The sequence below is a fragment of the Rhodoferax sp. BLA1 genome (assembly GCF_013416775.1).
Taxonomy (GTDB): Bacteria; Pseudomonadota; Gammaproteobacteria; order Burkholderiales; family Burkholderiaceae_C; genus Rhodoferax.
Map to the genome: position 1 here is coordinate 57,672 of NZ_SZVI01000009.1, position 57,218 is coordinate 114,889.

Sequence of the window (57,218 nt, forward strand, 5' to 3'; positions counted from 1 at the left end):
AAGAAAAACACACAGGAAAGTATCCAGTGCACCATGGAGGCCCGTCTGGAAGGCCATCAACCCCTGGTGTTGAAACACCAGGGTGCCAATTTGAACCAGGCCATTGAAGGGGCCACAGAAAAAATGGGCCGTCTGATCGACGGCACGCTGGGCAAAACCGCTCGCAGCTGAGCTAAAAAGGTGCCGGGCTTAACCACCGCATCGGTTGTTTACTGACGGGATGGATCAAGCCCAGTTCGGTGGCGTGTAAGAGCAAGCGGGGTGCTTTTGCCTGCACGTCGGGCGGGGCGTACAGTGTGTCGCCCAGGATCGGGTGCCCGATGGCTTTCAGGTGAACCCGCAGTTGGTGGGAGCGCCCGGTGAGGGGTTCCAGTCGCAAACGGCTGGTGCCAGAGCTTGGATCCTGCGACAGCACTTGCCAGCGTGTCTGGCTTGGTTTGCCCAATTGGGCATCGATCACCCGCAGCGGGCGATGGGGCCAGTCCAGCGCGATGGGCAAATTGATCTCCTGCCACAGCCCCTCATCTTGCTGGCCCTGCGGTTGCAGCAGCCCGTCCACCACGGCCTCATACCGCTTATGCACTGCGCGACTGGCAAAAGCGTCATTCAACAAGCGCTGTGCCGCAGCGCCCCGCGCCATCAGCATCAAGCCCGATGTCGCCATATCCAGTCGATGAACAATGCTCGCATCAGCATAACAAGCTTGAACGCGTGAGGACAGGCAGTCTTGTTTGTCTTCACCCCGACCTGGCACACTCAGCAAGCCCGACGGCTTGTTCAGCACCAACAAGCTGTCGTCCTCGTACACCACCAATAGGTCAGCTAACTCAGGCGCCAAAACGAGCTTCAGTCAGAAGTTTTTGAACCGTGTCACAGAGTTCTTCGATGTCATTGGGCTTGTGGATCAAGGCCCTGGCGCCAGCGGCCAGCGCATCACGCTCAATTTCCGGCGTCACGTAGCCTGATGCCAAGGCCATGGGCAACTTGGGCAAGAGCAAAGCGACATCCCGAATCAGATCCACACCACTGTAACCAGGCATGTTGTAGTCTGTCACCAGCAGATCGGCCTGCTTGGGGTCTGAGCGCAAGGCTTCCAGAGCAATTTTGGGATTGGTGAAGGTGCTCACCACATAACCGCGACGGGTAAGCAAGCGGCGAACCAGAAAAACCAGCGCCTCATCGTCATCCACATACATGACCTTTTGACCGCTACCAGCCGCTGGACTGGCCGCCGCTGGCGGCGCGGCCAGGGCCACTGCCTTGAGCTGAGCCGCCTCTGCGGGAACCGGGAAATAAAGGGTGAAGGTACTGCCGCTGCCAAGTGTGCTTTGCACACGCACGCTGCCCTGATGGGCGCGCATGATGCCGTGCACCACAGACAGCCCCAACCCCGTGCCTTGGCCCACCGGTTTGGTGGTGAAAAATGGCTCAAAAACACGCTGCAAAATGGCCTCGGACATACCTGCGCCGGTGTCGCTGACGGTGAGTTTGATGTGTTGCCCACGCAGGCCACTGCGGCGCTCGGACGGGTCGGTCAGGCTGCGCAGGCTGTAGCCCAACTCCACCCGTATCGTGCCTTTGCGTTTGCCAATGGCATAAATGGCGTTGGTGCACAAGTTGAGCAACACCTGCTCGATTTGTGTGGCGTCTGCCATCACCGCCGGGGTGTCGGGGTCGATGTCCATGATCAGATCGACCTGCGGCGGCAGCGTGACCTTCAGCAGCCTGGCTGTTTCCACCACCACCTCGGCCAGTTGCAAAGGCACGCGGTGCGGCGGTTCATTGCGGCTGAAGGTCAGAATCTGCCTGACCAGGTCGCGCGCGCGCCGACCCGCCTTGTCGATCTCCATCAGGCTGGTGCTGACCGACGCATCGAGTTGTGCATCTTCGCGCGCCAGTTCCACATTGCCCAAAATGGCGCTGATGATGTTGTTGAAATCGTGGGCAATCCCGCCAGCCATCGTACCGATGGCCTGCATCTTTTGGGATTCGCGCAGCTGCGACTCCAGTGCGGTACGGTGCGCCTCCATCTTTTTTTGTGCGGTCAGGTCCCGGGCAAACAGGGTGACGATGTCACCATCGGGCTGGTGGTCAAACGACAGGCTGATGTCCAGCGGAACGGTATCACCCTCGGTCGTGACGCCTGACATCTCACCCAACTGGGCATGGCTGGTGATGTCGCTGTAAGACAGGGCGCGCACCGCATCGGGCAAAAACGTCACCAGCAGCTTGCCAATTGCCTGCTCGGCCGGGCAATGAAACAGCGTGGCAGCGGTCGGGTTAAACACGATGATGCGCTGGTTGCGGTCCACACAAATGATGGCATCCAGCGACGAGTTGATGATGGCCGCCAGGTGTGTCTTGCTTTGCAGCAACTCGGTGTTGCGCTGTTGCAGGGTGGCCGCACTGGCCTGCAAGGCGCTGCGCTGGGCCAGCAAGGGGCCCTGGTCAATGATGGCGCAGATAAAAACCGTGCGCTCGTCCTGGTTGGTGTCAATGCGCGAGATGTGCAGATCACCGGTGATGGTGCCGTTGGAGCCACCTGCAAACATCAGCTCATTGAGCTCACAGGCCCCGTCGATTCTGGCGGTGGCAAAGCCTTTTTGCATCAGGTCCAGGTCATTGGCAGACACCAGGGGCTGAAAGTAGGTCAGTGGTGGATCGCTCTCGACCGGGCGCAACAAGGCCAGCGCGCGGGCGTTGTTCTCCAGAATCTGGCCACTGTCATCCACCACCATCAGAGCCAGTGGCACATTGGAAAACAATGAGACAAAACGCTCGTAGGCGTCTTCGGCCGCACTCTGGCTAAAGCGCAGGGCTCGGTTCTGGATCTCCAACTCTGACTGGTAGTGGCGCAAGTCATCGACCAGGCGCGCTGTGGACACACTGGCGCCCGCTGGAACCAGTCGCCGCTCGGGGCCACCCAGCCGTTTTTTGATCGGCAATACCTCACCGCTCGCGCGCCAGCGCCCTCGCAAAGGTTTTCTCATAAGCCCTCAGATGTTGACAGCCAGCGCATTCTGTCAGCCACCAATCACCGCCTCATGACACGATCAACGTGGCGCGTTTTTGAGTTTGCCCCGCACCGGCACCACCGTCACCACAGTGGGACGCACCGCGTCGGCAGACACCGGCTTGGGTGGTGAGGTGTCTTTTTTGGGCTTTTTAACCATTTTGTTGCTTTGTTGACCTTTGGCCATGATGTTCTCCTGGGTAAAAAAGCCTGCACGCCGGTGTGGCGCGCAGTGTTTGGATTATCGGCGTACCACAGCGGTACCCGGCTCAAAGTCGGCGACTTTCAAGGGGCTGTTTTTGCTGATGAAGGCTCGCAAGACATCGGCATCCACAAAGCCGGTGTTGACAAAACTTGGGTGAGCACTGAGCTTGGGGTAACCGTCACCGCCGCTGGCCTGGAAGTTATTGATCGCCAAGCGGTAGGTTTTGCCTGGCTGTAAAGCCTGGCCTGCCACCCGCACCTTGCTGGCCTGGTCGGCAGCTACTTCCAGTTCCACCCCGGCAAATTGGGGGAAAGCACCGGAGTCGGGTGTCATTTTTGCAGCGGCATGCAGGTAGTCAGTGAGTTCCTGGCCAGTCAGGTCCACAGTGCACACGGTGTTGCCAAAAGGATGGACTTTGAGCACGTCTTTGTAGCTGATGGCGCCCGCCGCAATGGCGTCACGCACACCACCGGCGTTGACGATGGCCAGATCGGAGCTGGTTTTGTCCATCATGGCGCGACCAATCAGCACCCCCAGGTTGGTGGGCTGGCTGCGCACCAGCTTGCGGTCACCTTCCAGCCGCGCGTCGGTGGCACCGATCTGAACCTCGAGTTTGTCCTGGCCAAATTTCTGGTAAGGCGTCAACAGGGCCAGCATCTCGGGGTTTTCGGCGATGGCGCTGGTGTAGTGCACCAGGGCGGTCTTGCCGTCGGCGGCTTTGACGGGTTTCTTCAGGTTGATGGGGATGAGGGTGTAGTTGACCAGTTTGAACTCACCATTGTGATACTCAAAGTCAGCGCGGCCCACGTACTTGCCCCATTCATGGGCTTGCACAATCCAGGCGCCGTTCTGGCGGTCTGGTTGGCAGGCGGCGCCCGGCACATAGGCGCGGTCGAGCACATTCTCTGCCTTCATACACGCCGGGTTCTGGGTGTGACCACCCACCACCAGGTCAATGCCTGACACCGCGCGCGCCATCTCCACGTCGCCTGCGGCTTGGTTGCCGTGTTGGCCGTTTTCATAATGGCCCATGTGGGTGGCGGCAATCACCACGTCGGCCTGGCGGCGCAGCTCCGGCACCACCTTGCCTGCCTCCGTGATCGGGTTGCGGAAGTCCAGGCGCGCCACGTTCTCGGGCAGCACCATCTTGCGGGTGTCTTCGGTGGTCAGGCCCATCACGCCGACGCGCAGGCCACCCAGGTTAAACACCTTGTAGGCATCGAACATGCGTTGGCCGTTCTCGTAGATATTGGCCGAGAGCATGGGAAACTGCGCCAGGTCGCGTTGCATCTTGAGCACCGACAGGGGTTTGTCAAATTCGTGGTTGCCGACCGCCATGGCTTGGTAACCCAGCAGGTTCATGCCTTTGAAATCGGGCACAGCATCCTGCAGATCGGATTCTGGCACCCCGGTGTTGACGTCGCCGCCATCGAGCAACAAGGTGTAGCCACCTTGGGCCGCAACCTCACGGCGGATCTGATCCACCACGGTTTTGCGTGCCGCCATGCCGTATTCACCATCGCTGTTGTGCCAGAAGTGGCCATGGTGGTCGTTGGTATGCATCACCGTCAGGCGATAGGTTTTGTCGCGTTCGGGCGCTTGTGAAGCGCAGCCTGACAAAGCCATCACAATAGCCACTGACAGATAAACCGGGTGTAATTTCAGAAACATACAACAACTCCTTGGGTGGATGATTCAGGTATAAAAAACGACTCTAGCCCTTATAGATAAAGGGGGGTTAGGTATATAAAAGATAGCGAAAGCATCAAATGGCCTGGAGCTTTTGCAGCGCCAGTTCCAGAGTCTCTGTCTTCTTGGCAAAGCAGAAGCGGACCACCTGCTGGTCAAATCCGTTGCCATAAAACGCCGATAGCGGAATCGCTGCCACGCCAACTTCCGACGTCAGCCATTTGCAAAAGTCTGCTTCGGGCAAGTCATTGATCGCCGAAGTGTCCACCGACTGAAAGTAAGTGCCTTCACACGGCAGCAGCTTGAAACGGGTGTTGGCCAGGCCAGCGCGAAACAGGTCGCGTTTTTGCTGGTAGAAGTCCGACAAACCCAGGTACGGCGCCGGGTCGGCCATGTAGTGGGCCAGCGCGTATTGCACCGGGGTGTTGACGGTGAACACATTAAATTGATGCACCTTGCGAAACTCCGCCATCAGCGCTGCAGGTGCCGCCACATAACCCACCTTCCAACCGGTCACGTGGTAGGTTTTGCCAAAACTGGAGATCACAAACGCACGCTCAGCCAGTCCTGGGAAGCGGGCTGCGCTCTGATGCACTTGGTCATCAAACACCATATGTTCGTATGCTATACGGAGCGTAACACTGCACGAGTATCCCAATTCGTTGTAAACATTGATCATTATGGCTAATCAAGTGTCTTGATACTAGATGGATGTTAAGCTGGGTGGTCTTCCATCTAGTGTATGTCACCCTCAAACCATCCATAGCTAACCCCCGGCGCTGCGCGCCGAACCCTCTACCCGACGGATGAGCTGCCGGTTTATCAGACGACAGCAAATCATCCGATACGGCTTGCTGCCTAGACAGCTTCGATCACAATATATTCAGTGGCCCAGATGTAACAAGAGAACAAACATGAGCATTGAAGTTCGAACACCAACACTTATTACGAAATTACCCGATGTTGGCACAACTATTTTTACAGTAATGTCCGCGCTAGCCGCAGAAAAAGGCGCCGTCAATCTGGGGCAAGGATTTCCGGACTTTGACTGTGATCCACTACTGATAGACGTGGTGGCTGACGCCATGAAGCAAGGCTTGAACCAGTACCCGCCCATGACCGGAGTATTGGTGTTGCGGGACGCCATCGCCTTGAAAATTGAAGCTTTGTATGGGCGCCACTACGAACCGGCCAGTGAGATCACCATCACGGCGGGCGCTACACAAGCCATCATCACGAGTATTCTGGCCGTGGTTCATGCGGGTGACGAAGTGATTGTGCTGGAGCCTTGCTACGACAGCTACGTACCCAATATCGTGTTAGCTGGCGGTGTAACGGTGCGTGTGCCATTGACGCCTGGCACGTTTCGGCCTGACTTTGACAAAATTTCAGCCGCAATTACCACCAAGACCCGCGCCATCATCGTCAACTCACCGCACAACCCTAGCGCCACAGTCTGGACCAAAGCTGACATGCTCAGATTGCAGGATATTCTAGCGACCACTGACATACTCGTTATTAGCGATGAGGTTTATGAGCATACCGTTTATGAGGGCCAGCAGCACCAAAGCGTCGCTAGCTTTCCAGGCCTTGCAGCTAGATCTTTCGTAGTGTCAAGTTTTGGCAAAACCTACCATGTGACCGGTTGGAAAGTTGGCTATGTGGCGGCACCCGCTGCGTTGAGCACAGAATTTCGCAAGGTGCACCAGTTCAATGTGTTCACCGTCAACACGCCCGTGCAATACGGGCTGGCGTCTTATATGACCAACCCCCAGCCTTATCTGGACCTGCCCGTCTTCTATCAGCGCAAGCGTGACCTGTTTCGCGAGGGACTCGCACACACAAAGTTCAAATTGCTACCCAGCGAGGGAACTTATTTCCAATGTGTCGACTTCTCCGCAGTAAGTGACGTGAGCGAGACCGAGTTCTGTAAATGGCTGACCTCGGACATCGGCGTGGCGGCCATTCCGCTGTCGGCGTTTTACGGCAATGGTTTTGACCAGCGCGTGGTGCGGTTCTGCTTTGCCAAAAAAGATGGCACATTGAAAACAGCGCTGGAAAGGTTGGCCAAGTTGTAGCGACACAACTATCAGCACTTGCTGTGAGCCATGGATGAGTTGGTTGACCATAGGGCACGAGTCGCTGGCGTGTATGTCGGGCGATAATGCTTGCCGAGGCTGTGACGGCTTGTTTGGCAAGCTCGAGCTGCCCGTATCCGTGAAGCTTGGCGAAAGGCAATGATATGGGAGAGATGACAGATGGCCTGCCAATCACCCCCGCCGTCGTGCAGTGGGCACGTGAACGAGCAGGCTACTCGGTAGAGGACGCGAGCCTCAATTTCAAGAAAATTGCCTCCTGGGAGTCAGGTAAGGCACGGCCGACTTACATTCAGGTCGAGCAGATGGCTGAACGTTTCAAGATTCCCGTTGCCGTATTTTTCTTCCCTAAGCCGCCAGCTTTACCAGCGATCGAGCAGTCGTTTCGTACTCTCACGGCCGAAGATTTCACCGCAATCCCTCGCACGGTTCGACTATTTTTGCGCCGCGCTCAGGCGATGCAACTCAACCTGAGAGAGTTGAACGAAGGGAAGAACCCTGCGGAACAACTTATCACACGCAGTCTCAAATATTCTCCGAAAATATCTCTCGACAAGATCGCCGCAGATTTACGAGTCTATCTTGGGGTCAGTATCGACGAGCAGGTGAGTTGGAAGAGCGTCGACGACGCTCTGGAGAAATGGCGCGAAGTGTTCGCTAAAATAGCAGGTGTGTATGTCTTCAAAGACGCCTTCCACGCACCCAGCTACTTCGGGTTCTGTCTGTACGACGACGAATTCCCTGTCATCTACATCAATAACAGCTCAGCAAAATCACGGCAGATTTTTACGCTCTTCCATGAGCTAGGGCACCTGCTCTTCCAGACCAGCGGTGTTGACATCCTCGACGACTCGTTCCTTAAACATATTGGTGCCAACGAGCAAAAGATAGAAATCATCTGCAATGGCCTAGCCGCGCGGGTCCTAGTGCCAGATGACGTGCTCGAAAAGATGCTAGTGGGTATGAAGATCGGCCGTCAGGCGGCAAGTCAACTTGCCGATCATTTCAATGTCAGCCGCGAGGTGATATATCGCAAGTTCCTGGACCGCGGTTTGATCGAAGCTGGTGAATACAGTGCGGCGGCTAAAGACTGGACGACACAGATTAGCCCTAAGGAAAAAAATTCCGGAAACTTCTACAACAGCCATCGCACCTACTTGGGCCAGAGATATATAGATCTCGCGTTCACAAAGTATCACCAACAACGCTTTGATCGAGGGCAACTTGCCGAATACCTGAATCTCAAGCCGAGGAACCTGCCGACCTTCGCAGGTAAGTTTGCGGGTGGAGTGCTCTAATGTACGTCCTGGACACCAACGTCATCTCGAATTTACACAAGAACTACTATCGGAAACGCTTTGTTTCGCTCTGGAAAGAGTTCGACCTACTAGTAGCTAACGGCAAGATCACGTCTACGCGTGAGGCCTTCCACGAGCTGCACGACGGTGTGGCGGGGGCGGACACTGATTGGGCGAAGGCAAATGCAAAGATATTCACCACTCCAGACGCAAAAGAGGGTGCTTTCGTTGGCCAAATCTACTCAATGGCCCATTTTCAGGCCAACATCGAGAAGCAAAAGCTCTACAAGGGAGGACGTAACGCTGACTCATTCATCGTGGCTCGCGCATACGCCATTGGTGGCACGGTTGTGACGATGGAACGACTTAAACCGAACGCCGTGAAGGTGCCCAATATCTGTGAGCACTTCAAAATCCCTTATCTTGATTTGGAAGGTTTCATGGAAAAAGAGGGCTGGGTGTTTTGAACCGTGCGACCGGTGGAATGCAACATAGATAACAGCTTGCCTAATTACGGATACCAGCTCACGCAAGAAGGTCTCCAAAAATAGCGTCGCAATCAGCGAGTTCAGAGGCATATACCTCCTGAAACAATTGTCGAACTTGGTCGAGCTCGTCGTCCCTCAATGCACGCATGCCCGCGTATAAGAGGGCGCGCCAATAGTTGTAGGGCGAAACCCGCATACACGCCAACCTCTTCCTTTGTTGCTTGAAAAGCGAGAGCCTGAGATCGGTCAACGAATCCAAATCCAGATCATCAGAAATTTTCAATCCTAGCGATGAGAACTCGCCAAGGACGCGTTGCTTAATATCGTAGACCGCGTTCCAAGTCTCCATTTTTTCAGCCACAACTGGATTATTTGGCACAAAAGTGATGGTTGCAGCAGGGCCTGTTGCATGAAAGTCGATTCCCATCTGAACCAGTCCGAATGCGGATTCCTTCCACGGGTCAAAGCTCAGTCGGCGCTCCTTTCTAGCGTTATGCAACACATCTTTGGCTAACTTCGCATCGGAATTGCAGAACTTGCAAGTGGGAAGAAGGTTGGTGGGTTGCAAGGCTATAAGCGGGTAGTCGGTCTCAGACAGCAGATGATCAAAAGCTGCCTTCCATTGCTGCTCGTCAGGCACACCATTCCGATACTGGGCCAATACTGAAGTCCCACACACGCCGCAGACTTTGCCATTACCGGGGGAAGTTTGAGCCGAGTAGAGGGTCGGCCGTGATTCCTGAAAAGTTCGCAGAATCACACCTAACTGCTTGTTTTATATGATTTTCTCTGATCTTTGGCTTGGCTTTTGATTCGGTGCTTGAACTGAGTGGTTGCTGGCGGCCTGGTTTGAGCTGCCATCATGGCTTGCAACTGCTTCAAGACATCGGCATTTGCGTCTACCTGGGCATTGAGCAAGGTACGCAGTTCGTCGGCACGTTCATTGGCCGTAGCCAAAGCTTGATGCGCGATGCGCAGTTCTTCGTCGGCATTTCGCAACCTTTGCGTTAACTCGTTTGTCCTCGTCTCCAAAGCGTTGGTGGCGTCTAGGGCACGCTGCTGCAACTCAGTTGCCTGAGCCTTTGCCCGTTTTACATCCTGTCGCTCTCGGTCGATCTCCGCCATCAGACGACGCTCATTGGCGAGCGCCCGCTCGTCAGAACGCAAGCGTTCCTCTGCGTGATGTTTGGATTTTTCGTCAAATGCCTGGCGCTCGGCTTCCCGTTGTTGCTCGACGGTCGACAGCCTGGCTTGGACTTCTAAGATCTTGTTGTCTCGCTCTGCAAGTGCCGTTTGCAAATGCCGCAACTGGTTCTCCAGCGCACTGATTTGCTTTTGAGAAACCTCGTGCGCCCGATCAGCCGCTGCCAGGCGCTCCACCAGGACGGCTTCCTGTTGTGTGAGTGCTGAAGCCTGAATCTCGACAGCGGCGCGTTCAGCCGCCAATGCCTCACGGTCCTTCGTAAATGAACTTTCAGCATCCTGGCGGGCTTGAGAAAGTGCTATTTCCCAGAGCTTTGCGGCGCTTGACTGTACTGCCACAGGTAGCCCCGGCATGTCCTTTTTTGCCCCACTTACGCCGAGGCGCGGCCCCAAAGTGGCGAACCAAGCCTCCAGCATCGGGCTGACGGTGTTGGGAGAGCCGCTTCCAATTTTCTGGCGAACCCGCTCAATCGTCGGGCGCAGACCTTCGGCGATCAAAGCATCTGCCGCCGCCCACACATCGTCTTGCTGGACACCTCGCGTACTTTTCATTTGCATCGCTCTACTCCGACTGTTATATTTACCGACGATAAGAGATTGTTATCGTGATCTATTGTGTATTTGCGTAACACATCATACATAACATGTATGAATTAGTCATAACTCTGCCTGGATTCAACCATGCGTTTGCCTGCTCTTCAGAAAATTCCGGCTTTACAGCCCACCGAGCTCAGCGATGTGACCCAACGCGCCGTCGAAGAGTTGCTGCGCGAAGGTGAGTCGCAAAACACCCTGATGAGCTATCGCAGTGCTTTGCGTTACTGGGCCGCCTGGTACGGCCTGCGTTATGGCGTGATGGTTCAGTTGCCGGTGGCCACGCCCTGCGTGCTGCAATTCATCGTCGACCATGCCGAGCGCACCACGCCCAAAGGGCTGGTCTCGGAATTACCTGCCGAGATTGACCAGGCGCTGGTCCAGGGTGGCTACAAAGGCAAGCTCGGTGCCATGGCGCACAACACCCTCGTGCACCGCATCGCCGTGCTGTCAAAGGCCCATCAACTGCGACAGCTCAAAAATCCATGCCATGACCCCAAGGTGCGCGAATTGCTGTCGCGTACTCGCAAGGCTTACGCCAAGCGTGGGGCTATGCCGCAACGCAAAGACGCCCTGACAAAGGAGCCGTTGCAGGCGCTGCTGGCTACCTGCGACGATACTTTGCGCGGTAAGCGTGACCGCGCCTTGCTGCTTTTTGCCTGGGCCAGCGGTGGACGCAGGCGTTCGGAGGTGACAAGTGCCGAAATTCAGTTTTTGAAGCGCGTGGGACCGACCGACTTCATCTACACCTTAGCCTATTCCAAGACCAATCAATCCGGTACAGATTTGCCGGAAAACAGCAAACCGATAGTAGGAGCTGCGGGCAAAGCGCTTGACGACTGGCTGCAGACCAGCAAGATTGCAGAAGGTTTTATTTTCAGGAGAATCCGAAAAGGCGGACACCTTGGTGAAGCGCTCTCCCCGGCTGCAGTGCGCGCCGTCGTCAAGGATCGATGTGCCTTGGCGGGGATTGAAGGTGACTTCTCTGCCCACTCGTTACGATCTGGCTTTGTGACAGAAGCTGGACGCCAGAACATACCACTGGCTGAAACCATGACGATGACAGGTCATCACAGTGTGGCCACTGTGTTGAGCTATTTCAGGACGCAGTCGACGTTAATGAGTGATGCAGCCAATTTGCTTGATCTGTGACTGAACGGAGAAAATTGATCGCATCAAAGGGTTCTCGTGCGAGCCGTGCAAATTTTGGCGGAACCATAAAATGGTTCCGATAGCGCAGTCGAGATCATCTCGGTAATTCGAAGTTGAACTACACCGCTGACGCGGCGGTGGGTCTAAGGCAGGCCGCCACCGCATTTTGTTTGCGCATGAGTTGTGCAAAAGGCCGATGAGGACAAGCCTTCATGCTGGGGAATCTTCCCCGGACTTTGATGGAGATTGTCATGACAACACCCCTGCACCAGAGCATGGTAGATGTCATGGTCCCCCGTGGTTTTTCCGTTCGCACACAAGAGAGTTACGTCGAAACCTGATCTCGCGCATGGCGCGCCACTACCACCACAGCCCGGCACTACTGAGCAAAGACGAAGTCAGCTCCTATCTGTTGCACATGGTCAGTCAGCACGCGCCACCTCTCCTACAGCACAATGAACCGGGCGGCCTGTGTCGCGAGCTTTCTGTACGAGAAGGTTTTGGGATTTGACCCGGCTGTGTTTCACGTACCCATGGCCAAAGCCCCCCGCTCGCCACCCCGAACTCTTATCGCGAGTCAGCTGGGATACATGTAAAACACAGCGAAAATCAGTCTAAGACGTCAATTTTGATGAGCTTTTAGTACTATTTCCTAGTGGAATCGTCGCACTGAGTCTCTGCAGCATGCCACCCTGTCGACCGAGGCGGTACTGCATGCGAAGTTCCTTCACCGGAGAAATTTCGACTCTAACTCTTATCCTAATTCATCAATTTAGTTGATAATAGTTAGCATTCGCAATAAAGATAATTCTGGTTGCGAGGCATCAATTCAAACTCACACTTCCAAGGAAAGTAGACATGTACACCCGTCATTTCGTAATGGCCACGGCCTTCCTCGCGTCCTCTGTTCTGGTTCAAGCGGCAGAAACACCCATTGGCAAACATCAGATCATGAATAACATGGAAATCGGTGCGGTGTATTTGCAGCCGATCAAAATGGAGCCAGCAGGGATGATGCTGGATGCCGCAGCGGCTGACATTCATCTGGAAGCTGATATTCACGCTACCAAGGGCAACAAGAACGGTTTTGCTGAAGGCGACTGGATTCCTGATCTGGTTGTGAAATACGAACTTGAGAAGGTCGGCGGACAAAAAGTCGCCGGTGACATGATGCCGATGGTGGCCAGCGATGGTCCGCACTACGGCGATAACGTCAAGCTCACAGGCCCCGGAAAATACAAACTCAAACTCTCAGTCTTCCCGCAATCGTCCAACAAGGGCGCCATGTTCGGCCGCCATACGGATAAGGAAACCGGCGTGGGTCCGTGGTTTCAGCAGTTCGACCTCAACTATGAATTCTCTTATGTCGGTACGGGCAAAAAGGGTGGCTACTAGTCACGCATGATCTGCCGCTGTCTCGATAAGGAATTGCCATGCGACCAGCCACTCTCTGGGGATTGTTTTTTGCAGGGTTGCTGACCCTGCCTGCGTATGGCGTGGAGGAAACCACCGTGCAACTCGTTGCACGTGATGGGAAGTTCTTCCCGGCTGAGCTCATTGTCCCGCAAGGACGAAAAATTCGTATCGAGATTCGTAACGAAGGTAAAGATCCCGTCGAATTCGAGAGCATGGAACTGCGCAAAGAAAAAGTGCTGGCACCTGACTCGAAATCCGTTGTTGTGATCGTGCCCCAGCAACCGGGCAGTTATAAATTCTTTGATGATTTTCATCCGAAAACGGGGCAAGGCGTGCTGGTCGTGAAATAAGGAAAGACAAATGCAAGGTCAGGTACTCTTTATTGTCTGGCGTGAAAGTGTCGAAGCCCTGTTGGTGGTTGGCATCATTGCCGCGTGGCTGCGCGCTCATCCCGAGGCAGTCACTGGTCGGAAATACATGTGGGCCGGCATTGCGATCGGTTTGTTGGCGGCGTTTGGGCTCGGCGCGGCCATCCTTGGTCTATCTGAGTATTTTGAAGGTGAGCAGCAGGACTACTTCCAACTGGCAATGACCAGCATGGCCGCTGCATTGATCGTGCAGATGGTGTTCTGGATGCGTAAACACGGTCGGACACTGAAGCGCGATATAGAGAATGGACTTTCTTCAAACGCCTCCCAGGCGAATTGGTTGGGCATGTTGGTGCTGATTGCTGTGGCTATTGCGCGCGAAGGTAGTGAAACAGTCGTATTTCTTTACGGTCTCGGCCTTTCACAACAAGGCGAACACCTCGTTTCATTTTTCCTTTCAGCCTCGCTGGGTTTCGCTCTGGCCTTTGCGACGTTCGGGCTTCTTCAACTCGGGGGGCGACTATTTTCGTGGCGCGCGTTTTTCAGGTTTACCGAAATTCTGTTGCTGTTACTGGCTGGGGCCATGTTGATCTCCACTGTGGAAAAGCTGATTGGCCTTGGGTGGCTACCGCCGTTACTGGATCCTGTCTGGAATAGCTCGGCCCTGCTCGACGATTCAGCGACCGCAGGAAGTTTGGTGGCGTCTCTGACGGGATACCGCGCGCACCCGGCGCTGACGATGGTTCTGGCATTTGTTCTCTATTGGCTGGGAATCATGTATGGCCTTAGAAGAGCCTCGCCTGTTCCGAAACCAGTCGCGTAATTGTTGGAGTGAGGGAGCATCTCCCGATGCAAACTCAGGGCCGCTTCTCGAACACCAATGTTGCACTGAATCTCCTTGCCATAGGTTTGTCTCGTTTCTTGCATTGCCGAAAGTACCTCCATGTCTCAGAGTCAGCACGTCATCATCCCGATTCTGCCCATCGCTGATCACGCCGCCGAGGACCGACCCAAACCGGTTAAACCGATTCGCGATGCTGTCGAAGGGTTTTTCGTGCGCCACCGCCATCAATTGGTCTGGGTGCACACCGCGGCCTTCGTGGCTTTTGTGGCAATCATCGTTCTTCCCCTGTTTCTTTCCGAGGCCCCGGACACGGCGACTCCGTTCACCCATTTCACTACGTTCGCGAATTATGTGATGTGGGGACTTTGGTTTCCGCTTGTGTTTCTGTCTGTCATTTTTACCGGTCGCTCTTGGTGTGGACTGTTTTGTCCTATGGGGGCCGCTTCCGAGTGGTTGAACAAGATTGGGCCGCAACGCCCAATCCCGGCCTGGCTACGCTGGGAAGGCACGCCTGCGGTCAGCTTTGTGTTGACCACAATACTTGGGCAGACCGTCGGCGTGCGTGACCATCCGGAAGCGGCCGCAGAAATCTTCGGCGGCACGATGTTGGCGGCCTTACTGATTGGCTTTTTCTTTGGCCGCAATAAGCGCGCTTGGTGCCGACACCTTTGCCCTATCGGTCGCCTGCTTGGCCTGTATTCGCGGCTCGGCGCCATTGAGTTTGCCCCGCAGGTAAGGCGCCCGGGTCGAGATGCCTACAGTCAAAAGGGCGCTTGTCCGACCATGATCGATCTCGTGGGGAAAAACGAATCGCGTCACTGCATTGAGTGCTTCCGCTGCGTCAATCCGACGGCCAAGGGAAGCATTCGCATGGAATTTCGCCGTCCGGGCGTAGAGATCGAAAACATTCGCGACAATCGTGCCAACCCGGCCGAAGCCTGGTTCCTCTTCCTCGACACCGGTGTGGCGCTCGGCGCTTTCCTGTGGCTGGTGCTGCCTCAGTATCAGTTCCTACGCCAGCGTCTTGGAACCTGGGCGCTGGAACACGACTGGACTTGGTTACTTGAAACGGGTCCATCCTGGCTGGTCAGCGTCCATCCGCAACGTAGCGAGGTGTTCCTGTGGCTCGATTTCTTCACCATCAGCGGCTTCATGGTCACCTGGATGATAGCCGTGACCGCGTTACTGGCCGCGACCACGAGTGCCGCCGCACATCTGTCCGGACGGGTCGGCGGCGACGGCAGGTTTGGACGACGCTTCAGTGAACTGGGTTATCAATACGCGCCGGTCGCGATGGTTTCTCTGGTCATCGGTCTGGGGGCCATGCTGTTCGACCCCATTAAATTTACGCCACTTGGCCCCGTAGGAGTGCAACTGATCAAGGGCGGGTTGTACCTGATGGGCGTTGCGTGGAGTGTCTGGCTTAGCCAGAAAATTTTGGCTCGCCAGGGCGTGCCAGCATCAAAGCGCTGGCTACCCATTCTTCCCGGAATCGCGGGAAGCATTGTCATCGGAGCGTGCTGGTGGCCGGTAATCTTTGGTGCATAGCCGAGGTCTTAGGGCGCGAATGTCGCTGAAAGTTACTAGGTAACTTTTGGGGGTCGCCTCAGAAAACGGAAAATAAAGCACGCGAAGCCCTTACTTACCCAGATGTTTGACTGTTCGTGGCACTTTCATCATGGCAATTGCAATTGCCCAACCCTTGCAAAATGCCGCACGCCTCTACAGATCGAGAGCCAGAACACTTCTCGCGCAAATCAACCAAGTGCCGCTTTAACTGCAACAGCGCGGACACACGCATTTCCACCTGTTGAATATGGGCCTCCAGCAGCGTGTTGACCTCCCCACAGTCCTGCATCGGGTTGTCTCTCAGACCTAACAATGCCCGAATCTCGCTCAACGTCATGTCGAGCGAACGGCAATGACGGATGAATTGCAAACGCTCGATGTGAGCATCACCGTACAGCCGGAAGTTGCCGCCGCTGCGCGCTGGTTTCGGTAATAGTCCTTCCTTCTCGTAGTAGCGGATGGTCACGACCTCGCACTCAGCGCGCTTGGCGAGATCACCAATTCTGATTTCCATGCCTCAATCTCCATTTATTACTTGACTCTATAGTTACTATAGGGTTTTTAATGGAGGTTGTACAGACGATTTAAAGGAGTTATCCATGAGCGAATGCGCTTCAAAAGGGTGTGGCTGCTCGGCTGGGCCGATCATCCAACCCCCGACACAAGCCCCGCAGACAACCGAATCGGCTCAAGCGGTGTACCGCATCGAGAACATGGATTGCCCCACGGAAGAGGCGCTGATCCGAAGCAAGCTGGCCGGGCTGGCGGGTGTGGCAGGTCTTGAATTCAACCTGATGCAGCGTACTTTGGCCGTTCGGCACGAACTGCCTTCGCTGTCACCCGTTGAGCAGGCGCTAGCCGCCATCGGCATGCAAGCCGTGCGCATGGATCAAGCATCGACCGAAAAAACGACCAAGCTGTCCATTGCCAAGATGGATTGCCCGACCGAAGAGGCGTTGATCCGCAACAAGCTCGGCACAGTCGCCGGGGTTGCCGATCTCGATTTCAACCTGATGCAACGCACGCTGTCGGTGCGTCATGCCGATCAGGTTCTGCCCAACGTGCTCGCGGCATTGCAAGCGCTTGGATTTGAGGCGCAGGTGATGGACACCGCAGAGTCCGCATCGCCATCCGCTTCCCCCGTGATCACGCCGACCAACTGGTGGCCGCTAGGCATCTCCTTGCTCACTGCATTGGCAGCCGAGGCGGTCTACTGGCTCCACAACGGCAATCATTGGTCGGTTGTCGTTCTGGCGCTCGTTTCGGTCTTCACAGGTGGCCTCTCCACCTACAAAAAGGGTTGGATCGCGCTCAAGAACCTTAATCTCAACATGAACGCCCTGATGTCGATTGCCGTCACGGGTGCCATGTTGATCGGTCACTGGCCCGAAGCGGCGATGGTGATGGTGCTCTTCGCGCTGGCCGAAGTGATCGAAGCCAAGTCGCTGGATCGCGCTCGCAACGCAATCCGTGGCCTGCTCGACATGACCCCGGAACAGGCCACAGTGCAACAGGCTGACGGCACATGGCGCGAGGTGAGCGCAAAGCAAATCGCCATTGGCAGCCGCGTCCGGGTCAAACCGGGTGAGCGCATCGCGCTCGATGGTGAGGTGCTTGAAGGCCGTTCTACCGTCAACCAAGCCCCGATCACGGGCGAAAGCCTCCCGGTCGAAAAATCCCCCGGTGACCCGGTGTTCGCAGGCACCATCAACGAATCCGGGTCATTCGAGTATCGCGTCACCGCCGTGGCCAGCAACTCCACACTGGCCCGCATCATTCACGCCGTAGAGGCTGCTCAGGGGAGCCGTGCGCCGACTCAGCGTTTTGTCGATCAGTTCGCCCGCTGGTACACACCCATCGTGTTCGCCCTAGCCATCGCCGTCGCGTTGTTGCCGCCGCTGTTCATGGGTGCGGCATGGCTCGACTGGATCTACCGTGCATTGGTTCTGCTGGTGGTCGCCTGTCCCTGCGCGCTGGTGATCTCTACGCCGGTCAGTATCGTCAGCGGCTTGGCCGCCGCCGCCCGCCACGGCATCCTCATCAAGGGCGGCGTCTATCTGGAAGAAGGCCGCAAGCTGCGTTGGCTGGCTCTGGACAAGACCGGCACGATCACGCACGGCAAGCCCGCACAGACCGATTTTGTCACCTGGGGCAATGCACTCGCCTCAGACAGCCGCAGCATCGCTGCCAGTCTGGCGGCCCGCTCGGACCATCCTGTATCCAAGGCGGTGGCACAGGCCGCGCAGACGGACGGGGTTGCCTTGCTCGACGTGGCCGAATTCAACGCGCTGCCCGGTCGGGGTGTGCAAGGCCAAATCAACGGTGCGACCTACCATCTGGGCAACCACCGGATGCTCGAAGAGCTGGGGCAGTGCACACCAGAGCTGGAGCAGCGCATCGCTGCGCTGGAAACCGCTGGCAAGACCGTCGTGATGTTGGTAGGCGCAAAGGCGGTACATGCCTTATTCGCCGTAGCGGACACCATCAAGGAAAGCAGCAGGAACGCCATCGCCGAACTGCACGCACTGGGCATCAACACCATGATGCTGACCGGCGACAACTCCCATACGGCACAGGCCATTGCCGCACAAGCCGGGATCGACCGTGCGCAAGGCAATCTGCTCCCAGACGACAAACTGCGCGAAGTTGAAAAACTGGCCCAAAGCGGCAAGGTCGGCATGGTCGGTGATGGCATCAACGATGCCCCGGCCTTGGCGCGTGCGGACATCGGCTTTGCCATGGGAGCGGCTGGCACAGATACCGCCATCGAGACCGCTGACGTGGCCCTGATGGACGACAACCTGGGCAAGATTCCGACCTTCGTGCGCCTGTCGCGTGCGACGGCGCAGGTGCTGATGCAAAACATTGTGCTGGCCCTTGGCATCAAGGCAGTATTTCTGGTGCTGACCTTCACGGGTCAAGCGACCATGTGGATGGCGGTGTTTGCTGATATGGGGGCCAGCTTGCTCGTCGTTGGCAATGGCTTGAGGCTGTTGCGCAAATGAGCTGGAAATTCTTTCTCTACGACTGGGGTGGTCTGAACATCGCGTTGTTCCAAGCCATCAACATGAGCACACCTGCAGCGCTGGAACCGCTGGCATCGTTCTTCAACCTTGTGATAGGCAACTACTGGACTGCACCACTGATGCTCTTGGCGATGTGGGGATGGTCAAAGTCGGCACCTGACCCAACGCGGGCCGATGCCATCCGGTACAGACTCAGAGTCTTTAGCGTGGCCTTTGCGTTGGCATTTCTCGTCGCCACCATCTTGAAGCTATGGATCGACTTTCCACGCCCGCCTGCCGTTTTTGGCGACATGGTGCGCGTTATCGGGGGCATCGAACGACACTACAGCCTGCCCAGCGGGCATGCCACCTATGCCGCGCTGGTGGTCGGCGCGCTCTGGCCTTTGATAGGCCGTCGTGGCCGCATCGGCTTGGTGTTGTACGCCGCATTGGTCGGTTGGTCACGCATCGCAGCCGGAATGCACTTTCCTGCCGATGTGCTGGCGGGGTGGGTACTTGGATTGAGTTGCACGGCGCTCGCCGGGTGGCTGATGCCGCTGGCCGCCCCTGTGTGGCAATCGGCTCGCCGCACATCGACTTGGGTCTGGTTCGCAGTGGCCGCCAGTGCTGTCATGACCGATCAGCTCGCGAAGTTCGCCATCACCCGCACGTTTGCCTACGGTGAACAGGTCGAAGTCAGCACCTTCTTCAACATTGTCCATGTCCTGAATCCCGGCGCGGCATTCAGCTTTCTGGCGAACGCTGGCGGCTGGCAACGTTACTTTTTCATCACGCTGGGCCTGGTCGTTTCTGCTTGGCTGGGACGCATGCTGTGCCAGCAGCGGCCACGCCTCGAAGCGGTGGGCTACAGCCTGATCCTTGGTGGTGCGCTCGGCAATGTCGTGGATCGTGTGCTGCGTGGATCGGTTGTCGATTTCCTCGACTTCCATTGGCAGCTTGTGCACTGGCCCGCCTTCAACCTCGCTGATGTGGCGATAACTATCGGAGCGCTCTGCCTGTTCTTGACGGTTGTACCGAAAAGCAGTAAAGGCACAGCGGCCGAGGTGTCCGGTTAAGCTATACATCAACCTGACCGGCGACTACCTCTGGCGCAACAGCGCCAAGATCGGCGCGGGCAAGTTCAGGCCGCTACGACCATTGCAACCGGCTTAGCGTGCTTTATTTTCCGTTTTCTGAGACGACCTCTTTTGGAAATCGGAAGATTTCTCAATCAGAGTGGCTTGTGAAACCACTGGAGTTGGCCAAGCGGGGAAAGTCGGATCTCCACACCCTTCATAAACCAATCCAGTAGTGCGTTCAATTTCTAAGCGTGACATTGCACCGCAATCAACTGCAAAATCCACCCTTTCATGGATTACCAGAGGTTTTTGGTGGACGCGTAAGTCTTAACGCTAAAGCTACTACAATGTTGAGATGCGTTTTTGGTGGATCGTCCTTTTAACTATTTTGATGCCGTTGCAGCTATCCTGGGCCGCAACTGGGCGATATTGTCAGCACGCAAGCGATGTTTCAAGCAAGCACGTTGGCCATCATATACACCAACATCAAACCACTGAACGCACAGAGTCCGGTGGCGATTTTGCAAAGGCGATGACAGTCGATATGGATTGCGGCACCTGCCATGCTGGCTGTTCGATGGCTATCCAAGAATCCAGTGTCGTCAAGAACGTTACGCTGACTTTGATGTTTTCGTCACGACTCAGCGTGCAGTCAAGCCCTGGCCTCGTAGATCGTCCAGAACGGCCACAGTGGGTTGCCCTGACCTGATCAGGGCATCGATCTACGCAAAAGCTTTAAACGCTTCGAGAAATCGAACCCTGTCAATCGCGTCAGCACTCAATGCTGATTTGATCAACAGTTTTCGGGATTTCTCTTCATGATTCTTTTCCACTGGCGCCAACGCCCGCGCGTACTTTGGGTCATTTTGGTCGGGGCACTTATTTGTCTGGATCAACTGGCCAAGACTTACTTTGCAAACACGATTGCACTGGGTAAAGCAGTTGTTGTAACGGATTGGTTCAATTTCGTTCACGTGCTAAACAGAGGTGCAGCCTTTTCATTTCTCGCTAACGCTGATGGCTGGCAACGACCATTGTTGATTGGCGTGAGCCTCCTCGTTGTAGTACCTGTAACCCTGGTCTGCATGTACAAAAACATGGAACCAGTTGAGCGTTGGTTGGGTGGCTTGGTTGTGGCTGGCGGCGCAAGCAATCTGATTGATCGAATCCAAGCTGGTGCAGTAGTGGACTTCCTCGATGTCCATTGGCGTGAATGGCATTGGCCAGCGTTCAACTTAGCTGACAGCTACATTGTCTGTGCCGTATGTGTATGGATCTTGCTCTACAGGAACAGCTCACCTGCGCATTCAACGTCAACAAAAGCCGACGCTAAAGTATGAAGCGCAATTGGAACTTGCTTGTTTTCGCTTGGCTGATTGCAGCCACTGCAACGGCCAGCGCTCTGTTCATTGGCGAGGTCATGGGAATGGCACCGTGTGTGCTGTGTTGGTACCAACGAATTTTCATGTTCCCCTTAGCTGTCGTGCTGGGCCTTGCCTGCTACAGCAACGATCGACGCGGAGCAATTTACGGGCTGGCTCTGGCGTTGGGTGGGGTCATGGTGGCTGGATACCACACCCTATTGATTGCCGGTTTTGTATCAAAGGCCTGGATTCCCTGCGGTTTAGGCGTGTCTTGTACTGAACAAAAGCTGGAAATCCTCAATGGATTGCAGATTCCCTGGCTTTCGCTGACCGCCTTTCTCACCGTCACCTTATTGCTTTTTCTATACATCAAGAGGACTTCAAAATGAATTCAAAAAAAATGACTGTCGCAGTTCTGCTAGGCATTGTGGTTGCGGTATTTTTATTGGGAATGAATTTCTATCAAAAACGTGTCCAAAATTCCCAGACGGAAAAGGTCAGTAAGGCCGAAAACCGAATGGTTCGTTTCCATTCCCCATCATTGGGGCCAAGTGACGCACCAGTGACTATCGTTGAGTTCTTTGATCCAGCATGTGAAACCTGTCGGGACTTCTATCCAATTGTCAAAAATTTGATGAAGCAGTACCCCAAGGATGTTCGCTTGGTTCTCAGATATGCCCCATTCCATGCTGGCTCAGACAAAGTTGTTAAGTTGTTGGAGGCATCCAAGAGACAGGATAAATATTGGCAAACGCTTGAGACAATTCTGGCTGCACAGCCGTCGTGGGCCAGTCATGGCTCGCCCAACCTTGATGTAGCCTATCAAGCTGCTGCCCAGACAGGTCTGGATATAAAGAAAGCGTTGGATGATGCGCAAGCAGCAGAAGTCGAGGCTGTGTTGAAACAAGACGTTGAGGACTTGACTGCGCTGGAAGTGAAAAAGACCCCAACATTTTTTGTCAACGGCCGAGGACTACCCAGCTTCGGTCCCGATCAACTTGCCTCTTTGGTCGCTGAAGAAGTCGCTAAAAACAAGAAATGACTAACCAGTCTTGCAATTCGGATTGCCAACGACAACCACTGCAATCAACCGGCCATGTCGTTTAAACAAGCAAAAAATTGTCTCTGGGCAACTGTATTGGCGATTTTCTTGGGTGTTTCCGCTGATTTTTCGATCAGTGCAACTCAGGAGGCCAATCCCAAGTCCAAGCTTAAGTTGAAGGAAAAGGCACGTACAACAAGCCGTGTTGACGGTGAGGCTGAGGCACGGCTAATTGAAGTCTATCGAATGATCGGCGCGGCAAACAGTCGGGATGCCTTACGCAAAGCGGAGAAGTTGGTTGAAGACTATCCAAATTTTCAGCTGGCACAACTTGTGTACGGCGACTTACTTGCAGCCCGTTCGAGGCCGCTTCAGACTATCGGAGACGTCCCTTCTGATATGGCGAAGATTGGAGCGCAGAATTTGATGAATCTGCGTGCGGAATCACAACTACGTCTTGCTGCGATCAAACAAATTCCGCCACCAGATGCTATACCGTCCCAATTCGTTTCACTTTCCAGCCGCAACAAACACGCCATCGCAGTGGACACAGAAAAGGCCCGTCTTTATCTTTTTGAAAATACAACGACAGGGACGCGTCTTCTTGCCAACTACTATATTTCAGTCGGAAAAGCCGGGGTTGGAAAAACAGTGGAGGGCGACCGGCGAACACCGCTGGGTGTCTACTTCATCACCAGTAACCTTGACCCCAAGACCCTGAAGGACTTGTATGGATCAGGCGCATTGCCCGTCAATTACCCCAACGTTCTAGATCAGCGGCGTGGGAAAACTGGCGGTGGCATATGGTTGCACGGCACACCTTCGAGTCAATTTACCAGGGCCCCGCAGGCTACAGACGGTTGTGTGGCTGTTGCCAATCCTGATCTGGAAAGAATCCTCAGGACAGTAGAGGTTCGGACAACACCAGTGCTTATTGAGAAAAATCTGAACTGGGTTCGCCCTGACAAATTGGCGAGTCAAAGGCAGCAATTTTCAGAGACTCTGCAGACTTGGGCCAATGCCAAAAGAAACGGTCGTGAAAGCGAACTTTTGCAGTTCTATGCCAATGACTTCAGCGCAGAAGGCAAGGATTTAACGTCATTCAGCATGAGTCTGCGTGCAGAACTAAAAAAGTTGGGCAACAAGCCAGCGAGCCTCAAAGACATCTCCCTGATTCTATGGTCGGACGAAGCAGAAACCATGGTTGCGACCTTTGGTGAAGTCCTGGACGGCGAAAAGGTAGGGCGCACCGTCCGTCAATATTGGCAGCACCGCCCTGGCGGCTGGAAGATCATCTTTGAAGGATTGGTTTGATGACAACGTAGTCTTGGAACACCAGGCAAATTTAACTCCACTTAGAAAGTATGTATATGAAAAATCACCAAATCCCCCTTGCACTTTTAGCCGCGTGTTTAACCATGGCAACATCAGTCAGTCACGCTGAAGTTGTCGTCACCGGAGCGTGGGTTCGGGCTACAGTACCCAATCAACAGGCGACAGGAGCCTTCATGCAACTGTTATCAAAGACGGACACGACGCTGGTCTCTGCGCGTTCCGACATTGCTGGTGTTGTGGAAGTCCATGAGATGAAAATGGAAAACGATGTCATGCGGATGCGCGCAGTTGACGGGCTAAAGCTGCCTGCAAATCAGCCAGTGGAACTCAAGTCGGGCGGATACCACTTAATGATGATGGACCTCAAGAAACAGCTGAAGGCCGGCAGAGAAGCGCAAATAACATTGACTTTCAAAAATGCCAATGGCGAAAGTGAAACTACCTATGTTCATGCACCTGTGGCATTAACAAAGCCAAAACGATGATCAATCCAGGGGTTTGCGAGTCCTCACACCTGGATGTGCACCCTGCACATGACCCGACATATCAACCGAAGAAGTCGTTTGTTTTTGCGCCATGACGTTGAGTTCATTGAGAATTCCACAGTGCTCAGCATCCTGCGCGCTACGGCACGTCTCACGAAGCCCCTTGAGCTGCGTTTCCAATTGCCGCAGTTCTTTGACCCGAAGCGCAACGTGTCCTATGTGTTCGTCCAAAAGCGCGTTGACTTCGCCGCAATTTCCAGTGGGTGCGTCCCTGAAACGGAGCAAGACACGGATTTCATCCAAGGTCATGTCCAGGCTGCGGCAGTGGCGGATGAACGACAGGCGCTGTCCATGTGATTCGTCATAGACGCGGTAGTTTCCTTCAGATCGCTTGGTGTGCGGCAACAAACCCTCGCGCTCGTAGTGCCGAATAGTCTCCACTTGTACACCCGTCAGATTGGCTAGTTCACCGATTTTCATGTCCGCAATCATAACTGCTTGACTCTTTAGTGGCTACAGGGTTTCTAATTGCCGCTCAACTAGGAATTGACAATGATCACGACACCTCCAAAACCATCATCAACGCCGACATGCGGATGTAGCAGTGCATGTGCAACCTCAATTTCTGATTCGTCTCAGGCATTGCCGCAAAGTAAAAAAGCAGGCGTTCCTGTTTTTCGAATCCCAACCATGGATTGCGCCTCTGAGGAGGGGGAAATTCGCCATGCAGTGGCCAATATTCCCGGTGTGCGCAGCCTTCAATTCCAACTTGCAGTTCGGACGCTTTCGATTGATGCCGAGGCTGAATCATTGCCACTCGTTTTGGCTGCGATTCGCAAAGCTGGATTCAAGCCTACGCCACTAAGCAGCAATGCGTCTGAGAAGGATTCAGATGGCCACGACCACGGACACGAGGGACATGATCATGACCATAACAATGCCAGCTTTCCAAGCGGAATTCAAAAATATGTGCTGGCCCTAGCGCTGGCAGTAGGTGCAGAGTCCATTGCATTCTTTGCTCCAGATACACGCATTTTCCAAGGACTGGGAATGGTGCTTTCTGTGGGTGCAATTGCACTTGCTGGTTTCTCCACTTACGTCAAGGGCTTGGCCGCCCTGCGCAATTTTCGACTCAATATCAACGCGTTGATGACCGTCGCGGTCACCGGTGCATTTGTGATCGGTCAGTGGCCAGAGGCTGCCATGGTTATGGCACTCTATGCCATCGCTGAGTTGATTGAAGCGCGTGCAGTGGACAGGGCCAGAGGTGCCATCAAGAGCCTGCTGGATCTGACCCCTGAGACTGCGGAGATTCGTCAGTCCGATGGATCGTGGCAAATGTTTCCGGTGGGTAGTGTTGTGCTGGATGCCGTTGTGCGCATCAAACCTGGCGCACGCATTCCTGTTGACGGGGTTATTGCCATTGGCAGCACATCCGTAGATCAAGCGTCTGTGACGGGTGAGAGCATTCCAGTGGACAAGGCTCCAGGTGATGCTGTATTCGCCGGGACGATCAATGCCACAGCCACTATTGAAGTGCGCGTAACCGCCTTACCCAGTAACTCAGTGCTTTCCCGCATCATCCACGCAGTAGAACAGGCGCAAGGTTCACGAGCACCCACACAGCAGTTTGTTGACAAATTTGCCGCCATCTACACACCCGCTGTGTTCGTCCTGGCTCTGGGGGTCGCTTTACTTACACCCTGGCTCATGGATTGGACCTGGACTCAAGCAGTCTACAAAGCGTTGGTTCTGCTGGTGATTGCATGCCCGTGTGCTTTGGTGATTTCTACGCCAGTCACGGTGGTCAGTGGTCTGGCTGCCGCTGCCAGACGCGGCATTTTGATTAAAGGTGGTGTTCACCTCGAAGGCGCCCGAAAAATCAAGGCACTTGCGCTGGACAAGACGGGAACAATCACCGAGGGCAAGCCTGTTTTGGTGGATTCCGAGTTTGTTAAATCAGAAGTACCTGAGTGGCAGGTTTTACGTTGGGCAGGCGATCTTTCAGCGCATTCTGATCACCCGGTATCTAAAGCCATCGCGAAAAGTCTCAACCATGGAAATAGTGTTCTCCAAGACTTCAAGGTGGTTGCAGGAAGGGGGGTAGAAGCCCTTGTTGATGGGCAATTATTGATACTCGGCAATCACCGCTTGATGGAAGATCGAAAACTATGTAGCAGCAGCATCGAAGCACGATTGGCGGAACATGAAGCGCTGGGGCGCACGGTCACCATGCTGGCATCGCAAACCCAGGTGCTGGCCATTTTTGCAGTAGCCGACACCATTAAAGAAACGTCACGAGAAGCTTTGGCCCAATTGCACGCACTGGGTGTCACTTCCGTCATGTTAACGGGTGACAACGAGGCAACCGCAAAGACCATTGCCAAGCAGGCTGGCATTGATGATGCGCGTGGAAACTTGCTGCCAGAAGACAAACTGACTGCTATCGAAGAGCTTCAAAAACGATACGGTTTGACTGCAATGACCGGCGACGGTATCAACGATGCGCCTGCATTGGCGCGTTCAGACATTGGTTTTGCCATGGGTGTTGCGGGCACGGATACGGCCATGGAGGCCGCCGATGTTGTCATCATGAATGATGACTTGCGGCGTATCCCAGAAACCATTGTGTTATCGCGCAAAACGCAAGCCATTCTTTGGCAAAACATTACTCTGGCTCTTGGTATCAAGGCAGTTTTTCTGATGCTGGCATTGTTCAATGGCGCATCGATGTGGATGGCGGTGTTTGCGGATATGGGGGCAAGTTTATTGGTCGTTGGTAACGGCCTGCGTTTACTGAAGAAGTAACTCAAGGCGGCAAAAAGTTTTTAAATGAAAGAGTGAAATCATGAGCATTTTTGACAATCTATTTGGACGTCACGGCGGTGGACATGGTGGTGGACATGGTGGTCACCATGATGATCACCATGGGGGCCACTATCGAGGCCCGACCGGTGGAGGTTACGGACCATCAAGTCCGTCCGGACCGGCAAATCCAGTTGGCGCGAGTTGCCCTGGCTGCAATGCATTGAACCCGATAGCGGCAAGATTCTGCGTTCAATGCGGCGGATCAATGCAACCAGCGCGATGCACTCAATGTGGGACGACGCTTGCTGCCGCTGCCAAGTTCTGTGGTCAATGCGGTAAACAATCCGTTTGAAACGCGAATTAAAACTGACCTGGAAGACTTTTAACAAGGAACTTAAATGCTGTCGATTTTCAAAATTTACACAAAGCTGGTCATTGTGGTATCGATCATGTTTGCGGGCCTGGCTATGGCGCAAACAGGTCCCAGTATGAGTGAAATTTATGCGAAGGCACAGGCAGGGAAACTGGATGAAGCGCAAGTAATGGTGCAGCAGGTGTTGATCTCTCATCCCAGCAGCGCCAAAGCCTTCTTTGTCCAAGCAGAACTGTACTCTCGTCAAGGCCAGCTTGACCGCGCTCGGGAATCATTGGCAACCGCTGAAAAATATGCGCCTGGACTCCCATTTATAAAACCTGAAGCATTGCGGACACTGCGCGCGCAGCTTGCTGCCAAACCACCATTGAAATCTACATCCAGCTTGCCCACAAACTTCAAGGCACAACAAACACAGACACCTGCAGCTTGGCTCATGCCTCTGCTTCTCACCGGTGGTGTGATTGCTGCTGCTTTTTTCTTTTTCCGCAGGCGCAAGGTCAACACTTGCACTCAACAATCTGCACTCATCCAACAAAGTGGATTAAGCGGACCACAGATGTTCGGTTCAGGCGGTGGTGTCATGCAACCCGCATATCCGCAGCCCGGATACCAACCCGGCTACCCACAACCGCATTCTGAACCCGGTTTGGGAAGTCGAATTGCAGGCGGAGTTGCTACAGGGCTGGCAGTGGGTGCTGGGGTTATGGCAGCTCAAGCAATCGGTCGTAACCTCATGGGTGATCAAAGTCGTTCGTCCGTTCAATCTGACTCGTTAAGCGATAACAAGTTTGAACCAATACCCACAAACTCAGATATGGGTGGGACGAACTTCGGAATGAACGACACCACTTGGGATGATGGCGGTGCAGGAATCGGAAGTGGTGGCGAGTGGGAAAACTGATATTGACAAGAAAGTCGTAAAAAGTTGGATTTACCCGTACTCCGATTTCCCTCCAAGATTTAACACAATTGCATCAATGTCAATTCGATATCGGCAGTCTTGTCTTATCAACATAAAAATCGATGCAAATGCATCTTTATCAAAGAACTTTGAATAATGAAAAAATCGCTGATCGGTCAAATTTGCCAAAACAAAAACAATCCCCATCGTTAGGACTGGACTACAAGGATAAAGAAGCCGACGGCCTGAAGTTGCTAGCAAGTTACGGATATTCCTATGACATGACAATCTCCGACAAAGACGGACGCACCGGTATTGACTTTGGGGTGTATGGTGTACCCGAGAGCCTTTTAATCCACAAAGGAGGGATTATTCGATACAAGAAAATTGGACCAATCACTAATGAAGCACTGCGCGACGAAATAATCCCTTTAATAGGAGAATTGCAAAAATGAAATGTCCTCAATGTACGGAAACCACGCTAGTCATGACTGAGCGCCAGGGTATCGAGATTGACTACTGTCCATCATGCCGAGGGGTGTGGCTGGACCGTGGTGAACTTGACAAGCTGATTGAGCGCAGCGCTCAGGCCATGCCAACTCAGCCCCCCCTATCAGCTCAACCAGTTCAGTCGCACTACGAGCCAACGACTCGCCGACCGGACTTTGTGGACTCGGACTATAAACACAATTCTGGCCACGGCGGTTATCGCAAACGCAAGTCGTGGTTAAGTGAGTTGTTTGACTAAATTGTCATGAGACGATTTTTCAGTCCACTTTCCTCTGCATTGAATGACAACCCGCATCATCGTCGCCTGACGATAGGGCTGGTAGTATTGTTATTGGCATCAGGAGTCACGGCTTACAGCATTGCACCGCTGTCACCTGCTGACTCAACATTGCCCGTTCGACAGCTAATCGAAGCTGTAACCCCCACCGCAACAACTGCACCAATTGACCAAGAAGCAGTTGTACCGATGGTGCTTTACCGCAGCGAATTCACTCGTACTTCAGATTCAGCTAACACCCTGTTGCAGCGATTGGGGGTCAGCGATAACGCGGCAACAAAATTTCTGGTCAACGATAAGGCATCGCGTACGCTGCTGGCAGGCACCCCAGGGAAATTTGTCTCGATTGAGGCAGACGGTCAGCAGCGACTGCTGCGATTGAAAGCCCTCTGGCCAAATGCGGATGGAGTTCAATTTTCTCGTCTGGTGGTCGAGCGGGGTGCCAATGGATACACCTCCCGGGTGGAAATGGAGCAACTACAAAGCTCGGTGCGACTCGCCAGCGCTACTGTACGCAATTCGTTGAACGCTGCAGCGGCGCAAGCCAAGCTGCCCGGTACCATTGCTACGCAACTAGTCAGTGTTTATTCAAGAGTGGCCGACTTTCGAGATGTATTGAGGGCCGGTGATAGCTTTCGCGTCGTCTATGAGATCCTAGAGGCTGATGGCGAAGTGTTGCGCGTTGGCAAGTTGTTGGGAGCTGAATTTGTCAAAAAGGATAGGCGATACCAAGTTATGTGGTTCGAGCAGGCCGGTCAAAAAGGCGGTTTTTATACACTGGACGGGCAAAGCATTGATCGCAAGGCAATGAAGCTACCACTGGATGCATCTGTAAGTAGTGATTACGGGATGCGAATCCACCCTGTCTTTGGTAAACCCAAGACTCATGAGGGGATTGACTTTGCTGTAGCTTCGGGCACGCCGATACGCAGTGCAGCCGATGGCATTGTGTCATTTGCTGGCTGGCAAAAGGGCTACGGAAAATTTGTACTTGTGAAACACCGCGACCAAAAGGCCACGGCTTACGCTCACTTGAGCCGCATTCAAGTCCGAAAGGGCCAGCGCGTGGTCTTGGGTGAGTTGCTGGGGTCAGTGGGGCAAACCGGCACAGCCACTGGACCGAACCTGCACTTTGAATATTTAGTGAAAGACCGCCCGCAAGACCCAGACAACATTGCGCGCCAACCGGCTGATATATCGATATCTTCAACGAATAGCAGCGAATTCAAACGCATGGCGTTGGCCATGCGTCGGCACCTTGAGGTGGCCCCGCTTGTGGCAATGACTACTGTTGAATAAGGGGATGACTAAGTGGGTTATGACTCAGCGCTACCAGCAAATCGACTTATGCAACGTGAATAGCAAACCATTTGAGTACGACGACATCGGTGGGCTCGATACGTTTGCTGTGCTACGCCAGCGCATGAACGGGCACAAACACTCATCGGCACATGCAGCAACTACTCATCTCGGTTGAAATGGAGCTCGCTGTTAGGAGTTGGCGGGTTGCAAAACAATAACGGCCATTCCCACCAACGCAATGCCAGCTCCAGCAATGTCCCATCGAGTCAGCCTCACACCGTCTACCAGGTAGAGCCACACCAGGGCCACCGCAATGTAAACCCCCCCGTAAGCGGCATACGTTCTTCCAGCCGCACTGGGATGGAGCGTCAACAGCCAGGCGAATAGTCCCAGCGATAACGCTGCAGGAGCCAGCAGCCACGCGGTTTTGTCCTGTTTGAGAACCAGCCATGGCAGGTAGCACCCCACGATTTCAGCAAGAGCGGCGGCCACGAAGAGCAAAACGATTTTTGCGAGATCCACGATGTTTCTACCGGAAGTGAGGGGGGATCATATTGGCATACTGCTGGAACACCCAAACGGATGGCCCTGTGCATCGTGGTGGGTATTGCGCTGGGCCAGTGGCTACCCGATGTGTTCCAGGCCATTGGCCGACTGGAGGTGGCGCTCAACGACAGCATCATGGTTGTTGCCTTTGCCCCGTTGGTGGCGTTTTTGCAGGGCCTGTCCAGCATCACCATGCCGTGGGACACGCTGCTGATCTCGGTGGCGCTGTACATCGTGATCCCGGTGATCCTGGCGCAGCTATTGCGCAAGTCTCTGCTGCAAAAAGGTCAGGCCGCTTTTGATGCCACCATGGAAAAGATCGACCCCTGGTCTATCACCGCACTGCTGGCTACTCTGGTGCTTTTGTTTGCGTTTCAAGGTGAGGCCATCCTCAAACAACCGCTGGTGTTTGCACTATTGGCGGTACCGATTTTGGTTCAAGTGGCTTTCAACTCGGGCCTGGCCTATTTTTTGAACCGCGCAGTGGGCGAAAAACACGCCATTGCCTGCCCGTCGGCGCTAATCGGTGCCAGCAACTTTTTCGAACTGGCTGTTGCGGCGGCCATCAGCCTGTTTGGCTTCAACTCCGGCGCCGCCCTGGCCACGGTGGTGGGGGTGTTGATCGAGGTGCCAGTGATGCTGCTGGTGGTCAACATCGTGAACCGCTCCAAGGGGGGTACGAGCAAGGTGCAGTTACCAACGACGCAGGAGCAAAAATATGACCAACATTACGATCTATCACAACCCCGCTTGCGGCACCTCCCGCAACACCCTGGCCCTGATGCAACGGTCCAAAGTGTCAGGGTGCTCAAGGAGACGCAGGAAGAGCCCCTCGGCTAATTTTTACATTTTCGGGGGTTGGGCAAAAATAGCCATGTTGCGTTTGTCGGTCGGCCTGGAAGATGCCGACGATTTGATCGCTGATCTGGAGCAGGCCCTGGGTTAGGCGATTCGAGCAGGGTCTGCTTTGAGTCCTGCCGATTCATGCATGGTATGACAGCCCCCGTGGGGGCTGGATCGGCGGCACTGAATATCGCCTGTTGTCGAGAGAACTGGCTCTTCCATCGAAGGGCCGGATACTCGATGTTGGATGCGGAACCTGTTGGTTTACCAGGCAGTTGGCAAGTCTTCCGGGCCAACACGTAACCGGTATTGATCTCAACGCGGAGTGAAGTGTCGCTGTAGCTCCAAAACCAGGTCAAGGCGGTCCGGGTCGGCTTTGATGGTATGCAGCAGCAGGGCTGCTTTCACCATGTCTGTGGTTTGCCGGTCAAGCATGCCGTCCTCCTATTCGTGTTGATCCGATGATTCCCAATCTCGCCTGGGGCACGCCTGATTGCAATCAGTGTCCATGCCGATGGTGAATGTCCGGGAAGTGCCCATGGCTGTGGCGGATGACAACATGCTTGTGGGGGTGTACATGGGCACCTTCACCATTCCAATCAGAATCGTGGGTGTGTTGATGGTGCGCGTCATGGTTATGCGGGTGCACATGCTCCAGCGGTTCATGGTCATGCTCGTGTTCATGGGTCTCCGTCAGGTGCAGCCAAACCCCTAGACCCATGAGCGCTGCCGCCACCCAAAACGCCAGCCCGGTGGATTCCCCAAACACCAGCAATGCAATGGCGGCTCCGATGAATGGTGCGGTCGAAAAATACGCGCCTGTGCGTGCCGTCCCCAGACCTCGCAATGCCAGGACGAACATCACCAAGCTGAACCCGTAGCCCAGCAGGCCTACAGCCATCGTCGCGGTGACGGTTGCCATGCTTGGTAGTTGCGCTCCCAGCGCTACGGCCAATGTACTGTTGACCAGTCCCGCCACAATGCCCTTGCTACCGGCAATAAACAATGCATCCGATGCTGAAACCTTGCGGGTCAGGTTGTTGTCAATTGCCCAGCACAGGCATGCCACGCCCACCAGAACGGGACCCACCCAGTCCGCTGAGCTGGTACTTTGGCTAGGCCAAGACAGCACCACACCCCCGGCCACGATGGCCACCATACCCAACACAATGCGCTTGTCGGCGTTCTCCTTGAACACCAGCCAGGCAATGGCGGCAGTCAATACAGCTTCCAGGTTCAGCAGCAGTGAGGCACTCGATCCGCTGGTACTTGTCAATCCAAACATCAGGGCAAGGGGACCCAAGACACCACCAAATAGGATGGCCCCCAGCAACCAGGGCCATTCCGCCCGGGGCAATCCAGATGCGTGCCAACCGCGATCCCGTACCAAGCGGATCAGGGTCAGGCCCACACCACTACCCAGGTAGAGTAGACCGGCGAGCAGAACTGGGGACATGTCACCGACTAGCAGCTTGGCAAACGGTGTGCTCGCGCCAAATAAGGCAGCGGCAGACAGTGCAAAGAGGACATTACGGTTCATGTGCTGATTGTCCAGCACATATTTGGCTAAAGTTCGGCAATTCAAATGACTAAAGTTCGGTATGAAATTCGTTATGACGGCATTTACGAACTGCCGCAGGAGCCGCAGCTCAGCCGCAGCGCCCCCACGTAACAGGCCAATCAGATATCAAGTCCGATGAGCAGCATCAACGAAACGGCCTACCCCCAACTGAGTTCGGAGATTGTCGAGAAAGAGCTGCTCGCTTTTTTTACGCCGACGCAGCAGGAACTTGGCTTCATTGCTGACGCATACCGCAGGACCACGACCCAGGCATTGATCGCCATCCAGCTCAAGGTGCTGCAGCGACTGGGCTATTTCATCACGCTCGTCAATGTCCCCAGGAACATCATTGAGCATGTCTGCAAGCACCTGCGCATCCCGGCGTTCCAGTCTCATTTATTGCGGAACTACGATTCGTCTGGCAGTAAGTCGATCCACCAGCGCCTGCTGCGGGAATATGTTGGGGTTCGTACTTTGGGTTCTGAGGGGCAGGCCTGGCTGGATGAGCAAGCATCCAAGGCAGCCAAGACCAAACAGGAGTTGCCAGACATCATCAATGTGCTTCTGGAGGAATTGCTCCATCACCGTTACGAATTGCCCGGCTTCGTGACATTGTCGCGCGCTGCAAACCGAGCCAGAACCAAGGTAAACGATGACATACACCGCCAAATCACGTCCACGCTGAATGACCAGCAACGTGGGCAAATTGATCGTCTGTTCATGACGCAAGCAGGGCGCAGCCAATGGGAACAGCTCAAACGCGAGCCCAAGCAACCAAATGTTCGAGAGGTTGTGAGCTTTCTGACGCATATTGAAGCCGTCCGCAAATTGGCCGACAGTCTGCCCAAGCCCGAGGATATCCCGGTCTCCAAGAGAACACAGTTCGTGCTCGAAGCCAGGGCCCTGAATGTGCGCGAGATGATGGCACTCAAGCCAATAAAGCGCTATGCACTGGCCGTCTTGCTCATTCACGCTCAGCTGCAAAAAGCCGTTGATGACATCGCGGATATCTTTATTCGATCCGTACGCAATATGCACAACGTTTCGCGGGAGCGTCTGAAAGAGTATCAGCTGGAACATGTCGCACAAGGGGAGTTGTTGATTGCACAGTTTCGCGACATGCTGACGGTCTTTGACGATGAAGCAGATGAGCCTGAATGCATTCAAAAAATGCGCACCGTGCTGGGCGATGATCCGGTCAAATGGATTGAGCGCTGCGATGAGCACATTGCTTTTGCTGGCAACAATTACTACCCCTTCATGCTCCAGCCATACCGCAGCAAACGGGCCTTGCTGTTCCAGTGCCTGGATGCGATGAAACTGAAGTCTTCGTCGACGGACGATAGTCTGTTAAGGGCCATCGCATGGGTTGCGCAATTTCGCTCCAGTCACAAGGAACACATACCTGCAAGCGTCGGGGCAGATTCAGTCAACCTTGATTGGCTGGTTGACAAGAAGTGGCGAACCTTAATTGAGGGCAAAGGTGCCCAACTCGGTCTGATGCATCGCAAGTATCTTGAGCTGTGCATATTTTCCCATGTGATGGAGGAACTGAAATCTGGTGACTTATATGTCCAAAACAGTGACCAGTTCGACGACTACCGGGAACACCTGGTGAGCTGGACGCAGTTCGAGGCGGAGGTGGCTGATTACGCAAGCATGGTTGGGCTACCGGTCGAGGGCGATGCACTTGTGACACAGCTCAAACAGCAGATGCTCGATGTCTCACAACGAGTGGATGATCGTTTCCCAGACAATGACCATGTTGCAATCACAGAGGCGGGCCTGCTTATTCGACGCACCGAAAGAGCGCCACCCCCAGAAGGCTTGCCCGAGATCGACCACGCCATCACGAATTCGATGGCCACCGCCAGCATCTTGGATGTCCTGACCGAGACAGAACGCTGGCTGGACTTACATAAACTTTTCGGGCCACTCTCTGGTTTCGAGGGCAAGGTGGATGATCCACGCAAGCGTTTTCTAACCACCTTGTTTTGCTATGGCTGCAACCTCGGGCCGACGCAGACGGCTCTATCTGTGAAGGGCCTTTCCAGAAAACAGGTTGCCTGGCTAAACCTGCACCACGTCACAGAAGAGCGGCTGGATAAGGCCATCTTCAAGGTGGTCAATGCCTACAACCGCTTTTCTCTGCCTCAGTATTGGGGAACAGGCAAAAGCGCATCGGCGGACGGCACCAAATGGAATGTTTATGAGCAAAACCTCATGTCCGAATACCATTTGCGCTATGGCGGCTACGGTGGGATTGGCTATTACCACGTGTCTGACATGTACATTGCGCTGTTTGGCAACTTCATCCCTTGTGGGGTATATGAGGCTGTCTACATTCTTGATGGTCTGGTCAAGAATGAGTCAGATATCCAGCCGGACATTTTGCACGGTGATACTCAGGCGCAGAGTGCGCCCGTGTTTGGGCTATCGCATTTGCTTGGCATAAAACTCATGCCCCGCATTCGCAACATCAAAGAATTGGTTTTCTTCAAGGCAGAGCCGACGATCCAATACCAGCACATTCAAAGCTTGTTTCGTGGCAACATCGACTGGGATTTGATCGCAGTTCACTACCGGGATATGTTGCGGGTGGCGGTGTCAATCAAGCTGGGCAAAATCACGCCGTCCATGATCCTGCGTAGATTGGGAACCTTCAGTCGGAAAAATAAGCTGTATTTCGCTTTCCGAGAACTTGGCCGGGCCATCCGTACAGTTTTCCTGCTCAATTACATCAACGACTTGGAGTTGCGTGCTCCTCTTTTAGCTGGAAACCACGCGCGTAGCGTTCGGCCTGGGGAATCTTGCCGGCCACATTGGTATTGATGCGCTTTGCTTCAACTGCGGCGACGGGCGTGAGGCCTGCAAACAGCAGGTAGTCGGCGCTTTGCTGCCCTAGTGTGGGCCATTCGGAAATGGCTTTGTTCTTGTTGCGCTCTGGTCGCGCACCTTTGGCGTGAGTTTGGTGGACGGTGTCTGCCTCCCATCCGGCATCGGTCAACATTTGATCGATGACGAGCCGGGTGGCGGCTTCATTCATGACCACCTTTTTTGCCGCATCGGCGGCGCGCTCTGAGAAGGCCTTTAGGGAGGCCGCATTGCTGGCCTCGTCCGCAGTGGACGTTGTGGTACCAGTTGCGTGCTTGTTGTCGAACTCGGCCTTGAGCAGGGCATATCGCTCGCTGGCCTCGGTGGCCAAAGCCTCGAAGATTTCCTTTTCTTCCTGTGCCCGGCGCGCCATCTCTCGCTCTTGATCAGCCTGGGCTTCGAGCAGACGGGCCAATTCCGCTTGGGCCGACTGGCTGATTTGAGCCTGTTGCAGGTCGCGGTTCAGTTGAGCAATTTGCTGTTGTAGCGTTGCGAGCTTCTGGCTCGGGTTGTCAGGCAAGATGAACGCGCCGGGTTTAAAGTCCGGCTGGGAGCCAAAGCTGCGATGAAACCATACGGCGAGTTCGCGCGCTATCTTGAGCGCTTCCATACCTTCGGGGTAACCGATGTCGTGCTGGACCTGGTGAGCCGCGGCGTTGCCACGCTGTCTCAGCAAGTGAAACATCTGGCGAATTTGTGGGTCCAGATTCAGACGACTGTCCACCGCTCGAAATAGCTCGGCTTGCGTGGGCTGTTGCAAATGCACGCCGACACGGTTGGCCATCTCCAGCGTCAATGCCTCTGCCAGTAGCCGCAACTTGAGCACTGAGCTCGCTGGGTCATATGGAAAAAGGCGCTCTGCGGTGGCGCCCAGATCGGCCAGCAGTGGGGAGTAACCTGCGAGAAAACTGAAGTTGCTGCTCATCCCTATGTATTTCTGGTTGTTTGCCCTAGTTTAGAGCTATTGCCTGCCGTCGATACTGATTTAACGACTCCTGTTAGTGGCGGTCTGAAAGCGCGCAAAAATGGCGGGTGAGCGCGGTTTTCAATTGTCAGGCGCAGAAATTCGATGTCAGCAATGGAACAAAAAATGGACCCGCAAGCAAGCTCTAGCGTCCCGTGGCTTCGCATCGCGGAGCCAGATGCGGGAAGGCAAGTGCTTTTGACGCCTCTCTGTTGGTGCCGACGCTGATTTGAGCCGCCCGCCGGGTATGCAGGGAGCCAGTTGGATGGATCAAGGCGTCAAGACTGAGACCGTTCTCCTGACTTCTTCGATGGCTCAATTGACGGTCGGCACGTGGCTCAAATCGGGGGTGGCGGCAACATGTTCCCTCAGTGATCTGGCTTTTGGCGGCGGTCGGCCTATTTTCAATAGCTGAAGTGCTGATTCTTCCGGTGGCAGAAATTCAGGTGAGTCGACTGGCACCGGCTGACTGCGGTGGTGCCTATTTCGGAGCCTTCAACTCCGCATTCGGTCTTGGTGGTTCTCCTAGTCAACAGCTTTGGACTTGTCAGTGTATGTCTAAGCCCTTGCGCCTTCGGACCGCTGCTCACACCGATTAATGCGTGCAGTCGGCAGTTCAAACCGCAATGATTGATTTGTCAATTTGTCGACGGGGGTGTTAAGTAGCGAGTGGCAATAGCTCCTTCCAGATACGGTTTCGTAAACCGTAACATGCAGCTCCGTCGCATCGGGTTCTTGAGCGTTCCAGATCTTGACCAACTCGTCCATGGCCCAACCCTGGCTTCCATTGACATGTCCAGGCGTAACGATGTAAGCGGATTTAACAGACAAATCCGGATTGTCCAGAGCCAAGAAATGAGCAACCTGGTCAAGGTTTGACAGAAGCAATGTCCTTCCGAACTCAACAGGCTCGGCATCATTGCGATCTACGACTTGCAACGCCATCAGAAACCAAATTTGATGCAAAGCCAACTCGGTAGAGGTCCAATAGGAGTCGCCAACCTCGCCGAAAATCTTATGGATAGGGGACAGAGATGTGTCGTTGGTTATGAACATGATAGTCAGTAAATGAACACTATAGATTGTAGTCCTTTAGTGTGCATTGCTAGCTAATCGTGTCCTCATGAATGATGCACACAACCACAACAACATTGCAATGGCCATCAAAACCGCTCGACGTACGAAAGGCATGAGTCAGGAAGATTTCAGCCTGGTATCGAGCAGAACATATTTGAGCACTCTTGAGAGAGGATTGAAGTCGCCCACACTGAATAAGCTTGATGAACTAGCGACTGCACTTGGCATCCATCCGTTGACGCTGCTGACAATGGCGTACCTAAACAATAATCTTCCCGCATCAATAGCAGCCCTTTTATCTAAGGTGGAAGCGGAACTGACAGTGTTGCGGCGGGAGAAACCAGACTAGCTAATCTGCGCATTTCTGTTGATGGTTTTGGTGAAGTTGGACGCGGAGGCTGGAATCCGCCATTCAACTAACCCCCGGCGCTCCGCGCCGACCCCTCTACACGATGGGTAACAGCCATGTTTAACAGAAGAACGGCAACACATCCGTTACGGCCTGCGGCCTACATGGGCTGCGCCCATCGGAATCCTTGCTCGCAGGCTAAACCCTGTTGTCCGGGTTGTTCGGCGTGCCAGTGACTTGGTCAATACTTCGCTGTCGCCCACCACAATGACCAACTCTCGTGACCTGGTGATCGCTGTGTAGATCCACTCCCGCGTCACTAAGCGTGAAGACTCAACGACGATGACAACTGCCTGCGAACCACTGCCTTGCGCCCTGTGACAAGTGATTGCATAGGCCAATTCAATGTCAGCCTCTGCTGCTTGGGGCAAGCTCCTGGGTTCTCGCTCACCGTCCCATCGGATTGCCACTTCAGGACCCGCGATTGAGTCGACGACACCAAGGAGCCCGTTGAACAGGCCTTCTTGGTATCTGTTCGCCGTTGCCACCACTGGGTCACCGACCGCTACGGTTGCCAGTGGCCCAAGCCTTCTGGTTGGGGTGGTGGTGCTTCTCGCTTCCAGTGACTCACTCTCGTTGATGGCCTCGACTGTCGCTTTTCTTGCCGCAATCACCATCAGCTCACTTTTGCCACGCAATTGCCTTTGAACGCTTTCTAACTCCCCAAAAGGTACCAAAAACACCCCCTTGGCCTGTCCAGTCCAGGAGTCTAGTACGGGAGTTTGCCCTTGTCGTACCAGTGCGGCCACCTTTGGGATGTCGCTGTCGGCGGCCTGTCGCAGAACCTGCGTGAGCCTTGCCACGCGGGACCCTTCCGCCACGACATCATGGAAGACCCTACCGATTCCGACGGGGGGTAGTTGTCCCTCATCGCCAGCGAACAGCAGCCTTGCACCTTGAGGCATGAGACTGAGCAGTTTGTGCAGACTGGGAGTGTCCAGCATTCCGGCCTCGTCCACTACCAGCAATGACTTGGAGGTGAAGTCCACATCGGAGGTTGGCCTCTTGAAAGCAGGATTTTCAGCTTGCAAGCCTTGACGCTGTGCCATGCCAATCAACCGTGCAATGGTGTACGCAAGGCGAGGGCGTGCCGAAGTGGATGCGCCTTTGGACAGGGTGAGGGCTGCCTTGCCAGCCAGTGCACCCATCACCACATCACCACCAAGGCGCTCCCAGGCCGTAGCCAAAACCTTCATCACTGTGGTTTTGCCAACGCCAGCGCCACCTTGTAGGGCCGCCACAGGAAGCGTCAACAACAGCACGACGGCGGCATGTTGCTCGGCGGTCAGGGTCAAACCGGTTTCCAGTTCAGCGTCATAAACCAATGATTCCAACGCCTGCCCAGAGGGAATTGGTACGGTCGGACTGGTGTTCTCAATGGACAACAAGGCAGACACAACTTGATCCTCAAGCCACGCTGCACCAGGAGCCCTTAGCAAGGCACCTATTCGACGCAAGGAGCTGTTTTCTTCAGCCAGACGAAGGGTTGTGTCTGGATCGACCCCGCGGTTGGCTAACAAGTCTTTGACGGTTTCCTCAGTGGCTGCGGTGTCGCCCTCGCTCAGCAACTCCCGCCACACACTGTTCAAGGCACCCGCCAGTCGGTTTGGATGACAGTGCAGGTCCGCACCCTCGTTAGCAGCTCTGAGCAACCGTTGCCCAATTCGATCTGCAGGCTTCCAATCCATCAGGCACGCTGGCACATAGGGGTTTCGTTTGAGCCGATCCACAGCATCGAATCCGGCCATGAAACGCCAGATTTGACCGGCGACCCTTGATTCCTGCATTCCCATGGTTTCCAGGAAGGTGAGGAATTCAACCTCCGTAGATCGGATCTTGTCGGCCCCGGCTTGGGTGGCAACAGCAGCATAGAGTTGCGCGGTGATCTTTGCAGCCAATGCCGGTTTGGTCGGTTCGATCAGTTTGGCGACTTCGGATGCACGCCCCATGTCACTTAGTACGGTCTGCAGGTCATGACCAAAGGCTGCAATCAGGCGGTCGGCGCGGGTCTCTCCAATATTGGGTAATCGCTCCAGCCATGGGCGAAGTAGGGCTCCTGGGGTCACCACTCGGCGCATGTGCTTACTGTCGATCTGCACAACGGTTTTACCGAACTTGTCACGATGATGACCCAAGAGGCCCCTGACATGGAAGGTGTCACCTGGCAGGGATTGAGTGTCGGCACCGGCAAACTTGACCCGAATGGGCTGACCGTCACTAAGGCGACCAGAGAAGATGCAACCCCGCTCCAACTGGGACAACACCTTCTCCACCACCACGGTGTCATCAAAGTCGTATGAAGACTGCCTCAATCTACAACTCCCACCATCATTCCCGAATGGATCATCTCAAGCTGGGCCTTGAGGCGCATGTTCTGCGCCTTGAGGGTTTCGATTTCCAGAACAGCGTCTTTCAACTTTTCAAGGAGTTCACCGGTTGCCGATTGGGCTTCGACCGCCGCTTGGGCGTTAGCCTTGGCAGATTGGGCCTGGCGTACCAGACGCTCCTTAAGTGCTTTGTCGCTGGCGTCCACCAATAGCCGAGAACCAATGGGCAGCAAGCCCTGGCCTTCGGCCACCAGGTTGATCAGGCTGGTCAGTTCCAGTCGTTCGTAGAGGTACTTTTCTTGGGTCTGCTTGAGGTCAATGGCCTGGGCCAGAGCGCGGACGTTGACTTTGCCGTCTGGCGTGGCGGGCAAGGTGGGGGCACGCTGTTCCTCTGGCACGGCTAGGAAGGCTACCTGCATACGTTCAAGGTACTCCTCTAGGGCTGCCTTAACGGTGGGGATGACGGACGGGCGGGGCATCAGCGGTTGCCTTTCGGGAAGGGAGTGATCTTGCTGGGCGCACCGGCGCGCATCTGTTCCAACATTCGCTCGTATTTATGCTTCAACTCCGCCAATGCCTTCTCCGCGTCTTGCAACTGCACCTTGGCATCTTGCAGATCCAGTTCGGTGGCAATGTGGGCGTCCTGCAAGGCAAGGTATTTATGGCGCCAGTCCTCAGAGCGCTCAAAGACCGAGCGCTGCACCTTCTTGCGCCCGACGATTTGAGTCTTCTTGAGCGACTCGACCCAAGCTTTGACGTTCTTGCCAAGTTCCTTCTGCTTCGGGGAGAATAGGGTGGTCTCCGAGATTTTGGCGCGCCTCGACACCTCGTTCATACTCACTGCACCCCCGTTTTCGGGATAGATGCCCTTGTTGGCAGCCATCTCCTTTTGGATGGCCACCATCGCCTCACGAACTCTGGCTTCTACCCCTGCGGTTCGTGCCTCGCCGCGCAGTCGTGCGGCCTCTTTGTGTGTGTCGCTCATGTGGCGGCTCCCAGAATTGCCTGCACTTCGGGTTTTGCACGCCACTGTGCACCAATATCGTCGTAGCGCTTGAGTTCCTGTTCCAACTGTTTCTTGTCGCGCGCTAAAGGGAGCCAATCGTTGTTGGCGATGTTTTCTTGCGCGTGCTGCACCAGAATGGGTATGACACGCTCGGTGTCTCGCCGTCCCGTTTTATCCTCAATGTGGTTGCGGCATTCCGTCTGGCAGTTTCCAGCCACGATCGCGCCTTTCTTCAAACTACACAGGCCGACTTCACCTGCAGTCTTGGTGCAGACGACGTGGGCGCTGATGAGCCGGGCACTCTCCCCATTATTGGTCAACAGTACCGAGAGTTCTCGGGCGGTATTGACACCCCATTCTTCTCCGGCGCGATGCAGTTCTTCCTCATAGGCACGCACAGAGTCCGCCAGTACCGGAGCGCCGCCGCCGCCATGGCCACCATATGGAAGACTTTTGGGATCATGAAGGGCTGCGAGCATGTCTTTAATCAATACCTCCCCACGTATGATCCGCAATTCACGCGTGATGTCATCGACCTCCTTGGCAAAGGCTGGATTGGCTTGCATATAGCCCAGAGTAGTGGTGACATCATCATGACCGAGCAGCAGCATCAACACCTTCTGGCTGCCGTCGATGGCTAAACCAGCGAGACGTGCCTGCGTCTTGCGGAAGCGGTGCGGGTGCAGGTTCTTGCCGCCGGGCTTGGGGGTCATGCCGATGCGCCTAGCGAGTGTTTGAAGGCATCTGCCATATCCCTTGAGTTTGTCTGTCGCGTCTGAGTTAGTACTCGAGCCCAGCGATGCCCACATATGGGTGCTATCCCCTACGAGATCAGTCAGCTCAACGGAATTTCCTATGATATGAGCCAGGCGCTCGCTGGCCTCAACGAGTTTCACTTGCTGCGCCAACACATCCACCATGAAGTCTGGCATCGGCCATTCGCGTTCCGTCCCAGCGAGGGCGCGCGAGGCTTTGTAAGTCTTCCCGTTGGCGTAGGGCTGACCATCCTTAGCGAACTCGATGCAATTGCGCCGCAGCGTGGCCACTTCACCAATGCGCGCGGCCATTACTAACAGTGTCATCCAGAGGTGCGCGCTTTGAAGGGTCACTGATAAATTTTGGATGCTGTGCAAATGTCTAGGCGGCCACTCGGAGGGGTTGTGTTGCGCAGGGTCGTTGCGCATGTGCATTCCCTTATTGCTGCCATGCTGTAGATTAAAGGGCGTTGCCATGATGGTCTGCCCGTGCCTGTCGTGCCAGACGTTTGTACTGAAGTAACTAACGATACGGCTGTTAATGATGGATAAGGTACATTTACGCGTCGGCAGTAATGTTGGCAGCGTTTCGAGCAGATGGATAAGGTTAGGCCCGAGGTCTTTGATAAGCCACAGTACACGAGGACCTATCGCCGCTAGGTAATCATCAGGTATTGCGGGAAAAGGAATCTCTTTACGCTTGGATGCGCGCGGGCGCGGTGCGCCACGCACAGCAGTTGTCTTACCCTTGAAACTTCGCTGTATTGGCGCATCCGACCAAAGATCGTAACCCTGCAACTGCGTCAACCGCATCAGTTCTGGGCGCAAATAATCGTCTGCCCACCATACCCTTAAATCCTCTGACGTTAAGACGCTTGCAAAACCCGTGCTGGAGTTGCCAGGAGTTGCCAGTCGCAGGGATATCCCTCGCGCGACAATGTTGGCTAAGCTGCTAAAAAGGTTTCCGCATAGGGAGGTTACATCCAGCGGCTTTGCCTTGGCTCGGCGGCCGACTCCTGCCGGACCCATGCGCATCAGCAGAGCTATGCGTGTTAACCATAGCGTGCCTTCATCCATAAGCGCTTCTAGTGAAGGCGAGGTTGGTGTTTTCTTAGGCAGATAAGCGGTGATGCGTCTGCGGAAGTCAATGCGTCGGTAAGTTAGATTCAAATGCGGAATCATTTCCTCTACCGTTTCCCATATGCCATATGTATCACCGTGCCCAAGGATCTTTTGGCAACTCAGAGCGCTTTGTTTGTCCAGGTGCTGTAGGCTCTCCAGCGGGAATAAAGCCTGCGCCAAGCCACGGGATTGGACCTGATCGAGGGAGGACGGCAATGGCAATTTTTCGGGTGCGTTCATACCAATTCCAATAGGACAGGTGAGGAGGCCAAGGGCAGGCCGGGAACGAAGTGCTGTCCAGCTGCTATCGCCTGCGCCCATTTCTTGCGTGCTGCCAAGCCTTGGTTTAGGTCGAACTTGCGCAGGGCGGCGAGGTTGTTCTTGAGTTCAATGTCATACTGTTCTTCGATCCAAGTTTCTATGGGAAGGAAACCCTGCAACGCCTTCAGTTCCTCGGCCCGCATCGCGATTCCGTCCAACGATTCGGGGAGCAGCACCGCGTGCTCAAGGCACAGCATGCATCGCTGGACATCACAGGGTTCGTTTGCAGTAGCTTTGAGGTGAGCCGGGGGGTGGGCAGCATCCTTACATGCTACCTTCATGCGGCTCTTTGGCAGGGTGCGTGCTTGAGCAAGAAGATTTTCCTGTTCAGGCGTAAGCTTCCCGTAGCGGTACAAATGAGCGAGGATGGTTAGATCGATCCGGCCCATCTCCAGTTCACCCACCAGAATGTGGAGGAATCGCCGCGCGGCGTCGCTGGCCTCCTGGTTGAGAATGTTGGTGTTCGTATAACCTCTGGTTGTGCCCAACCGAGCATGATTAAGTGCTCTTTTGACATGGAGCATGTTGCCGTTGCCCTTGCGGTACACATAGTCAGCAAACCATACCCTGAAATCGCGCGGCCGCACTTGGTGAATCGGCACCAGGGGTACTGCCTTATTCGTTGCTCGCTGAGCGTTTAGCAAGTGCACAATTTGATCCGTGAAATATACCTGTTTGCCATCAACTGATGCACTTTTGCTGCTTTTATTAGAAATCCAATCTATGCCTCCTGATCGGTTGACATACAACCACACAGTGCAGCACCCTTGCTCCAACGTTTTGACTTGTGAAAACTGTGTCGTGCGTGCTTTGTAGTCCGCGCCCTTAATAACCATGTCCTCGTAACGGAGTTTGGCATCAGCGAGTTGCTGTTTTAGCAATTCTCGCAGTGGTTCGACACGATCCAGATAGGTCTTGATCAGGTGGCCGGGGCCATCTTGGGTCTTCCATTGACCTGTGACAACTTGTTCATTTCCGCCTGCGCGTACTTTTTCCCCGACCAGTTCGTAGGTCTGCGGGCTCAACACGAATCGTCGGTGGGAATCATTAGTGTCATCTTTGAAGTGGTTGAACAGAAATTTCTTGGTGACGTCCAGCGTGTTGAGCGTTGACGGGTTCCAGCCTGTGTTCAAGAGACACAAGTGCCACACGGCATCCGCATCTTGGTGGCTTGGATAAATTGTTTCTCGCAAAGTTATAAGTTGGAACCCACGAGAATTGAGATTTACGGTGCTCTGCCCCTCCTGCAACTCATCTGCAGTCGGCAGCAACTTTCCGGTTTGGTTCTGGATTTTCCGCATGTGCTTCACATGCCGATACAGATTGGCTTCGCTAGGGTCTTCTGGTTCCTCGTCAGTTTGACTGAGTCGGTCACATGTCACCCAACGCTCCAGCGCACTTCGGCATGCTCGCTTTATTGCAAAGCGCAATGCTCTGCGTTGCTCTTCCGGCGGGATGTGCTTTTGAGTTTGAGTCTCTTCGGGGGATTCCCAAAACGTCGAGCGGCCACCGAGTGCCACTCGGGAAACGTCCAACAATGCGCGAAATCCGCAAAAGTTGTGGCGATCCATGCGGCTGCGGTGTGCAAACTCGCTATGAACATTGGTTACGAGTCGGACATCCTCGACCCGTGTCATGGAATGACCAATTTTTGCTGCTTCTGCCTCCACGGCATCGAGGACACGCCACCAACTGCGCAGCATTGTGAAGTAATGTTCTACCGATGGTTTCGATAACCACAGCACGTTTTCTTCAATGGTGGGTGCCAGTTGGCGGATGAGTTGCGGTCGACCAGAGAAAGGGATGAATTTTTTCCCTCCCGTGTGCTGCCTTTGTGCTTGTCCTGTGGCGAAGGGATGCAAGTTGACTTCGCAGGGTTCCTTTTCATGTTGCGTCCAAAACACCAGTGGATCATCGGACTCAGGGGCATTGAGTCTGACCGGAGTTGCCAGCGTAACGCCAGCGTGCTCCATCATGTGGTCCTTGTTGTACGTCCGAATGCTCATTGGTTGTCCTCCGCGTCAATATCCTCTTCAATGAGCTGCTGCATATAGTTTTCATGGAAATTCAGGTTCACGCCCAGTCGGTCCGACACCCACTGCAGGTAGATCATGGTGGTCTCGCGCGAGACGTGCCTGAGTTGGCGCTGGATCGTCTTTTCGATGAAGCCCTCAATGTCTAGCGCCAGAATCTTGAGCACCGAAGGGTCAGCCTTGTTTTTTATGGCGCTTTCAACCAAAGCCTTTTGCCCTTCCAGGTGCTTCCACAACATGCTGCAGGCCCAGAAATCCCGCGCCAAGTGGGGTGACCAGCCGCGGGGACGTTTGGCGCTTTTACTCCTCCAGAAATCGTAAATATTCTGCCCGGTGTAGCGCTCACCAGTGGCGGGATTGAGGAATAGATGGACCGCGCTGTCACGCATTGCTTCCGCCTCACGGACATTGTTTGCGTTACGCAGGCGGGTCGTCAGCGCCTTTAGGCGACCTTTTTTATAGTAATCGTGAAGCTTGCGCGCCATTGGCATCGGCAGAAGGATGTCTCCCTCGGGTCCAATTTTGTCTCCATGGTCTTTACCGAAGTCTCCCCCCTTGGTCTCATACCGCAGCTTGACGCACACTGCCTGATGTTCCTCCGGCCTGTCTTTGTTGACGATATCCCAGTTTTTGCGGTCACGTGGCAGGGTGTCAATGCGCCAAGCAGCGGCTTCGGCCCGGCGTATTGCGGTTTCGAGGATGAGTTCAGCAATTAGGCCTTCAACTTCGCATCTTTCACGGACTCGCGTCAGCCATGCGCCAATTACCTTTTCATCCGGAAACCCAAGCCGACGCTTGCTTTCCCTGACTTTTCCGCGTCGCGCCTCCACAGTCTTGGTCATCTGGGCTCCGCTGCTCTCACGACTTTCGACCGTGACTGACCTGCGCACCTTTGGGATATGAAATGGTTCGCGCAGCCCTTTGTCAACCGCCCACTGCAAGAACATACAAGCAACTTCAACCCGAACGTTGACTGTTTTTGCAGCCAGTCCAGTGTTGTCTCGGGACCAACTACCCGTGCTCATTTCGCCCTGGTAGGCCTGGATCAAGTCGATTTTGTAGTTAGCCGTAAGGGGGTCTTTCCCACGGGCGTGGCAATACTCAAGGTAGTTCGCGAGCCAGTGCGCGTAGTTGTGCATGGTGGCTTTGGTCGGCGGCATGGTTGATGCCTGCTCAAGCCCGCGTGTCCCGGCACTCCACTCACCTAAACCAATATCAATTAGAAATTGATTGGCGATCCGGTGATAGCCGGGACGGGTATCCATGATGAAGGGGAGGTGGGCGACTTGCCCGAAACCTCTTCCCTCAAGGAATTCTTGAGTGGGATAGACCACCCGATAGGGAAAGTCCGTAGTGCGTTTTGAAATTCCCATATAGTTCCATTTTATATGGAACTATATTTAAATCAAGTACTAAACAGTTTTCCCTGTAGCATAAACTTCGTCGCTGATCAACAGTACGTTGGTCGGCGCCAGCAGCTTTTCCAGCTGCTGCATTTCCTGGGCGGACCAGGTGGTGCCGCTCGGGTTGTGCGGGCTGTTGATGAGGATGGCGCGGGTGCGTGGCGTCAGGGCTGCGGCAATCCGTTCAAAGTCGGGGTGAAACGTGCCCGGTGTCAAAGGCACGCGCACCACCACACCACCGGCGAGCTCGATGTTGGGCACATAACTGTCGTAACACGGCTCCAGCACAATCACCTCATCACCCGGGTGAACCACCGCAAGGATGGTGGTGAGAATCGCCTGTGTGGCCCCGGCTGTGATGGTGATTTCGCTGGCAGCCGAATAGGACCGGCCATACAATGCTTCCAACTTGGTAGCAACCGCTTCACGCAGCGCCGGCACACCGGCCATCGGCGGGTACTGGTTCAGGCCCTGCTGCATGGCCTGGGTGACGGCGTCCACCAGCGTGGGGTCACAGGCAAAGTCCGGGAAACCCTGGCCCAGGTTGACGGCATTTTTCTCAGAGGCCAGCGCAGACATGACGGTAAAGATGGTGGTGCCGACGTTGGGCAATCTGGAGATCAGGGTAGGGCAGGGCATGCTCAGAGTTCGTAGTCGTTGATGTGGCCGGTCATGGCACGTGCCACCAGGTGGCGATCGAGCCGGTTGCTCAGCAACTCGGCAAATTGGTAAACGTATTGGCGCAGGTAGGCACCCCGTTTGAAAGCCACCCGCGCCACGTTCTGGCCAAACAGGTGTCCAGCCGGTTTGATCACCAGTGCGCTGCTGCTGCCTTCTTCCAGCACGTCGCGCACTGACAACTCGGCGGCGATACCAATGCCCAGACCCAGGCGCACATAGGTTTTGATCACGTCCGAGTCAATCGCCTCCAACGCAATGCGGGGTTCGAGCTTGCGTGTGGCAAAAGCCCGGTCGATGCGGGTGCGCCCGCTGTACGAGGGATGGTAGGTCACCAGGGGTTCCCTGGCCACGTCTTCCAGGGTGATGTGCTCCTTGCCCGCCAAGGGGTGGCCTGCGGGCAGCACCAACACGTGTTGCCATTCATAACAGGGCAGGGTGACCAGCTCGTCGTGGTTGGCCAGTGACTCGGTGGCAATACCAATCTCGGCCACCTCGTCAATCACCATACGCGCCACCTGGTCGGGTGAACCCTGGTGCAGGCTGATGTTGACCTTGGGAAAGTTCTGGCGCAGCTTGGCCACCGGCTCGGGCAGGAAATAACGTGCCTGGGTGTGGGTGGTGGCAATCGACAGGGTGCCACTGTCACCCAGGCAGTGTTGTTCACCAATGCGCTTGAGGTTGCCCACCTCGCGCAGGATGATCTCAATGCTTTTGAGCACCTGCTGGCCGGGCTCTGTGACGCGTTTGAGTCGCTTGCCGTGTCGCGCAAAAATCTCGATGCCAAGCTCATCTTCGAGCTCAATGATGGCTTTGGACACACCTGGCTGGGAAGTGTGCAAGGCTTTGGCGGCTTCGGTGAGGTTGAGGTTACGCCGGACAGCCTCTTGGACAAATCGGAATTGGTGCAGGTTCATGGTGAGTTGTCCGCTATCGTCGCAGTACCAGCCAGGCAAATGCCGTCAGTGACAGCACCGAATAGATGATGCCGGGCACAGCCGCTGCCAGCCAGGGTTGCCAGTCTTGCAGGTTGCCGATAAAGCCAAACACATTGTTGAGCAAAAAGAAACTGATGCCCGCCATCACCCCACCAAAAACATAGGTGGCAATGCCGCCCGAGCGGAAGTGCAGGTATGCAAACGGCAAAGCCAGCACCACCATCACCAGGCAGCTCAGCGGATAAAACACCTTGCGCCAGAACTCGATTTCATAACGCTGGGCGGTTTGCTGGTTGGCTTGTAAATGCTGAATGTATTGAAACAGGTCATAGGTGTTCATGTGCTCGGGCTTGAGCAGGGCGGCCGACACCATTTCGGCACTGATGCTGTTGGGCCAGCGCATGGAGGGCAAGCTCAGGCGCGCGATTTCGCCACGGTCGGTATCACTGATGGTGAACTCGGTGCGGCTCACTTCATCAAGCAGCCAGGCATCGTCATCTTGAATGCGGGCAGACTTGCCCTGCGTCATCGAGGCCAGCATGCCGCGGTTATTGAACTCAAAAATCCGCACCGACAGCAGGCTGCCATCCGATGCCAGCTTGCCCACATTCACCGCATAAGTGCCATAGGCTTGTCTTTCCTTGAGCCAGGCACCGGTCTGGCCCACGGTGATGTGGCCGGTGTAACGCGCTTTCAGCAGCTGGGCGGCTCGGTCAGCTGCCGGGGAGGCGTAGTCACCTATCGCAAAAGTCAGCAGCACAAACCCCAGGCCCAGCGTCAACAGCGCTCGCAAAGCCCGCCACGGGTCTAGTCCGCTGGTGCGCAAAATGGTGTATTCGGAGCTCTGTGCCAGTCGTGCCATCACAAAAATGGTGCCAATCAGCACCGCAATCGGCATCAATTCATACAGATGGTTCGGAACCATCAGCACCACGTAGGTCAGGCCACGCAGCAGCGTGTAACCCTGGTCGGCGTACTGTGTCACCGCCTTGACTTCGGCAATGAAGTCGAAGAAGAAAAACAGCGACATAAAACCCAGCACCACAAAAAAAACGGCGCGGATCACCTCGTTGTAAAGAAGCCGTCTTAAGGTTCTCACCGGGCCACCTCCGGGCTGGCTGGACGGCCTGGGAACAGGTTTTTCCAATGCCAGTTGTTATGCCCTTTGGCCAACCACAGTGTGGCCAACACAAACACACTGCCATGCAGCAGCAACAAGTAACTGGTGAACGACAGCAGGCCCGCCGCGATCCAGCTTTGACCTAGTTTCAACAGGTTGAAATACACCACAAAGGTGAACAGGGCCAGCACCACGTTGGCACTTTTATTGGCTCGGGGGTTCACACTGGAGATCGCGACACCGATGATGACCAGGTTGATCGCGGCAAACATCAGCCCCAGGCGCCAAGACAGCTCTCCCAAATGCAAAGGCGTCAGGTTCTCCAGCAGTTCCACCGTGGTCAGTGTGTCCACCTCGGTGATGGCGTCGTAACCCGTCACATTGCTGCTGATTTTTGTGCCATACAGTTCGAAATCACTGACCTTCAGATTCTGGGCACCCACCGTGCTTTCAAGCCGTTGACCGTTGCTGAGCATCAAAAACTGTCCCTGCGGCAGCAACTCGATGCGACCGCTGCGCGCTGAGGTCACGGTTTCTTTGCCGCGCTCGGTCGAGGCAATAAACACATTCGAGCCCGTCACCTGTCCATCTGTGGCCTTTTCCACAAAAAAGACCCGGTTCCCGTTGCCAGACTCCTGAAACTGTCCGGGCTCCACACGGTCCAGATCACCACGCTGCTCATATTGGTCACGCAGGTTCTCGATGCGTTGGTTGGACCAGGGCAACACCAACAATGCCAATGCCGCCACCAGCGCAAACACCGGCCAGGAAAAGCGCATCAGGGGCGACAGCAAGGTGCTCAGACCCTTGCCGCTGCAAAACCAGATCACCATCTCACTCTCGCGGTACATGCGCGAGAGTGTCGCAATGATGGCAATGAACAGACTCATGGTCAGCAGGGTGGGCATATAGGCCAACACCGTGTAACCCATGACCAAGGTCACATCAGACGGGTTGAAGTTGCCGCGCGAGGCCTGGCCCAGCGTGCGGATCAGGGTCATGGTCATCACCACCGTGACGAGCACAACCAGCGTTGCGCCAAAACTGCGGGACAACTCTTTGCGTAAAGAGGAATGGAATAACATGGCGCTAAAGGAAACCTGCGATTATGAACTTTGCTCTCAAAACTCTGGACCCAGCCCGCCTCATCAGCGAAAAAACAGATGCATTATTGGTTTTTTTGACCACTGATTTCAAACCCGGCAAGGACGCCCTGTCTATTTTGCTGGCCCGTGTGCTCAAGTCGGGAGACCTGAGCGCCAAAGCCGGGCAAATGCTAGACATCTACCGACCCCAGGGCCTGGCCTGCACACGGCTGCTGCTGTTGCATGTGGGGGAGGGCGCTGCCGCCGACGTGCGCAAAACCGTGTCTGCAGCCTTTAGCCTGCTCAAGCCCTCTAAACCTAAGGGTGTAACGCTATTATTTCTCAAGCAACCTGCGGCCCAGGTCTTGCGGGTGGCGGTCACCACACTGGCCGATGCCAGCTATGCCTACACCGCCACAAAAACCAAGGCTGAGCCGCGAAGCCTGGAAAAAGTGGATGTTGTTGTGCCCGATGAGCCCGCCCTGCGTACCGACTTTGAGCGCGCGACGGCCGCAGTTGCCGGGATCGAGCTGGCCAAAGAGTGGGGCAACCGTCCCGCCAATTACGCCACACCCACCCATCTGGCCGTGGTGGCGCAAGCGCTGGCCGAGTTGCCCAAAATCAAATGTGACGTGCTCGGCCCCAAAGAGGTGGCCAAATTGGGCATGGGCGCTTTCCAGGCCGTGGCCCAGGGCTCTGACGAGCCCTTACGTTTCATCGTTTTGCGCTACAACGGTGCATCCAAGTCCACCGCACCGGTGGTGCTGGTCGGCAAGGGCATCACCTTTGACAGTGGCGGCATCTCCATCAAGCCTGCGGCCGAGATGGACGAGATGAAATTTGACATGTGTGGCGCCGCCAGCGTGCTCGGTGTGTTCCGTGCCCTGGCTGAGTTGCAACCTGGCATCAATGTTGTTGGCTTGATCCCCGCCTGTGAAAACCTGCCCAGCGGGCGCTCGGTCAAACCCGGTGACGTGGTCACCAGCATGGGGGGCCAAACCATCGAAATCCTCAACACCGACGCCGAAGGCCGGCTGGTCTTGTGTGACGCCCTCACGTATGCCGAGCGGTTTAAACCGCAAGCTGTCGTTGACATTGCCACCTTGACCGGCGCTTGTGTGATTGCGCTGGGCGCTGTGCGCAGCGGCATGTTCACCGCCAACCAGGCACTGTCTGCCGCCCTGGTGCAGGCAGGCGAGTCTTCTCAAGACCTGTGCTGGCCGATGCCGCTGGATGACGACTACGCCGAAGGCCTCAAAACCAGTTTTGCGGATGTGGCCAATGTGGGTGGGCGCCCAGGCGGCGCCATCACCGCTGCCAAGTTCTTACAACGGTTCACCGACAAGTTCCCGTGGGCTCACCTTGATATTGCTGGCACCGCGTGGAAAAGTGGTGCGGCCAAAGGTGCCACGGGTCGCCCGGTTGGTTTGCTGGTGGACTACCTCATGGCGCTTGACACGCGGGGCAAGCAGGCGTGAGCACAGCCGCCTTCCACTTCAACGTGGACAACCGCCTGCATTACACCTGCCGGTTGGTGCGCAAGGCGGTTGCAGCGGGCAATCGGCTGGTGGTGACCGGCTCGGACGACACCCTGGCGCAACTTGATCGTGATCTGTGGGCCTTGTCTGCCACCGAATTCCTGCCCCATTGCCACGGCGCTGACCCGGCACCGCTGGCACGCCGGTCACCGGTGTTGCTGTGTGAGTCGCTGGACGGTGTGGCGGTGCGAGATGTGCTGATCAATCTTGCCGAGTTGGTACCGCAGGGTGCCCAAGGGTTTGAGCGCGTGATCGAGGTTGTGACGGTCGACCCGCTCGAGCGAAGCCTGGCACGCCTGCGTTGGAAACACTACAGCCAGGCGGGTGTGAAGCTGGTCCAGCACGATCTTGGTCACAGGACAGCGCCGTGACTTCCCCTCCACGACCGCTGCCGCGTTTTATCCCGACCTTGACCGAGGTGGTCGACCCGGCCAGCCTCAACAGCACCGCGCGTCTGGTCAAACCCGAGGTCGAGACGCTGATCGACCAGGTGCAACGCCAAGTGCAACCGATTTTCGAGCGCAGGCTGCAAGAAGAGTTCGAACGCCTGGTGCGCAGCTTGGTGGCCAAACAATGGGATGACGTGCGCGCCAGACTGCAAAGCGAGATGGACATGATGGTCCGCCAATCGGTGCTGGACGCGTTAGACAAGCAATCTTCCCCAGACGCCACCAAGTGAGTTGGATCAAGGCCGCCAATTTATCTTGAGGATCTTGGTGTCTTCCCTATGAAGCTGGCGCAAAAATTGCTGTATTGTTGATGTTGCTGAATTATCCAATTCACAATTATTTTTAACCTGGAGTTGTCTATGCAGATGAAATTGAAGTTGACTGTTGCCGCAGCTATGGCTGCCGTTGCCGGTATTGCTCTTGCTCAAGAAGTGGTCAAAATTGGCCACGTGGCTCCCATGTCCGGTGGTCAAGCCCACTACGGCAAAGACAATGAAAACGGCGTGCGTATGGCCATTGAAGACCTGAATGCACAAAAAGTGGTCATCGGTGGCAAAACCATCAAGTTCGAAATTGCAGCTGAAGATGATGCGGCTGACCCAAAACAGGGCACGGCTGTTGCACAAAAACTGTGCGACGCCAAAGTCTCTGGCGTGGTTGGCCACTTGAACTCCGGCACAACCATCCCGGCTTCAAAAATTTATAACGACTGTGGTATCCCTCACGTCACAGGCGCTGCAACCAACCCCAACCTGACCAAGCCAGGTTACAAAACCACCTACCGCATCATTGCCAATGACAACGCTCTGGGCGCTGGCTTGGCGTTTTACGCAGCAGATACACTGAAACTCAAGAAAATCGCCGTGATTGATGACCGTACCGCCTACGGCCAAGGCGTTGCTGAAGTGTTTGCAAGAATTGCAAAAACCAAAGGCATCGAAATTGTTGATCAGCAATTCACCACCGACAAAGCCACCGACTTCATGGCCATTTTGACCGCCATCAAGTCCAAAAAGCCTGACGGTATTTTCTACGGCGGTATGGACGCACAAGCCGGTGCCATGCTGCGTCAGATGGACCAACTGGGTCTGTCCAGCGTCAAATTCTTTGGCGGTGATGGCATCTGCACCACCGAGATCGTCAAGATCGCATCGGGTGCCAAGAGCCTGGACGGCGTGATTTGTGCTGAGGGTGGTTCGTCCATCGCCAAAATGCCAGGCGGCACCGCCTGGAAGGCCAAGTACGATGCCAAATTCCCAGGTCAGTTCCAGATCTACAGCCCGTACACCTACGACGCAACCTTCGTTTTGGTAGACGCCATGAAGCGCGCCAACTCGACCGACCCCAAAGTGTATGTGCCGAAAATCATCGAAACCAATTACAAGGGTGTGACCGCGAACATCGCGTTTGAACCCTCTGGTGAGATGAAGAACCCCTCCATGACCTTGTCCACCTACAAGGACGGCAAGAAAGTTGCCCTGAACTGATCATTGAGATCACTCAAAAAGCCACCTTCGGGTGGCTTTTTCTTGGCTGCTTGTTTGCTGAAAGCCAAAACCGTGCTTTGTGTCGGCTAAAATAGCTGGCTCGGAGCGGTGGATGAGTGGTTTAAGTCACACGCCTGGAAAGCGTGCGGGGAGTAAAATCCCCCGGGGGTTCGAATCCCCCCTGCTCCGCCAGATAGTCAGACAAAAAAAGCGCCTTTTTAAAGGCGCTTTTTTTGTGTCAATCACCTAGCCCCTGGGGTTGGCGAGCAGGTGCCTGCACCACCGATGGCATGCGTGGCAAGGTCAGTGGCTTGGTCAGCACCTTGTTGATTTTTCTAAAGTTCTTGCTGCGAAGGTCTTGCGCCATCTCGTGTGAGGCATGCGCGCGAGCCGACGCGTAATCCTGCAGGGCTTCCAGTGTTCTGGCCGATGGCACCTCAGGTCCCGGGTTGGCTGCGTTCAGTTGTTCAAGACTGTTCAAGTAGACACGGGTCACCTGGCTGTCGATATTGCCCGCCAGCTCATCAAACGGCACACTTTGTTGCCGACCCTTCGCCAGAATCGCCCCCCAGCGCGCGCTTGCCAGTCGATCCGTCTTCAAGAACTGCTGTATGGCGGCCTGTGCCCGCAGTTCATTGCCCATCAGGTAACGCGGCTCGGGCAGTCGCTGCAGCAACACCGTCACCCCCACAAGCAGGCATACCACGGCCCACCAACGCTTTGGCACCGGGCTGCTGGTTGACAACCGGCGCGCCAGAAAACTGCCAAAAAGCGCCCCGCCAGCCAGCCCCCCCAGATGCGCTGCATTGTCAATACCACGTACCACCTGGCCCATCACCAGTGTCAGCACGGTAAAAATCACCGCTGCACCAAACACCCATTTGAACTCGCGCCGCTCCACCTGCCTGCGCTCGCGCACCAAAAACACCAGCAGCGCCCCATACAGCCCAAAAATCGCCCCCGACGCCCCGCCCGATACGGCCTGATTGCCCTGTACCACCAAAGACAACAGGTTGCCCAGCACACCGCCGCCCAAGTACAGCAGTAAAAATCGCCACCGCCCAAACAGGCGTTCCACCAGCCGCCCCACGTCCCACAGCGCCAGCATGTTCAGGCCCAGGTGCAATACCCCAAAGTGCACAAACATCGCGGTGACCAGTCGCCACCACTGGCCGTCTTGTGTGGCCGGGCCAAAATTGGCACCCCAGGCCAGCGGCACCGTGGTCGAGGTCTGCCACATACTGCCCCCAAAAGCCAGCATCAGGCCAAAAACGGCCAGGTTCAGCAGCAGCAAGCAGGTCGTCACTGGCACCTGCCCGGGGCGGCTGGCTATCAGCGCAGACAAATCCGGGTTTGTTGGGTTGGGGGCTTGTGCCGCAGAAGAGGGTGCGTTGTGGGTCATATCAGGCCACATTACAACGCATTGATATGTAGTCTTTGGGTGCTTGCTGCCTGCGGTGGATGCGTCGGTGCACGCTTTCAAGGAGAAGTCGTTTCCGATGCTTGAGATGCCGTGGCACTAGTTCCTGAATTTATAGCTTCTAGCCCTTGTTTTATAAGGGCTAGAGGTCAAAAACTATTGTGAATACCGCAGGCCGTCACGTTCCTGCGCTGTCTTATTTGTTGGTCTGAATCATCTTCATGGCAGAGGCCACCAGTGCAGACACTTCGGTCATGTTGCTGGGAATGATCAGCGTGGTGGTGGCGTCGGTTGCCACTCGGCCATAGGCCTCCACCGCTTTTTCGGCCACCTTGAGTTGCACCGCCTGTTCCCCGCCGGGCTGACGAATGGCGGCTGCCACGCGTTCAATCGCTTCAGCATTGGCCTGGGCCACCGCCAAAATGGCGGCTGCCTCACCCTGTGCGTTGTTGATGGCAGCTTGTTTTTCACCCTCGGAACGGGCAATGAAGGCCTCGCGTTCACCCGTGGCGATGTTAATCTGCTCTTGTCGGCGGCCTTCTGAGGCGGCGATCAAGGCGCGTTTTTCACGCTCGGCGGTGATTTGCTGCTGCATGGCGTGCAGGATTTCCTTGGGCGGGGTCAGGTCCTTGATCTCGTAACGCAACACCTTCACGCCCCAATTGAGGGCGGCTTCGTCAATGGCCTGCACCACCTGCGCGTTGATGATGTCGCGCTCCTCAAAGGTTTTGTCGAGTTCGAGCTTGCCAATCACCGAGCGCAAGGTGGTTTGTGCCAGTTGCGAAATGGCGGTGATGTAGTTGCTGGAGCCATAACTGGCGCGCATGGCGTCGGTCACCTGAA

General features: G+C 55.1%; 53 protein-coding genes, 1 tRNA gene and 4 pseudogenes (2 of these 58 cut by a window edge). 33 read left to right on the top strand and 25 right to left on the bottom strand.

Annotation, left to right across the window (positions count from 1 at the left end):
* On the top strand, window positions 1-171 hold the 3' portion of the coding sequence (locus tag FDG13_RS08815) for an HPF/RaiA family ribosome-associated protein (RefSeq protein ID WP_180126852.1). Its footprint begins 147 nt before the window's first position; only the last 171 of its 318 coding nucleotides appear in the window; its start codon lies beyond the left edge, outside the window; its stop codon occupies window positions 169-171.
* A gap of 1 nt (window position 172) precedes the next feature.
* Here the strand turns inward: FDG13_RS08815 and FDG13_RS08820 are convergent, their stop codons facing one another.
* The 5 genes and pseudogenes from FDG13_RS08820 to FDG13_RS08840 all read right to left on the bottom strand — a co-directional run.
* Window positions 173-838, bottom strand: a complete 666-nt coding sequence (locus tag FDG13_RS08820; protein WP_255435174.1) for an RluA family pseudouridine synthase — start codon at window positions 836-838, stop codon at window positions 173-175.
* Window positions 828-2,990 (bottom strand): ATP-binding protein, encoded by a 2,163-nt coding sequence (locus tag FDG13_RS08825; RefSeq protein ID WP_180126854.1) that lies wholly within the window; start codon window positions 2,988-2,990, stop codon window positions 828-830. The genes FDG13_RS08820 and FDG13_RS08825 overlap by 11 nt, the downstream gene beginning before the upstream one ends.
* A gap of 63 nt (window positions 2,991-3,053) precedes the next feature.
* On the bottom strand, window positions 3,054-3,200 hold the full coding sequence (locus FDG13_RS08830) for a hypothetical protein (protein WP_180126856.1): 147 nt from the start codon (window positions 3,198-3,200) through the stop codon (window positions 3,054-3,056).
* Between the two features lie 54 nt (window positions 3,201-3,254).
* Window positions 3,255-4,889: a bifunctional UDP-sugar hydrolase/5'-nucleotidase UshA gene (gene ushA, locus FDG13_RS08835; RefSeq protein ID WP_180126858.1), complete on the bottom strand. Its 1,635-nt coding sequence runs from the start codon at window positions 4,887-4,889 to the stop codon at window positions 3,255-3,257.
* 94 nt (window positions 4,890-4,983) lie between these two features.
* A pseudogene (locus tag FDG13_RS08840) lies at window positions 4,984-5,529 on the bottom strand (aminotransferase class I/II-fold pyridoxal phosphate-dependent enzyme); the annotation flags it as partial.
* A gap of 292 nt (window positions 5,530-5,821) precedes the next feature.
* Here FDG13_RS08840 and FDG13_RS08845 point away from each other — a divergent pair.
* The 3 genes from FDG13_RS08845 to FDG13_RS08855 all read left to right on the top strand — a co-directional run bounded on the left by FDG13_RS08845 (window position 5,822) and on the right by FDG13_RS08855 (window position 8,768).
* Window positions 5,822-6,985, top strand: coding sequence for a pyridoxal phosphate-dependent aminotransferase (locus FDG13_RS08845; RefSeq protein WP_180126860.1), 1,164 nt, complete (start codon window positions 5,822-5,824; stop codon window positions 6,983-6,985).
* A 146-nt stretch (window positions 6,986-7,131) separates the two neighbouring features.
* The gene (locus FDG13_RS08850) at window positions 7,132-8,301 is read left to right on the top strand and encodes an ImmA/IrrE family metallo-endopeptidase (RefSeq protein ID WP_218942673.1); all 1,170 of its coding nucleotides are present in this window, start codon (window positions 7,132-7,134) and stop codon (window positions 8,299-8,301) included.
* Window positions 8,301-8,768 (top strand): PIN domain-containing protein, encoded by a 468-nt coding sequence (locus FDG13_RS08855; protein WP_180126863.1) that lies wholly within the window; start codon window positions 8,301-8,303, stop codon window positions 8,766-8,768. The genes FDG13_RS08850 and FDG13_RS08855 overlap by 1 nt, the downstream gene beginning before the upstream one ends.
* A gap of 58 nt (window positions 8,769-8,826) precedes the next feature.
* On the opposite strand, the gene FDG13_RS08860 is transcribed toward FDG13_RS08855, so the two are convergent.
* Together FDG13_RS08860 and FDG13_RS08865 are read right to left on the bottom strand one after the other, a co-directional pair.
* Window positions 8,827-9,549 (bottom strand): hypothetical protein, encoded by a 723-nt coding sequence (locus FDG13_RS08860; protein WP_180126865.1) that lies wholly within the window; start codon window positions 9,547-9,549, stop codon window positions 8,827-8,829.
* A gap of 2 nt (window positions 9,550-9,551) precedes the next feature.
* Window positions 9,552-10,550: a DNA-binding protein gene (locus FDG13_RS08865; protein ID WP_078363112.1), complete on the bottom strand. Its 999-nt coding sequence runs from the start codon at window positions 10,548-10,550 to the stop codon at window positions 9,552-9,554.
* 123 nt (window positions 10,551-10,673) lie between these two features.
* Here FDG13_RS08865 and FDG13_RS08870 point away from each other — a divergent pair, with 123 nt between their 5' ends.
* The 5 genes from FDG13_RS08870 (at window position 10,674) to FDG13_RS08890 (ending at window position 15,914) form a co-directional block, all read left to right on the top strand.
* Entirely contained in the window at window positions 10,674-11,738 is a 1,065-nt protein-coding gene (locus tag FDG13_RS08870) for a tyrosine-type recombinase/integrase (RefSeq protein WP_180126867.1), read from the top strand.
* An 858-nt stretch (window positions 11,739-12,596) separates the two neighbouring features.
* On the top strand, window positions 12,597-13,133 hold the full coding sequence (locus tag FDG13_RS08875) for an iron transporter (protein WP_078365534.1): 537 nt from the start codon (window positions 12,597-12,599) through the stop codon (window positions 13,131-13,133).
* Between the two features lie 38 nt (window positions 13,134-13,171).
* On the top strand, window positions 13,172-13,504 hold the full coding sequence (locus FDG13_RS08880) for a cupredoxin domain-containing protein (RefSeq protein ID WP_078365535.1): 333 nt from the start codon (window positions 13,172-13,174) through the stop codon (window positions 13,502-13,504).
* A 10-nt stretch (window positions 13,505-13,514) separates the two neighbouring features.
* On the top strand, window positions 13,515-14,345 hold the full coding sequence (locus tag FDG13_RS08885; protein ID WP_078365536.1) for an FTR1 family protein: 831 nt from the start codon (window positions 13,515-13,517) through the stop codon (window positions 14,343-14,345).
* 120 nt (window positions 14,346-14,465) lie between these two features.
* Window positions 14,466-15,914, top strand: coding sequence for a 4Fe-4S binding protein (locus FDG13_RS08890; RefSeq protein ID WP_078365537.1), 1,449 nt, complete (start codon window positions 14,466-14,468; stop codon window positions 15,912-15,914).
* Between the two features lie 94 nt (window positions 15,915-16,008).
* Here the strand turns inward: FDG13_RS08890 and cadR (FDG13_RS08895) are convergent, their stop codons facing one another.
* Window positions 16,009-16,449 (bottom strand): Cd(II)/Pb(II)-responsive transcriptional regulator, encoded by a 441-nt coding sequence (cadR, locus tag FDG13_RS08895; protein WP_078365538.1) that lies wholly within the window; start codon window positions 16,447-16,449, stop codon window positions 16,009-16,011.
* Window positions 16,450-16,534: 85 nt separating this feature from the next.
* Here cadR (FDG13_RS08895) and FDG13_RS08900 point away from each other — a divergent pair, with 85 nt between their 5' ends.
* The 7 genes from FDG13_RS08900 (at window position 16,535) to FDG13_RS08930 (ending at window position 24,245) form a co-directional block, all read left to right on the top strand.
* Entirely contained in the window at window positions 16,535-18,940 is a 2,406-nt protein-coding gene (locus tag FDG13_RS08900; RefSeq protein WP_078365539.1) for a heavy metal translocating P-type ATPase, read from the top strand.
* On the top strand, window positions 18,937-20,016 hold the full coding sequence (gene lspA, locus FDG13_RS08905) for a signal peptidase II (RefSeq protein ID WP_078365540.1): 1,080 nt from the start codon (window positions 18,937-18,939) through the stop codon (window positions 20,014-20,016). Before FDG13_RS08900 ends, lspA (FDG13_RS08905) begins: the two co-directional genes overlap by 4 nt.
* A gap of 821 nt (window positions 20,017-20,837) precedes the next feature.
* On the top strand, window positions 20,838-21,359 hold the full coding sequence (lspA, locus tag FDG13_RS08910) for a signal peptidase II (protein WP_078365541.1): 522 nt from the start codon (window positions 20,838-20,840) through the stop codon (window positions 21,357-21,359).
* Entirely contained in the window at window positions 21,356-21,772 is a 417-nt protein-coding gene (locus tag FDG13_RS08915) for a disulfide bond formation protein B (protein ID WP_078365542.1), read from the top strand. The genes lspA (FDG13_RS08910) and FDG13_RS08915 overlap by 4 nt, the downstream gene beginning before the upstream one ends.
* Window positions 21,769-22,425, top strand: coding sequence for a thioredoxin domain-containing protein (locus tag FDG13_RS08920; RefSeq protein WP_078365543.1), 657 nt, complete (start codon window positions 21,769-21,771; stop codon window positions 22,423-22,425). Before FDG13_RS08915 ends, FDG13_RS08920 begins: the two co-directional genes overlap by 4 nt.
* A gap of 54 nt (window positions 22,426-22,479) precedes the next feature.
* Window positions 22,480-23,739 (top strand): murein L,D-transpeptidase family protein, encoded by a 1,260-nt coding sequence (locus FDG13_RS08925; RefSeq protein WP_078365544.1) that lies wholly within the window; start codon window positions 22,480-22,482, stop codon window positions 23,737-23,739.
* Between the two features lie 56 nt (window positions 23,740-23,795).
* Window positions 23,796-24,245, top strand: a complete 450-nt coding sequence (locus FDG13_RS08930; protein WP_078366955.1) for a copper chaperone PCu(A)C — start codon at window positions 23,796-23,798, stop codon at window positions 24,243-24,245.
* Here the strand turns inward: FDG13_RS08930 and cadR (FDG13_RS08935) are convergent, their stop codons facing one another.
* Window positions 24,246-24,725, bottom strand: a complete 480-nt coding sequence (cadR, locus tag FDG13_RS08935; RefSeq protein WP_078366956.1) for a Cd(II)/Pb(II)-responsive transcriptional regulator — start codon at window positions 24,723-24,725, stop codon at window positions 24,246-24,248.
* Between the two features lie 72 nt (window positions 24,726-24,797).
* On the opposite strand from cadR (FDG13_RS08935), the gene FDG13_RS08940 reads away from it, so the two are divergent.
* The 7 genes from FDG13_RS08940 (at window position 24,798) to FDG13_RS08965 (ending at window position 30,416) form a co-directional block, all read left to right on the top strand.
* Complete coding sequence (locus tag FDG13_RS08940; protein WP_180126869.1) at window positions 24,798-27,053, top strand: cation-translocating P-type ATPase; 2,256 nt, start codon at window positions 24,798-24,800, stop codon at window positions 27,051-27,053.
* A gap of 50 nt (window positions 27,054-27,103) precedes the next feature.
* Window positions 27,104-27,277, top strand: coding sequence for a hypothetical protein (locus tag FDG13_RS21075; protein ID WP_242473017.1), 174 nt, complete (start codon window positions 27,104-27,106; stop codon window positions 27,275-27,277).
* Entirely contained in the window at window positions 27,274-27,405 is a 132-nt protein-coding gene (locus FDG13_RS21080) for a zinc ribbon domain-containing protein (protein ID WP_242473005.1), read from the top strand. The genes FDG13_RS21075 and FDG13_RS21080 overlap by 4 nt, the downstream gene beginning before the upstream one ends.
* A gap of 46 nt (window positions 27,406-27,451) precedes the next feature.
* A complete protein-coding gene (locus FDG13_RS08950; protein ID WP_078365547.1) occupies window positions 27,452-28,330 on the top strand; it encodes a tetratricopeptide repeat protein in 879 nt (292 codons plus the stop codon).
* A 122-nt stretch (window positions 28,331-28,452) separates the two neighbouring features.
* Window positions 28,453-28,785: a hypothetical protein gene (locus FDG13_RS08955; protein WP_078365548.1), complete on the top strand. Its 333-nt coding sequence runs from the start codon at window positions 28,453-28,455 to the stop codon at window positions 28,783-28,785.
* Window positions 28,782-29,078 carry a zf-TFIIB domain-containing protein gene (locus FDG13_RS08960; protein WP_078365549.1) on the top strand — a complete coding sequence of 99 codons (297 nt, stop codon included), beginning with the start codon at window positions 28,782-28,784 and terminating at the stop codon, window positions 29,076-29,078. The genes FDG13_RS08955 and FDG13_RS08960 overlap by 4 nt, the downstream gene beginning before the upstream one ends.
* 6 nt (window positions 29,079-29,084) lie before the next feature.
* Window positions 29,085-30,416, top strand: coding sequence for a M23 family metallopeptidase (locus FDG13_RS08965; RefSeq protein WP_078365550.1), 1,332 nt, complete (start codon window positions 29,085-29,087; stop codon window positions 30,414-30,416).
* A 192-nt stretch (window positions 30,417-30,608) separates the two neighbouring features.
* Here FDG13_RS08965 and FDG13_RS08970 read toward each other — a convergent pair whose 3' ends face one another.
* Window positions 30,609-30,941 carry a YnfA family protein gene (locus FDG13_RS08970; RefSeq protein ID WP_078365551.1) on the bottom strand — a complete coding sequence of 111 codons (333 nt, stop codon included), beginning with the start codon at window positions 30,939-30,941 and terminating at the stop codon, window positions 30,609-30,611.
* Window positions 30,942-31,076: 135 nt separating this feature from the next.
* Here FDG13_RS08970 and FDG13_RS08975 point away from each other — a divergent pair.
* The 3 genes and pseudogenes from FDG13_RS08975 to FDG13_RS21360 form a co-directional block, all read left to right on the top strand.
* Window positions 31,077-31,687 (top strand): annotated as a pseudogene (locus tag FDG13_RS08975) (arsenic resistance protein); the annotation flags it as partial.
* Window positions 31,684-31,758, top strand: a pseudogene (locus FDG13_RS21085) (arsenate reductase); the annotation flags it as partial. The pseudogenes FDG13_RS08975 and FDG13_RS21085, both read left to right, overlap by 4 nt.
* 325 nt (window positions 31,759-32,083) lie before the next feature.
* Window positions 32,084-32,137: a hypothetical protein gene (locus FDG13_RS21360; protein WP_342351603.1), complete on the top strand. Its 54-nt coding sequence runs from the start codon at window positions 32,084-32,086 to the stop codon at window positions 32,135-32,137.
* A 170-nt stretch (window positions 32,138-32,307) separates the two neighbouring features.
* On the opposite strand, the gene FDG13_RS08985 is transcribed toward FDG13_RS21360, so the two are convergent.
* Window positions 32,308-33,348 (bottom strand): DMT family transporter, encoded by a 1,041-nt coding sequence (locus tag FDG13_RS08985; protein WP_078365552.1) that lies wholly within the window; start codon window positions 33,346-33,348, stop codon window positions 32,308-32,310.
* A gap of 156 nt (window positions 33,349-33,504) precedes the next feature.
* On the opposite strand from FDG13_RS08985, the pseudogene FDG13_RS08990 reads away from it, so the two are divergent.
* Window positions 33,505-36,153, top strand: a pseudogene (locus FDG13_RS08990) (Tn3 family transposase); the annotation flags it as partial.
* On the opposite strand, the gene FDG13_RS08995 reads toward FDG13_RS08990, so the two are convergent.
* The gene (locus FDG13_RS08995; RefSeq protein WP_180126873.1) at window positions 36,110-37,168 is read right to left on the bottom strand and encodes a DUF4145 domain-containing protein; all 1,059 of its coding nucleotides are present in this window, start codon (window positions 37,166-37,168) and stop codon (window positions 36,110-36,112) included. The pseudogene FDG13_RS08990 and the gene FDG13_RS08995 sit on opposite strands and share 44 nt — an antisense overlap.
* A 597-nt stretch (window positions 37,169-37,765) precedes the next feature.
* Window positions 37,766-38,263 carry a hypothetical protein gene (locus tag FDG13_RS09000; protein WP_180126875.1) on the bottom strand — a complete coding sequence of 166 codons (498 nt, stop codon included), beginning with the start codon at window positions 38,261-38,263 and terminating at the stop codon, window positions 37,766-37,768.
* Window positions 38,264-38,330: 67 nt separating this feature from the next.
* On the opposite strand from FDG13_RS09000, the gene FDG13_RS09005 reads away from it, so the two are divergent.
* On the top strand, window positions 38,331-38,633 hold the full coding sequence (locus FDG13_RS09005; RefSeq protein WP_180126877.1) for a helix-turn-helix domain-containing protein: 303 nt from the start codon (window positions 38,331-38,333) through the stop codon (window positions 38,631-38,633).
* A 146-nt stretch (window positions 38,634-38,779) separates the two neighbouring features.
* Here the strand turns inward: FDG13_RS09005 and FDG13_RS09010 are convergent, their stop codons facing one another.
* The 10 genes from FDG13_RS09010 to lptF all read right to left on the bottom strand — a co-directional run bounded on the left by FDG13_RS09010 (window position 38,780) and on the right by lptF (window position 51,481).
* Entirely contained in the window at window positions 38,780-41,005 is a 2,226-nt protein-coding gene (locus tag FDG13_RS09010; RefSeq protein ID WP_180126879.1) for an ATP-dependent RecD-like DNA helicase, read from the bottom strand.
* A complete protein-coding gene (locus FDG13_RS09015) occupies window positions 41,002-41,499 on the bottom strand; it encodes a hypothetical protein (RefSeq protein ID WP_180126881.1) in 498 nt (165 codons plus the stop codon). Before FDG13_RS09015 ends, FDG13_RS09010 begins: the two co-directional genes overlap by 4 nt.
* A complete protein-coding gene (locus FDG13_RS09020; protein WP_180126883.1) occupies window positions 41,499-42,005 on the bottom strand; it encodes a hypothetical protein in 507 nt (168 codons plus the stop codon). The genes FDG13_RS09015 and FDG13_RS09020 overlap by 1 nt, the downstream gene beginning before the upstream one ends.
* The gene (locus FDG13_RS09025) at window positions 42,002-44,143 is read right to left on the bottom strand and encodes a site-specific integrase (RefSeq protein ID WP_180126885.1); all 2,142 of its coding nucleotides are present in this window, start codon (window positions 44,141-44,143) and stop codon (window positions 42,002-42,004) included. Before FDG13_RS09025 ends, FDG13_RS09020 begins: the two co-directional genes overlap by 4 nt.
* A complete protein-coding gene (locus FDG13_RS09030; protein WP_180126887.1) occupies window positions 44,140-46,230 on the bottom strand; it encodes a hypothetical protein in 2,091 nt (696 codons plus the stop codon). The genes FDG13_RS09025 and FDG13_RS09030 overlap by 4 nt, the downstream gene beginning before the upstream one ends.
* Window positions 46,227-47,522, bottom strand: a complete 1,296-nt coding sequence (locus FDG13_RS09035) for a hypothetical protein (protein ID WP_255435176.1) — start codon at window positions 47,520-47,522, stop codon at window positions 46,227-46,229. Before FDG13_RS09035 ends, FDG13_RS09030 begins: the two co-directional genes overlap by 4 nt.
* 147 nt (window positions 47,523-47,669) lie before the next feature.
* On the bottom strand, window positions 47,670-48,299 hold the full coding sequence (locus FDG13_RS09040; protein WP_255435177.1) for an aminotransferase class I/II-fold pyridoxal phosphate-dependent enzyme: 630 nt from the start codon (window positions 48,297-48,299) through the stop codon (window positions 47,670-47,672).
* Between the two features lie 2 nt (window positions 48,300-48,301).
* Window positions 48,302-49,255, bottom strand: coding sequence for a CysB family HTH-type transcriptional regulator (locus FDG13_RS09045; RefSeq protein WP_180126890.1), 954 nt, complete (start codon window positions 49,253-49,255; stop codon window positions 48,302-48,304).
* 13 nt (window positions 49,256-49,268) lie between these two features.
* Window positions 49,269-50,375 carry an LPS export ABC transporter permease LptG gene (gene lptG / locus FDG13_RS09050; protein WP_180126892.1) on the bottom strand — a complete coding sequence of 369 codons (1,107 nt, stop codon included), beginning with the start codon at window positions 50,373-50,375 and terminating at the stop codon, window positions 49,269-49,271.
* A complete protein-coding gene (gene lptF / locus FDG13_RS09055; protein ID WP_180126894.1) occupies window positions 50,372-51,481 on the bottom strand; it encodes an LPS export ABC transporter permease LptF in 1,110 nt (369 codons plus the stop codon). Before lptF ends, lptG begins: the two co-directional genes overlap by 4 nt.
* Window positions 51,482-51,504: 23 nt before the next feature.
* Between lptF and FDG13_RS09060 the strand changes: the two genes are divergently transcribed.
* From FDG13_RS09060 to FDG13_RS09080, 5 genes are all read left to right on the top strand, one after another.
* Entirely contained in the window at window positions 51,505-52,959 is a 1,455-nt protein-coding gene (locus FDG13_RS09060; protein ID WP_180126896.1) for a leucyl aminopeptidase, read from the top strand.
* Window positions 52,956-53,390 (top strand): DNA polymerase III subunit chi, encoded by a 435-nt coding sequence (locus FDG13_RS09065; protein WP_180126898.1) that lies wholly within the window; start codon window positions 52,956-52,958, stop codon window positions 53,388-53,390. Before FDG13_RS09060 ends, FDG13_RS09065 begins: the two co-directional genes overlap by 4 nt.
* Complete coding sequence (locus tag FDG13_RS09070) at window positions 53,387-53,698, top strand: hypothetical protein (protein ID WP_180126900.1); 312 nt, start codon at window positions 53,387-53,389, stop codon at window positions 53,696-53,698. The genes FDG13_RS09065 and FDG13_RS09070 overlap by 4 nt, the downstream gene beginning before the upstream one ends.
* A 129-nt stretch (window positions 53,699-53,827) precedes the next feature.
* Window positions 53,828-54,955 (top strand): branched-chain amino acid ABC transporter substrate-binding protein, encoded by a 1,128-nt coding sequence (locus FDG13_RS09075; RefSeq protein ID WP_180126902.1) that lies wholly within the window; start codon window positions 53,828-53,830, stop codon window positions 54,953-54,955.
* Window positions 54,956-55,057: 102 nt separating this feature from the next.
* A tRNA-Ser gene (locus FDG13_RS09080) sits at window positions 55,058-55,147 on the top strand.
* Between the two features lie 46 nt (window positions 55,148-55,193).
* Here FDG13_RS09080 and FDG13_RS09085 read toward each other — a convergent pair.
* Together FDG13_RS09085 and FDG13_RS09090 are read right to left on the bottom strand one after the other, a co-directional pair.
* A complete protein-coding gene (locus tag FDG13_RS09085) occupies window positions 55,194-56,357 on the bottom strand; it encodes a rhomboid family intramembrane serine protease (protein ID WP_180126904.1) in 1,164 nt (387 codons plus the stop codon).
* 214 nt (window positions 56,358-56,571) lie between these two features.
* Window positions 56,572-57,218, bottom strand: the 3' portion of a protein-coding gene (locus tag FDG13_RS09090) for an SPFH domain-containing protein (RefSeq protein ID WP_180126906.1). Its footprint extends 262 nt past the window's final position; the window shows 647 of its 909 coding nt (coding positions 263-909); its start codon lies beyond the right edge, outside the window; the stop codon is at window positions 56,572-56,574.

Bases quoted from the DNA above. Each gene is read 5' to 3' on its own strand.
- FDG13_RS09005 (WP_180126877.1), top strand. From the start codon at position 38,331: ATGAATGATGCACACAACCACAACAACATTGCAATGGCCATCAAAACC.
- cadR (WP_078365538.1), bottom strand. From the start codon at position 16,449: ATGGAAATCAGAATTGGTGATCTCGCCAAGCGCGCTGAGTGCGAGGTC.
- FDG13_RS08915 (WP_078365542.1), top strand. From the start codon at position 21,356: ATGAAGCGCAATTGGAACTTGCTTGTTTTCGCTTGGCTGATTGCAGCC.
- FDG13_RS09060 (WP_180126896.1), top strand. From the start codon at position 51,505: ATGAACTTTGCTCTCAAAACTCTGGACCCAGCCCGCCTCATCAGCGAA.
- lptF (WP_180126894.1), bottom strand. From the start codon at position 51,481: ATGTTATTCCATTCCTCTTTACGCAAAGAGTTGTCCCGCAGTTTTGGC.
- lspA (WP_078365541.1), top strand. From the start codon at position 20,838: ATGATTCTTTTCCACTGGCGCCAACGCCCGCGCGTACTTTGGGTCATT.
- FDG13_RS09015 (WP_180126881.1), bottom strand. From the start codon at position 41,499: ATGCCCCGCCCGTCCGTCATCCCCACCGTTAAGGCAGCCCTAGAGGAG.
- FDG13_RS08890 (WP_078365537.1), top strand. From the start codon at position 14,466: ATGTCTCAGAGTCAGCACGTCATCATCCCGATTCTGCCCATCGCTGAT.
- FDG13_RS08955 (WP_078365548.1), top strand. From the start codon at position 28,453: ATGCAAATGCATCTTTATCAAAGAACTTTGAATAATGAAAAAATCGCT.
- FDG13_RS08965 (WP_078365550.1), top strand. From the start codon at position 29,085: ATGAGACGATTTTTCAGTCCACTTTCCTCTGCATTGAATGACAACCCG.
- FDG13_RS09000 (WP_180126875.1), bottom strand. From the start codon at position 38,263: ATGTTCATAACCAACGACACATCTCTGTCCCCTATCCATAAGATTTTC.
- cadR (WP_078366956.1), bottom strand. From the start codon at position 24,725: ATGAAAATCGGTGAACTAGCCAATCTGACGGGTGTACAAGTGGAGACT.
- FDG13_RS09085 (WP_180126904.1), bottom strand. From the start codon at position 56,357: ATGACCCACAACGCACCCTCTTCTGCGGCACAAGCCCCCAACCCAACA.
- FDG13_RS08845 (WP_180126860.1), top strand. From the start codon at position 5,822: ATGAGCATTGAAGTTCGAACACCAACACTTATTACGAAATTACCCGAT.
- FDG13_RS08900 (WP_078365539.1), top strand. From the start codon at position 16,535: ATGAGCGAATGCGCTTCAAAAGGGTGTGGCTGCTCGGCTGGGCCGATC.
- FDG13_RS08920 (WP_078365543.1), top strand. From the start codon at position 21,769: ATGAATTCAAAAAAAATGACTGTCGCAGTTCTGCTAGGCATTGTGGTT.
- FDG13_RS09035 (WP_255435176.1), bottom strand. From the start codon at position 47,522: ATGGATACCCGTCCCGGCTATCACCGGATCGCCAATCAATTTCTAATT.
- FDG13_RS08960 (WP_078365549.1), top strand. From the start codon at position 28,782: ATGAAATGTCCTCAATGTACGGAAACCACGCTAGTCATGACTGAGCGC.
- FDG13_RS08880 (WP_078365535.1), top strand. From the start codon at position 13,172: ATGCGACCAGCCACTCTCTGGGGATTGTTTTTTGCAGGGTTGCTGACC.
- FDG13_RS08950 (WP_078365547.1), top strand. From the start codon at position 27,452: ATGCTGTCGATTTTCAAAATTTACACAAAGCTGGTCATTGTGGTATCG.
- FDG13_RS09075 (WP_180126902.1), top strand. From the start codon at position 53,828: ATGCAGATGAAATTGAAGTTGACTGTTGCCGCAGCTATGGCTGCCGTT.
- FDG13_RS08925 (WP_078365544.1), top strand. From the start codon at position 22,480: ATGTCGTTTAAACAAGCAAAAAATTGTCTCTGGGCAACTGTATTGGCG.
- FDG13_RS08875 (WP_078365534.1), top strand. From the start codon at position 12,597: ATGTACACCCGTCATTTCGTAATGGCCACGGCCTTCCTCGCGTCCTCT.
- FDG13_RS08825 (WP_180126854.1), bottom strand. From the start codon at position 2,990: ATGAGAAAACCTTTGCGAGGGCGCTGGCGCGCGAGCGGTGAGGTATTG.
- FDG13_RS08995 (WP_180126873.1), bottom strand. From the start codon at position 37,168: ATGAGCAGCAACTTCAGTTTTCTCGCAGGTTACTCCCCACTGCTGGCC.
- FDG13_RS08930 (WP_078366955.1), top strand. From the start codon at position 23,796: ATGAAAAATCACCAAATCCCCCTTGCACTTTTAGCCGCGTGTTTAACC.
- FDG13_RS09025 (WP_180126885.1), bottom strand. From the start codon at position 44,143: ATGAACGCACCCGAAAAATTGCCATTGCCGTCCTCCCTCGATCAGGTC.
- FDG13_RS08855 (WP_180126863.1), top strand. From the start codon at position 8,301: ATGTACGTCCTGGACACCAACGTCATCTCGAATTTACACAAGAACTAC.
- FDG13_RS08830 (WP_180126856.1), bottom strand. From the start codon at position 3,200: ATGGCCAAAGGTCAACAAAGCAACAAAATGGTTAAAAAGCCCAAAAAA.
- FDG13_RS08870 (WP_180126867.1), top strand. From the start codon at position 10,674: ATGCGTTTGCCTGCTCTTCAGAAAATTCCGGCTTTACAGCCCACCGAG.
- lspA (WP_078365540.1), top strand. From the start codon at position 18,937: ATGAGCTGGAAATTCTTTCTCTACGACTGGGGTGGTCTGAACATCGCG.
- FDG13_RS09020 (WP_180126883.1), bottom strand. From the start codon at position 42,005: ATGAGCGACACACACAAAGAGGCCGCACGACTGCGCGGCGAGGCACGA.
- FDG13_RS08940 (WP_180126869.1), top strand. From the start codon at position 24,798: ATGATCACGACACCTCCAAAACCATCATCAACGCCGACATGCGGATGT.
- FDG13_RS09040 (WP_255435177.1), bottom strand. From the start codon at position 48,299: ATGCCCTGCCCTACCCTGATCTCCAGATTGCCCAACGTCGGCACCACC.
- FDG13_RS08885 (WP_078365536.1), top strand. From the start codon at position 13,515: ATGCAAGGTCAGGTACTCTTTATTGTCTGGCGTGAAAGTGTCGAAGCC.
- FDG13_RS09045 (WP_180126890.1), bottom strand. From the start codon at position 49,255: ATGAACCTGCACCAATTCCGATTTGTCCAAGAGGCTGTCCGGCGTAAC.
- FDG13_RS08865 (WP_078363112.1), bottom strand. From the start codon at position 10,550: ATGCAAATGAAAAGTACGCGAGGTGTCCAGCAAGACGATGTGTGGGCG.
- FDG13_RS08985 (WP_078365552.1), bottom strand. From the start codon at position 33,348: ATGAACCGTAATGTCCTCTTTGCACTGTCTGCCGCTGCCTTATTTGGC.
- FDG13_RS09030 (WP_180126887.1), bottom strand. From the start codon at position 46,230: ATGAGCATTCGGACGTACAACAAGGACCACATGATGGAGCACGCTGGC.
- ushA (WP_180126858.1), bottom strand. From the start codon at position 4,889: ATGTTTCTGAAATTACACCCGGTTTATCTGTCAGTGGCTATTGTGATG.